The sequence below is a fragment of the Paenibacillus sophorae genome (genome assembly GCF_018966525.1).
GTDB lineage: Bacteria > Bacillota > Bacilli > Paenibacillales > Paenibacillaceae > Paenibacillus_AQ > Paenibacillus_AQ sophorae.
The window spans coordinates 5,292,857-5,350,527 of record NZ_CP076607.1 but is presented as its reverse complement, the minus strand read 5'-3'; the positions used below and the strand labels follow the sequence as shown (position 1 = coordinate 5,350,527).

53 protein-coding genes and 1 riboswitch (2 of these 54 running past the window's edge) are annotated in these 57,671 nt (G+C 54.0%); of the genes, 34 read left to right on the top strand and 19 right to left on the bottom strand.

What is annotated here, in order from left to right:
- The 7 genes from KP014_RS25885 to KP014_RS25855 all read left to right on the top strand — a co-directional run.
- Positions 1-400, top strand: partial view of a tripartite tricarboxylate transporter permease gene (locus KP014_RS25885; RefSeq protein ID WP_090834275.1) — the 3' end only. It extends 1,130 nt beyond the left edge of the window; the window shows 400 of its 1,530 coding nt (coding positions 1,131-1,530); the start codon falls outside the window, past its left edge; the stop codon is at positions 398-400.
- A gap of 34 nt (positions 401-434) precedes the next feature.
- A complete protein-coding gene (locus KP014_RS25880; RefSeq protein WP_036603036.1) occupies positions 435-1,520 on the top strand; it encodes a tripartite tricarboxylate transporter substrate binding protein in 1,086 nt (361 codons plus the stop codon).
- A gap of 28 nt (positions 1,521-1,548) precedes the next feature.
- On the top strand, positions 1,549-1,827 hold the full coding sequence (locus KP014_RS25875; protein WP_036603035.1) for a UxaA family hydrolase: 279 nt from the start codon (positions 1,549-1,551) through the stop codon (positions 1,825-1,827).
- A 2-nt stretch (positions 1,828-1,829) separates the two neighbouring features.
- A complete protein-coding gene (locus KP014_RS25870; RefSeq protein WP_036603032.1) occupies positions 1,830-2,984 on the top strand; it encodes a UxaA family hydrolase in 1,155 nt (384 codons plus the stop codon).
- A 93-nt stretch (positions 2,985-3,077) separates the two neighbouring features.
- Positions 3,078-4,175, top strand: coding sequence for an Ldh family oxidoreductase (locus KP014_RS25865; RefSeq protein WP_051500574.1), 1,098 nt, complete (start codon positions 3,078-3,080; stop codon positions 4,173-4,175).
- Positions 4,172-5,131, top strand: a complete 960-nt coding sequence (locus KP014_RS25860) for a hydroxyacid dehydrogenase (protein ID WP_036603030.1) — start codon at positions 4,172-4,174, stop codon at positions 5,129-5,131. Before KP014_RS25865 ends, KP014_RS25860 begins: the two co-directional genes overlap by 4 nt.
- 388 nt (positions 5,132-5,519) lie before the next feature.
- Positions 5,520-6,413 (top strand): putative RNA methyltransferase, encoded by an 894-nt coding sequence (locus KP014_RS25855; RefSeq protein ID WP_036603028.1) that lies wholly within the window; start codon positions 5,520-5,522, stop codon positions 6,411-6,413.
- 85 nt (positions 6,414-6,498) lie between these two features.
- Here the strand turns inward: KP014_RS25855 and KP014_RS25850 are convergent, their stop codons facing one another.
- The 8 genes from KP014_RS25850 to KP014_RS25815 all read right to left on the bottom strand — a co-directional run bounded on the left by KP014_RS25850 (position 6,499) and on the right by KP014_RS25815 (position 13,341).
- Positions 6,499-7,239 (bottom strand): SDR family oxidoreductase, encoded by a 741-nt coding sequence (locus tag KP014_RS25850; protein WP_036603026.1) that lies wholly within the window; start codon positions 7,237-7,239, stop codon positions 6,499-6,501.
- A gap of 31 nt (positions 7,240-7,270) precedes the next feature.
- Positions 7,271-8,158: an SDR family oxidoreductase gene (locus KP014_RS25845; RefSeq protein WP_036603022.1), complete on the bottom strand. Its 888-nt coding sequence runs from the start codon at positions 8,156-8,158 to the stop codon at positions 7,271-7,273.
- Positions 8,159-8,173: 15 nt separating this feature from the next.
- Positions 8,174-8,767: a TetR/AcrR family transcriptional regulator gene (locus KP014_RS25840; protein ID WP_036603019.1), complete on the bottom strand. Its 594-nt coding sequence runs from the start codon at positions 8,765-8,767 to the stop codon at positions 8,174-8,176.
- 449 nt (positions 8,768-9,216) lie between these two features.
- Positions 9,217-10,242 (bottom strand): HAAS signaling domain-containing protein, encoded by a 1,026-nt coding sequence (locus KP014_RS25835; RefSeq protein ID WP_036597621.1) that lies wholly within the window; start codon positions 10,240-10,242, stop codon positions 9,217-9,219.
- On the bottom strand, positions 10,229-10,585 hold the full coding sequence (locus KP014_RS25830; RefSeq protein ID WP_036597622.1) for a PadR family transcriptional regulator: 357 nt from the start codon (positions 10,583-10,585) through the stop codon (positions 10,229-10,231). Before KP014_RS25830 ends, KP014_RS25835 begins: the two co-directional genes overlap by 14 nt.
- A 239-nt stretch (positions 10,586-10,824) precedes the next feature.
- A complete protein-coding gene (locus tag KP014_RS25825) occupies positions 10,825-10,935 on the bottom strand; it encodes a YjcZ family sporulation protein (RefSeq protein WP_211245151.1) in 111 nt (36 codons plus the stop codon).
- A 231-nt stretch (positions 10,936-11,166) separates the two neighbouring features.
- A complete protein-coding gene (locus KP014_RS25820) occupies positions 11,167-12,471 on the bottom strand; it encodes an aminotransferase class I/II-fold pyridoxal phosphate-dependent enzyme (RefSeq protein ID WP_036597623.1) in 1,305 nt (434 codons plus the stop codon).
- Between the two features lie 252 nt (positions 12,472-12,723).
- Positions 12,724-13,341: a pyridoxamine 5'-phosphate oxidase family protein gene (locus tag KP014_RS25815; protein ID WP_036597626.1), complete on the bottom strand. Its 618-nt coding sequence runs from the start codon at positions 13,339-13,341 to the stop codon at positions 12,724-12,726.
- A gap of 120 nt (positions 13,342-13,461) precedes the next feature.
- Here KP014_RS25815 and KP014_RS25810 point away from each other — a divergent pair, with 120 nt between their 5' ends.
- The 3 genes from KP014_RS25810 (at position 13,462) to gpmA (ending at position 16,995) form a co-directional block, all read left to right on the top strand.
- Positions 13,462-15,222: an aminotransferase-like domain-containing protein gene (locus tag KP014_RS25810; RefSeq protein WP_090834276.1), complete on the top strand. Its 1,761-nt coding sequence runs from the start codon at positions 13,462-13,464 to the stop codon at positions 15,220-15,222.
- A gap of 47 nt (positions 15,223-15,269) precedes the next feature.
- Complete coding sequence (locus KP014_RS25805; RefSeq protein ID WP_036593096.1) at positions 15,270-16,055, top strand: AraC family transcriptional regulator; 786 nt, start codon at positions 15,270-15,272, stop codon at positions 16,053-16,055.
- Between the two features lie 190 nt (positions 16,056-16,245).
- A complete protein-coding gene (gene gpmA / locus KP014_RS25800) occupies positions 16,246-16,995 on the top strand; it encodes a 2,3-diphosphoglycerate-dependent phosphoglycerate mutase (protein ID WP_036593097.1) in 750 nt (249 codons plus the stop codon).
- A gap of 266 nt (positions 16,996-17,261) precedes the next feature.
- Here gpmA and asd read toward each other — a convergent pair whose 3' ends face one another.
- Both asd and KP014_RS25790 read right to left on the bottom strand, forming a co-directional pair.
- Positions 17,262-18,053, bottom strand: coding sequence for an archaetidylserine decarboxylase (asd, locus tag KP014_RS25795; protein ID WP_036593098.1), 792 nt, complete (start codon positions 18,051-18,053; stop codon positions 17,262-17,264).
- A gap of 98 nt (positions 18,054-18,151) precedes the next feature.
- Entirely contained in the window at positions 18,152-19,231 is a 1,080-nt protein-coding gene (locus KP014_RS25790; protein ID WP_036593099.1) for a YheC/YheD family endospore coat-associated protein, read from the bottom strand.
- A 297-nt stretch (positions 19,232-19,528) separates the two neighbouring features.
- Between KP014_RS25790 and KP014_RS25785 the strand changes: the two genes are divergently transcribed.
- The 9 genes from KP014_RS25785 (at position 19,529) to KP014_RS25750 (ending at position 34,255) form a co-directional block, all read left to right on the top strand.
- Positions 19,529-27,271, top strand: a complete 7,743-nt coding sequence (locus KP014_RS25785) for a WIAG-tail domain (RefSeq protein WP_090834277.1) — start codon at positions 19,529-19,531, stop codon at positions 27,269-27,271.
- Positions 27,272-27,536: 265 nt separating this feature from the next.
- The gene (locus tag KP014_RS25780; protein WP_175491872.1) at positions 27,537-28,361 is read left to right on the top strand and encodes a glycosyltransferase family 2 protein; all 825 of its coding nucleotides are present in this window, start codon (positions 27,537-27,539) and stop codon (positions 28,359-28,361) included.
- A 7-nt stretch (positions 28,362-28,368) separates the two neighbouring features.
- On the top strand, positions 28,369-29,415 hold the full coding sequence (locus tag KP014_RS25775; RefSeq protein WP_246590586.1) for a glycosyltransferase family 2 protein: 1,047 nt from the start codon (positions 28,369-28,371) through the stop codon (positions 29,413-29,415).
- Positions 29,412-30,149, top strand: coding sequence for a glycosyltransferase family 2 protein (locus KP014_RS25770; RefSeq protein ID WP_036593074.1), 738 nt, complete (start codon positions 29,412-29,414; stop codon positions 30,147-30,149). Before KP014_RS25775 ends, KP014_RS25770 begins: the two co-directional genes overlap by 4 nt.
- Before the next feature lie 24 nt (positions 30,150-30,173).
- On the top strand, positions 30,174-30,905 hold the full coding sequence (locus KP014_RS25765; RefSeq protein WP_036593075.1) for a sugar phosphate nucleotidyltransferase: 732 nt from the start codon (positions 30,174-30,176) through the stop codon (positions 30,903-30,905).
- 182 nt (positions 30,906-31,087) lie between these two features.
- A complete protein-coding gene (locus KP014_RS25760) occupies positions 31,088-31,315 on the top strand; it encodes a DUF1858 domain-containing protein (protein WP_036593076.1) in 228 nt (75 codons plus the stop codon).
- Positions 31,316-31,328: 13 nt separating this feature from the next.
- A complete protein-coding gene (locus KP014_RS25755; RefSeq protein ID WP_036593077.1) occupies positions 31,329-32,588 on the top strand; it encodes a DUF438 domain-containing protein in 1,260 nt (419 codons plus the stop codon).
- Positions 32,589-32,776: 188 nt separating this feature from the next.
- On the top strand, positions 32,777-32,899 hold the full coding sequence (locus KP014_RS29185) for a hypothetical protein (protein ID WP_281426433.1): 123 nt from the start codon (positions 32,777-32,779) through the stop codon (positions 32,897-32,899).
- Between the two features lie 57 nt (positions 32,900-32,956).
- Positions 32,957-34,255 (top strand): MFS transporter, encoded by a 1,299-nt coding sequence (locus tag KP014_RS25750; protein ID WP_343223023.1) that lies wholly within the window; start codon positions 32,957-32,959, stop codon positions 34,253-34,255.
- A 194-nt stretch (positions 34,256-34,449) separates the two neighbouring features.
- Here the strand turns inward: KP014_RS25750 and KP014_RS25745 are convergent, their stop codons facing one another.
- Positions 34,450-35,811 (bottom strand): RNA-guided endonuclease TnpB family protein, encoded by a 1,362-nt coding sequence (locus KP014_RS25745; protein ID WP_090834279.1) that lies wholly within the window; start codon positions 35,809-35,811, stop codon positions 34,450-34,452.
- 121 nt (positions 35,812-35,932) lie between these two features.
- Between KP014_RS25745 and KP014_RS29450 the strand changes: the two genes are divergently transcribed.
- From KP014_RS29450 to KP014_RS25715, 6 genes are all read left to right on the top strand, one after another.
- Positions 35,933-36,160, top strand: a complete 228-nt coding sequence (locus KP014_RS29450; RefSeq protein ID WP_090834280.1) for a GNAT family N-acetyltransferase — start codon at positions 35,933-35,935, stop codon at positions 36,158-36,160.
- 154 nt (positions 36,161-36,314) lie between these two features.
- Positions 36,315-36,602, top strand: coding sequence for a hypothetical protein (locus KP014_RS25735; protein WP_036594080.1), 288 nt, complete (start codon positions 36,315-36,317; stop codon positions 36,600-36,602).
- A 13-nt stretch (positions 36,603-36,615) separates the two neighbouring features.
- The gene (locus KP014_RS25730) at positions 36,616-36,957 is read left to right on the top strand and encodes an alpha-helical endospore appendage domain-containing protein (protein ID WP_036594079.1); all 342 of its coding nucleotides are present in this window, start codon (positions 36,616-36,618) and stop codon (positions 36,955-36,957) included.
- Complete coding sequence (locus KP014_RS25725) at positions 36,954-37,256, top strand: hypothetical protein (protein ID WP_036594077.1); 303 nt, start codon at positions 36,954-36,956, stop codon at positions 37,254-37,256. The genes KP014_RS25730 and KP014_RS25725 overlap by 4 nt, the downstream gene beginning before the upstream one ends.
- A gap of 5 nt (positions 37,257-37,261) precedes the next feature.
- A complete protein-coding gene (locus KP014_RS25720) occupies positions 37,262-37,684 on the top strand; it encodes a hypothetical protein (protein WP_036594075.1) in 423 nt (140 codons plus the stop codon).
- Between the two features lie 163 nt (positions 37,685-37,847).
- Positions 37,848-38,366, top strand: coding sequence for a GNAT family N-acetyltransferase (locus KP014_RS25715; RefSeq protein ID WP_036594087.1), 519 nt, complete (start codon positions 37,848-37,850; stop codon positions 38,364-38,366).
- Between the two features lie 1,076 nt (positions 38,367-39,442).
- Here the strand turns inward: KP014_RS25715 and KP014_RS25710 are convergent.
- Entirely contained in the window at positions 39,443-40,303 is an 861-nt protein-coding gene (locus KP014_RS25710) for an NAD(P)-dependent oxidoreductase (RefSeq protein ID WP_090834281.1), read from the bottom strand.
- Positions 40,304-40,498: 195 nt separating this feature from the next.
- A riboswitch (purine riboswitch) is annotated at positions 40,499-40,597 on the top strand.
- A 52-nt stretch (positions 40,598-40,649) separates the two neighbouring features.
- Here KP014_RS25710 and KP014_RS25705 point away from each other — a divergent pair.
- Positions 40,650-41,987 (top strand): 5'-deoxyadenosine deaminase, encoded by a 1,338-nt coding sequence (locus tag KP014_RS25705; protein WP_036594073.1) that lies wholly within the window; start codon positions 40,650-40,652, stop codon positions 41,985-41,987.
- Between the two features lie 4 nt (positions 41,988-41,991).
- Here KP014_RS25705 and KP014_RS25700 read toward each other — a convergent pair whose 3' ends face one another.
- A complete protein-coding gene (locus KP014_RS25700; protein ID WP_051499895.1) occupies positions 41,992-42,576 on the bottom strand; it encodes a YczE/YyaS/YitT family protein in 585 nt (194 codons plus the stop codon).
- Between the two features lie 183 nt (positions 42,577-42,759).
- Here KP014_RS25700 and paiA point away from each other — a divergent pair, with 183 nt between their 5' ends.
- Positions 42,760-43,275: a spermidine/spermine N(1)-acetyltransferase gene (gene paiA / locus KP014_RS25695; RefSeq protein WP_036594072.1), complete on the top strand. Its 516-nt coding sequence runs from the start codon at positions 42,760-42,762 to the stop codon at positions 43,273-43,275.
- 47 nt (positions 43,276-43,322) lie between these two features.
- Here paiA and KP014_RS25690 read toward each other — a convergent pair whose 3' ends face one another.
- A complete protein-coding gene (locus KP014_RS25690; protein WP_036594069.1) occupies positions 43,323-44,159 on the bottom strand; it encodes a helix-turn-helix transcriptional regulator in 837 nt (278 codons plus the stop codon).
- Between the two features lie 119 nt (positions 44,160-44,278).
- Between KP014_RS25690 and fabF the strand changes: the two genes are divergently transcribed.
- Positions 44,279-45,517, top strand: coding sequence for a beta-ketoacyl-ACP synthase II (fabF, locus tag KP014_RS25685; protein ID WP_036594067.1), 1,239 nt, complete (start codon positions 44,279-44,281; stop codon positions 45,515-45,517).
- Between the two features lie 37 nt (positions 45,518-45,554).
- On the opposite strand, the gene KP014_RS25680 is transcribed toward fabF, so the two are convergent.
- Positions 45,555-46,097, bottom strand: coding sequence for a DUF1003 domain-containing protein (locus tag KP014_RS25680; protein ID WP_036594063.1), 543 nt, complete (start codon positions 46,095-46,097; stop codon positions 45,555-45,557).
- A 140-nt stretch (positions 46,098-46,237) separates the two neighbouring features.
- On the opposite strand from KP014_RS25680, the gene KP014_RS25675 reads away from it, so the two are divergent.
- Positions 46,238-46,819, top strand: coding sequence for an RNA polymerase sigma factor (locus tag KP014_RS25675; protein ID WP_246590585.1), 582 nt, complete (start codon positions 46,238-46,240; stop codon positions 46,817-46,819).
- On the top strand, positions 46,819-47,976 hold the full coding sequence (locus KP014_RS25670; protein ID WP_036594060.1) for a hypothetical protein: 1,158 nt from the start codon (positions 46,819-46,821) through the stop codon (positions 47,974-47,976). The genes KP014_RS25675 and KP014_RS25670 overlap by 1 nt, the downstream gene beginning before the upstream one ends.
- 86 nt (positions 47,977-48,062) lie before the next feature.
- On the opposite strand, the gene KP014_RS25665 is transcribed toward KP014_RS25670, so the two are convergent.
- Entirely contained in the window at positions 48,063-48,752 is a 690-nt protein-coding gene (locus tag KP014_RS25665) for an NAD-dependent epimerase/dehydratase family protein (RefSeq protein ID WP_036594057.1), read from the bottom strand.
- 22 nt (positions 48,753-48,774) lie between these two features.
- Positions 48,775-49,923, bottom strand: coding sequence for a glycerate kinase (locus tag KP014_RS25660; RefSeq protein ID WP_036594054.1), 1,149 nt, complete (start codon positions 49,921-49,923; stop codon positions 48,775-48,777).
- Between the two features lie 139 nt (positions 49,924-50,062).
- Between KP014_RS25660 and KP014_RS25655 the strand changes: the two genes are divergently transcribed.
- Both KP014_RS25655 and wsfD read left to right on the top strand, forming a co-directional pair.
- On the top strand, positions 50,063-51,961 hold the full coding sequence (locus KP014_RS25655; protein ID WP_051499894.1) for an LTA synthase family protein: 1,899 nt from the start codon (positions 50,063-50,065) through the stop codon (positions 51,959-51,961).
- 51 nt (positions 51,962-52,012) lie between these two features.
- Positions 52,013-53,443 carry a glycan biosynthesis hexose transferase WsfD gene (gene wsfD, locus KP014_RS25650; protein WP_090834282.1) on the top strand — a complete coding sequence of 477 codons (1,431 nt, stop codon included), beginning with the start codon at positions 52,013-52,015 and terminating at the stop codon, positions 53,441-53,443.
- Positions 53,444-53,503: 60 nt separating this feature from the next.
- Here the strand turns inward: wsfD and KP014_RS25645 are convergent, their stop codons facing one another.
- Both KP014_RS25645 and KP014_RS25640 read right to left on the bottom strand, forming a co-directional pair.
- The gene (locus KP014_RS25645; protein ID WP_036604746.1) at positions 53,504-55,306 is read right to left on the bottom strand and encodes a glycosyltransferase; all 1,803 of its coding nucleotides are present in this window, start codon (positions 55,304-55,306) and stop codon (positions 53,504-53,506) included.
- 12 nt (positions 55,307-55,318) lie between these two features.
- Positions 55,319-56,281 carry a glycosyltransferase gene (locus KP014_RS25640; protein ID WP_036604744.1) on the bottom strand — a complete coding sequence of 321 codons (963 nt, stop codon included), beginning with the start codon at positions 56,279-56,281 and terminating at the stop codon, positions 55,319-55,321.
- Between the two features lie 197 nt (positions 56,282-56,478).
- On the opposite strand from KP014_RS25640, the gene KP014_RS25635 reads away from it, so the two are divergent.
- Together KP014_RS25635 and rfbF are read left to right on the top strand one after the other, a co-directional pair.
- A complete protein-coding gene (locus KP014_RS25635; protein ID WP_051500679.1) occupies positions 56,479-57,348 on the top strand; it encodes a glycosyltransferase family 2 protein in 870 nt (289 codons plus the stop codon).
- A 34-nt stretch (positions 57,349-57,382) separates the two neighbouring features.
- Positions 57,383-57,671 carry the 5' portion of a glucose-1-phosphate cytidylyltransferase gene (rfbF, locus tag KP014_RS25630; RefSeq protein ID WP_036604742.1) on the top strand. It continues 482 nt past the right edge of the window, so the window shows 289 of its 771 coding nt (coding positions 1-289); it begins with the start codon at positions 57,383-57,385; its stop codon lies off the right edge, out of view.

The following is a 57,671-nucleotide window of genomic DNA, read 5'->3' as shown; positions in this document are numbered from 1 at the left end:
AATTTGGGCCAAATTGACCCGGGTGCCGTTCTCGATTCTTGCGCCGGTGATTCTTCTGCTCAGCATGGTCGGCGCCTACACGGTGCGCAACAATCTGTTCGATGTTCAGGTGGCCGTTGTCTTCGGCATCGCCGGTTATTTCCTGCAAAAGCATGATTGGCCGATCATGCCGCTCATTCTCTGCTTCATTCTCGGTCCCTTAATGGAGCAGTCGTTTTTGCAGTCTATGGCGATTTCCGGTGGAAGTCTCGGCATCTTTTTTCAAAGAGGGCTGTCGGTCGCCTTCATTATCGCCGCAGCGGCCATGCTGATCTTTTCCCTGTACATGGTCCGCCGCACCAAAAAAAGAATTTGCGAGGAACGCGGCGATTCGCTCAGCATCGTCAATGCTGAAGCGTAAGCGCCGCTCCAACATAATTAGGAGTGTGAAGCAAATGACAACATTGAACAAAAAGCTTTCCCGGCTGCTGCCGTTATCTCTGGCGCTGCTGTTTCTGATCTCCGGCTGCGGGACTAACTCCGCGAAGTCCGGAGCAGGCGCGTCCGCCGGGGCGGGCGGCGAAACGGCGGTTCCCGCCGCCTCGCAGGCTGCGTCGGCTTCCTCGGCCTACGCCGATTATCCGAACCGGCCCATCGAATATGTGGTGCCTTTCTCTGCCGGAGGCGGCGTGGACCTGGTGGCCCGGACGGTCGTGGAAGGGCTCAGCAAGGAATGGGGGCAGCCGATTGAAATTGTCAACAAGCCCGGAGCAGGCGGCGCCACCGGCGCGCAGTACGCGCTCAAACAGGCGGCCAATGACGGCTACACGGTGCTTGCGGATAATGTGGCGAGCACGACCATGCTCCAGGCCGGATCTGCCGCGGCGCCGCTTCTCTTGAGTGACCATGAATTCGCGGCTCGCGTCGTCACGGACGCTCCCGTCTTCGTGGTCGCCGCCGACGCGCCTTGGAAGGACTTCCGCGAATTTTCAGATTGGGCGAAGGCCAACCCCGAGAAGCTGACCTGGACCAGCGTCGGGCCTGCCGGTTTCTCCACATTTGCCGTAGCCGAATGGTTGAAAGCAATCGGGGCCGACTTCTCCAAGACCCGGATGGTCGCCACCAAAGGCGCGTCCGAGTCCCTGCCCCTTGTCGCCGGAGGCAATGCGGTTCTAGCTGTGCATACCGTCAATGAGACGTCCACCCTGGTCAAGGCGGGCAAGCTGAAGGTGCTGGCGATCCTGGCTCCCGAGCGCAGTCCGTATTATCCCGATGTTCCCACAACCGCCGAGCAGGGCGTGGAGGGTTTGTCCGTTTCCTGGTGGACGGGCATGAGCTTTCCTAAAGGCACTCCGCAGGAGATTGTGAAGAAATGGGAGGACGGAGTATCCAAGCTGTCGCAGGACCCCGATTTTATTGAGAAGCTCAAGAAGCTGCAGCTTGACCCGAATGTGCTGACGGGGCAGGAGTTTACGGATTTCGTGAACAAAGAAGCAGAGTATTACACCGGTCTGGCTACCCAGACGGGAATACGCAAGTGATTGAAAATTTGGATTCGGAGGGAAGAATATGCATCATTTTTTGATTCACAAGCGGGGAGATCAGGTTGGCGTCGCAACGACTGACATTGCGGCCGGACAACAGGCCGTCGGCGTCTTTATGGATGATGATTCGAAAATAACGGTGACAAGCCTTCAGGATGTTCCGCTTGGCCATAAAATATCCATCGGCGTTCTCGAAAAAGGCGGCAGGGTTATCGAATACGGCATTCCCATCGGCATCGCGCCGGAAGGATTGGCCGCAGGGGAATACGTTCATACTCACAATATTAAATCGGCGAGGTGGTAACGATGGGACAATTATACGGTTATCGCAGAGAAAACGGTACGGTGGGCATCCGCAATCATGTCATTATTTTACCGGTTGACGACATTTCGAACGCGGCCTCCGAGGCGGTGGCGAAGGTCATTTCCGGTACGCTGGCTCTGCCGCACGCTTATGGGAGATTGCAGTACGGGGAGGATCTGGACCTGCATTTCCGCACGATGATCGGAACGGGCAGCAACCCGAACGTGGCGGCCGTCATCGTGATCGGCATCGAACCGAACTGGACGAAGATCATTACGGACGGCATCGCCGCGACGGGCAAACCGGTCGCCGGATTTTCCATTGAAGGCTTGGGCGATCTGGAGGTCATCCGGCGGGCGTCCTGGAAGGCCAAAGAATTTGTGCAGTGGGCCACCGAGCTGCAGCGGGAACCGGTTTCCCTCTCCGAGCTTACCGTAAGCATCAAGTGCGGTGAATCGGATACGACGACAGGACTCGGCTCCTGCCCGACGGTCGGAGAAACGGTCGATTATTTGATCGAACAGGGCGCTACCGTATTTTTCGGGGAGACTTCCGAGCTGACCGGCGGAGAGCATCTGATCGCGGACCGGATGGCGACGGAGGAGCTGCGCGAACAATTCCTGCGCACCTACGACCGCTACGTTTCCGGATTTGCTTCCCAGGGAGTGGACCTGCTCGGCTCCCAGCCGACCCAGGGCAACATCGCTGGAGGGCTGTCCACTATTGAAGAAAAGGCGCTCGGCAATATTGAAAAAACCGGCAGCAAGCAAGTTATTGGCGTGCTTAAACCTGCCGAGAAGCCGGAAAACGGCCCGGGTCTGTATTTTATGGACAGCTCCTCCGCCGCGGCGGAATGCGTGACGCTGATGGCCGCGGCCGGAGCGGTCGTCCATTTTTTCCCGACGGGTCAGGGCAATGTCATCGGCAACCCGATTGAGCCAGTGATCAAAATATCGGCTAATCCGAAGACGGTCAAGCTGATGGCCGAGCATATCGACGTCGATGTAAGCCCGCTGCTGGAGCGTTCGATCACGCTGCCGGAAGCGCGGGATCGATTGCTGGAGACGCTGGAACGGACCGTCAACGGACGGCTGACGGCGGCGGAAGCGCTGGGCCACCGGGAGTTCGTGATGACCAAGCTGTATCCGAGCGCGTGACGGAACCGCTTTACGTGGGTTTGAAAAGGACTTCCATGGAGATATCATATGGGGAAATATAAGGAGAAATGAACGGGGAGGCGTAACGCGCGTATGACGGCAAAGCGCTATGATAGCGGGAAGCTCTACGAATTTGTACAATCGGTGCTGATCTCCTTGAATGTGCCTGACGAGGACGCGTGCATTACGGCTGATTCCCTGATCCGCGCCGATTTGGAAGGGCACGGCAGCCATGGCGTCAGCAGACTGCCGGTCTACTTCCGGCGCATTCAGGAAGGCAGGATCAATGCCGCGTCCCAAATTACGGCCGAGCGTCACGGCTCGGTACTGACCGTGGACGGCGGGAACGGGCTGGGCCAAGCGGTGGCCTTTCGGGCTTTGCGGGAGGGGATACCCATCGCCCGGGAGCAGGGGCTCGCGGCCGTGTTCGTACGCGGAAGCAATCATTTCGGAACGGCGGCCTATCTTTGCCAGGAGGCGGCCAAGGAGAACATGGCGTCGGTCGTTATGACCAACTCTCCGCCGGGCATCGCCCCCTGGGGAGGCCGGTCGGCCTTTCTCGGGACGAACCCGATCGGTTTCGGGTTCCCATCCGGCGACGAAGGCAAGCCGGCGATTGTCGCCGACCTTTCTTCCAGCGTCGTGGCGCGCGGGAAGATCATGCAGGCGCAAAAGGCGGAGCAGCCGATCCCCGAGGGCTGGGCCATCGACAGTGAGGGACGGCCGACCACGGACGCCGGAGAAGCGCTGAAGGGAGCGATTCTGCCGCTAGGCGGAGCCAAAGGCTATGCGCTGGCACTGGCCGTGGAGATGCTGTGCGGCATCCTTACCGGCGCCTCCTTCGGTCCGCATATTGGCAATCTGTACAAAGATGGAGACAAACATGCCGATGTGGGCCATGTCATCCTGCTGTTCTCGCCGGCCCGCTGGCTGGACATCGAGGCGTATTACGACACCGTCTCGCGATTCGCAGGCGAGATCAAGGAGATTCCTTTGTCGCCCGGCGCGGAGGAAATTTTGCTTCCGGGGGAGCGGAGATTCCGCTCCGCCGGGCGGAATCAGCTGTCTGGCATCTCCCTGCCGGACAGTGTCGTGAGCGAACTGGAGGAGCTGGCCCGGGAGGCCGGGGTCCCGTTTCCTCCGCGACTGGCGCATGAAGAGGAAGAAACACGAAAGGGAAATGAAGCATGAATATCCTCGTAACGGAATGGAACGCTCCGAATGGTCTGGAACTGCTGGAGAAGGAAGGCTATCATGTCCGCTATGATCCGGGTCTGTGGAACAGTCCGGAACTCGGGGAAGCGGTCAAGGAAGCTGACGCCCTGATCGTCCGCAATCAGACACGGGTAACCGGTGCGCTCATCGGGGCGGCGCCCCGCCTTAAGGCGATTGGACGGCTCGGCGCAGGACTGGACAATATCGACTTGGGTGCGGCGGCCTGGCGGAAGATCCCGGTCGTTACGGCGGGAAGCGCCAATGCGACCGCTGTGGCTGAATACGTCATCGCAGCCCTCTTCCATTCTGCCCGGCGTCTCGGGGAGGCGGCAGCCGGCGTGCGCTCCGGAGACTGGCCCCGGCAGCAGTTCACGCTGCACGAAATCGGAGGCAAGACGCTGGGGCTGGTCGGCGTGGGTGAAATCGGCCGGCGAACAGGCGCCAAAGCAACGGCACTCGGGATGAATGTCCTGGGCTGCGATCCGCAGCTTAAGGATGGCGGCGATGCCGCCAACACGGGGATTATTCCCGCCGATCTAAGCCGGGTGCTCGCCGAAAGCGACTATGTCAGTCTTCACGTTCCTCTGCTTCCGTCGACGCGCGGTCTGATTGGCGCTTCGGCGCTGAATCGGATGAAGCCGTCCGCTGTTCTCATCAATACGTCGAGGGGAGCCGTGGTTGACGAAGACGCCCTGTACGAGGCGCTTGCCGCGAACCGGCTTGCCGGCGCCGTGCTGGATGTGCTGAGCCACGAACCGCCGCCGGAGGATCATCCGCTGCTGGCGCTTCCCTCCTGCACGGTTACGCCCCATATTGCCGGGCTGACCCGGGAATCGCAGGCTCAAATATCGGAGATTGTATCGCTGGAGGTGATCTCCGCGCTGCGGGGGCAAGTGGACAGGCAAGTACATGAACGCGGGGCCGGCTCCTGACCGGTAATTGCCAAATGCTGTGATGAACTTTATACTATGAATGGTACTTTCAATTATTGCACTCACATTTTCCAAGGAGGATTATTAAAAATGGTGTTCTTTATCAGACTGCGTTTCCCGGCTTTGAACCGTAATTAAATACGTTCAAAGGCTCTGTTTGGGTATACAGAGTAAACGGGATCAGTCTGTCCATTTTTAATCATCCTCTTCTGCTATGGAGAATATCTCATATACCATTCTCTTTCTTCTGTTTAGCATACGGGAGGTTTATTTGGTGACGGCTATCTTGGCTTAATCCCTAATCGAATATGGATGGGTCTTTTCCCCTTTACTCTGGATCACAGGCAAACCGCCTGTGATTTTTTATTTTTTTAAAGGGAGATAAGCTATGACGAGACAATCAGCAAGTGCAGCACGCGTGAAAGAAAGGGAGTCGGCATTTAAGTGTCCGCTATGCGAAAGTCCGATGAGGGTTGCTGATTTTAAAAGCCTGATCTGTTCCAGAAACCATACTTTTGATTTCACAAAACAAGGCTATCTTAACTTGTCGGCACGCCCTGTGAGCGGCAAATACACGAAAGAATTATTTGAGGCAAGGCGTAAAATCATTACGGAATCCAGCCTATATGCTTCGGTGCATAAGGAGATTGCGAGAGCGATAGAGGAACACAGGGGCGGCTCTGCCGATTCTTATACGATGGCGGATCTGGGCTGTGGGGAGGGCTCGCATTTACACCGTATTTTGGAGGAATGCGGGAGTCCGGGAATGACCGGAATCGGTCTTGATCTATCCAAGGAAGGTATTGTCATGGCTTCAAAAAGATACGAAGGCTCCATTTGGATTGTGGGCGACTTGGCCAAATCACCACTTTCAGACAAATCACTGAATGTCGTGCTGAATATTTTATCTCCATCCAATTACAAGGAATTTAAACGGATTTTAGTTCAGCATGGTCTGGTGATTAAAGTCGTACCCCGTCCCGGTTATCTAAAAGAACTAAGAGAGGCCCTTTATGATCGGGAGGAGAAAAAAAAGTATCGCAATGATGAGACGGCGGCGCTGTTCAGGCAACATTTCATTCTAGCGGATGTGGTTCATCTGAACTACACCAAAGAACTGAATCAAGCAGAGCTTGAAAATATGGTGCGTATGACCCCTCTTGCCTGGTCCGGCAATCAAGCACGGATATACAGCTATATAAACCTGGGTTCGGCTGAGATCACCGTGGACCTGGATATTTTGATTGGAATAAATAAGCAAAATGATGCGAGCAGCAGATAAAACTAAAAAGGCAATCGGGAAAAGAAGCGGAGAATGCTCTCTGCTTTTTTTCCCGGATTTGCACTGATCAATTATATGAAAATCATTAAATAAATCCACCGTTAACACGCAGAGTTTGACCGGTTACCCATTGCGATTTCTCGCTAACCAGGAATTCAATGACATCAGCAATATCTTCAGGCTCGCCGATCCGGCCAAAGGCATTCATTTTTTTCATGCCTTCGATTTGCTGCTCGGTCTTCCCTACATTGAAAAGCTCGGTGTTTACAGGGCCTGGGGCCACTGCATTAATTGTAATTTGTTTGGGACCGAATTCTTTCGCGAGCTGACGGGTGAATTGTTCAACCGCACCTTTTGTGCCGGCATATATGCTGTAGCCCGGAAACATTTGTCCGACTACGGAAGTGGACAGGTTCACGATTCTTCCGTTGTTCTCCATGTATTTGATTGCTTGCTGGCAAGCAAAGAAAGTGCCTTTGACATTAATTGCAAATTGTTTGTCAAAATCGGCTTCCGTTACTTCGGCAAGAGGCTTTGTGATCATCAGTCCTGCGTTATTTACAAGAATATCCACTTTATCGAATGCGGCAATCGTTTCTTGAAACAATTTTTCAACATCGCCGATCTTACTGAGATCCGCGTGAATCGCTACCGCTTTGCCGCCTTTTTGGAGGATGGCTTCCTTCACTTCTTCCGCCTTTTCCGGACTGCTGGCATAATTGATCACCACTTTGGCGCCCAGATCGGCCAACTGCTCAGCAATAGCCCGGCCAATTCCTCTTGAAGATCCTGTTACAATCGCTACTTTTCCTTCTAAATGTTTCATTTAGATGTTCCTTCTTTCTGTTATTTATATTTTATAGTGCCGGGGTAAGCATGGCGTCGAGACCGATGCGTTTCATAAACTCGATGCGAAGCTTCTCGGACAGGTCGGTTACTTCTTCAGCGCCATCGCCGATAAAGTCGATTACCGTTCTAAAAGGCCGCTGTCCCTTGGGGGTGCCGACGACATTGACAATGGCTTCAGCAACCGCTTGCGGATGGGCATCCGCCGGAATCAGACCGCTCAGGCGGGCGTCCAATTCTTTGGACAGTTCGCTTACTTCTGCATAGGCATTTACGGTTTCTTTGTCGGAAGGAGTGCCTGCATTCGGGAAATGAGCTGTTCCCTGTGTAAACGCGCCTGGAATAATGAACGCTGTCTCGATACCCAATGGAGCAATTTCATAAGACATCGTGAGGGCAAGATTATCCATAGCGGCTTTGGCAGCCACGTAAGGCCCCATAAATGGAGGGAAGGCGCCTTTGACCGTGGTGCTGCTTACCCAGACAAGCAAGCCGTCTTTTGCTTTGCGCATATAGGGAAGCACTGCCCGATTTACGCGCTGTGTGCCAAGAACGTTGGTATCATAGACAGCCGCCATTTCCTCGGTGGAAAAGGCTTCTGCAACGCCGACAACCAAATGTCCCGCATTGTGAACGACAACATCTATCTTCCCTTGTTGTTCAATAATCGTTTGAACGGCTGTGTTTACCGACTCCTGAGAAAGGATATCCATCTCGACCGGTATAATCCGGGCATTGTTAGCTGTAGCGAATTGAATAATGTCTTCCGCTTTATCTTTATTGCGGGAGTTTATTTTGCGCATACTCGCATACACGGTATGTCCTTGTTTTGCAAGTGCTTTGGCAGACAGATTGCCAATCCCTGACGATGCGCCTGTTACCAAAATGGTTAAACTCATGTTGTTCTCTCCATTTCATCTTGGGTTTTCGTATAAATTACCTTTTTCAATCAGTGCCCACACATCCAAGAATTCGTTATGAATCATTGGGCTTCTCCATTCATAGGCATGGGCCGGGTGATGGAATCGAGTTGTAGCATGGAAAATAGCATGTGCCAATTGGAGAGGGTCCTCCGATTTTATGCCGCCGCGGGTAATGATTTCACATATTTGATCTGTAACTTCGCTGATGTGTTTGTGAATTAAATCGGTGGCTTCATCTGTAACTTTGGCATACATTTTAAACAGTTCTTCATCTTCACAGGCATAGTGCTGCTTTAATTCGATTAATGTCCGGATGTATGTTTTTAAATGTTCAGGCCCATCAAGGGTTGTGTTATGACAAACATCGGTTAACGGTTCGATGATTTTCTCATCCAGCCACTTTTTTGTAGCTCCTTCAAGCAGCTCAGCCTTGCTCTTGAAATGCCGGTAAATCGTACCGTGACTTACATTTAATACGTTTGCGACGTCAATTACAGAGGTTTTTGCGATACCAAAGCGTCTGAGCACTTCTTCTGTGGCGGCAAGGATTTGTTCTTTCGTTAACACGTCAGAAAATTTCTCCATAATTCTACGACTAACTCGTCGTTATCACCTCCATGACAATAGAATAGCACATCAAATTACAGATGACAAATTCATTTAATTGTTATCTGTAATTTGAATTTTGGGCGCTGCATGATTTCTTCCGGAAAAGCATGCACCCCCAAAGGCAAAATGAAGCCGGTGGAAATGCGAATCAGTGACCAGACGCATCTTGAGAACGGGTGAGGAATTGGCTAAAACAGCCAGTCTACGGCTAACAAAGGCTGGCTAAACAGGTCTGGTACATGCTGTTGTCCATGATTGACGAACATCGGAAAGGTGTATGAGGGAAAATCTTACGTATGGTTTTAGAGGAGGGGAATCGGTCTTATCTATCATAGGAAGGAAGGGTACATGACTAACAAGTAATCGGGAAAAGAAGCAGAGAATGGCTCTCCGCTTCTTGTTATCTCCAGCTATTAATAACCTGATCAGCGTCGAACAATCGTTCTGAACCGGTATGCCTTTACCGCAGCGGCGATAATATCAGCGAGGATTACGATGCCGATCAGATAAATGAATCCTTCGGTGGTTCTGCTCCAAATGCTGCTAACGTTGTAGAAGGCTTCGCTCCCCGCCGGCGTTATGCCGGACTCTGCCATTTGCCGCATAAAATCGGGATTCCATATCGCCGAATCGTTGAACATGAACAGAGCCAGCACGAAATGCAGCAGACTGACGAGAATTTCAAAGCCAATCAGCGCCGGCGTCCATTTACCCGCAGCCATCTTCAGGATATCCTTCATAATACTGAGGGCGAACACCGCCAAGATCAACGGGAGGAATCCGCGAAATACCGTTTCGTCAAAAATAGGCACAATCTTCATGGAACCGCTCTCCGGTAAATGCCATACGCCGAAGAGATTAAGCGACGAGGTAAACAGAAGCCCCAGTAGTATGGTAAGGATCAGACTGGCGATTGGGTTTGACCGTTTGATGCTCAAGCGGTGGTCGGGCAGGGGAGGAAGATCTGCCGGTTTCCAAGCGCTCTTGGCCCTTATCCCCGTTCTAATGCGTTTCGCTCTCGAGTATTCGATCAACCCAAAAGCAAGAGTTACCCAGGCGAATCCCTGAATGAATCCCATAAACAGGGAAGCCAGAAAATCCAGAAAATGCCCAAGTGCATCCATAGGGTCGGTAAACATCTGGAACGCGGATGCAACCGTCAAGGCAATCCCGATGGAAAGCAGCACAATCTTAAGCACTGCCAAATAGGACCCGAACACTTCCGGACTGATCAAGTATCTTCCGTACCCCCTGTATTGATCAGCCAGTTTCTGCGGATCTCCAAGTTCCAGCAGCACTTCTTCCACGTCAGCGGCGGAGGCGTCCCGGCCTTCGGTGCGCTCCTCAAGCATATCCTCGATTAATCCCTGAAGCTCCCTCTTAATATCCTCCCGCTGTCTGCCCGTCAGCCGGTGCGTTACCGCATGGATATATCTGTTAACCAGCTCCATTGCCATCGTCTCCTTTAATTAAGCTTTCAAGGCTGTCGCTCAGGCTCTTCCATTCCTTGCAGAGCTGCAGATAGACCTCTTTCCCGGCAGGACTGAGTGAGTAATATTTCCTTGGGCGCGTTTCGTTAGTGTCCCATGTACTTTCCAGCAACTCCTGCTTCTCCAATCTGCGCAAAAGAGGGTATAGGGTGCCCGGATCAATACTTACTCCCTTTTCCTGCAAAATGGTAACCAGAGAATAGCCGTACTGCGGCTTGGATAATTGGCTGAGAACGCTGATAATAATCGTTCCGCGCCGCAGCTCCTGAATTAAGCCGTTGATTGTCTCTTGAAAATCGGCCATATGCATCAGCTCCTGATTTCATTATACTGTGTATCACACACTATTGTAAATATATTAATAATCTATGTATTGGCTCAACACAGAAAAAGAGATCCCGGGGTCTTTGACGGACTTGTCCGGATCTCTTTATTTACTCTCGAAAAGTTCTCTCACCGATTGTGCCGTGGGTACAAAGCGGCGTGAACATATGGGAGGGAAGGGAGCCGGGTGGCTCTCTTCCGAAGATGAATCAATGCCGATTAGATAAACAGAGAACGGGTGATGATAACCAGCAGGATGAAGAGAACCAGAATGGCTCCAGTGCTGGTGAAAGGTCCGTATCCGTATCCGCCTCTTACTTCTTCGCTCATGTTCATTCCCCTTTCGGTGAGTTATTGTACTTGAGTACATCGTATTGTATGTGTCTCGTTCTTCAGTGGTATGGGCCGATGCCGCAGGGGGCTGCAAATTTAAAAGTTGGGCTCTACGCAGAAGCTTCCCTAGTATTTGCGGCTCCGCCGCTGGCGTATGATACACACGCAAAAAGCCTCCTGCATAACGAATGCGGAGGCTTATATATAGGCTGGATTTTAAACGTTATGTTATCTGGCTTTCTCCAAATCACGGATGCCTGCGTATATCAGGTCGAACAGATCTTCCAGATTCTCCTCTGCAATGCAGGAGAAGGCGATGCGCAGGTCGGTGTCGCCAAGGGCAATGGTGCCAAGACCGTAATTGTGGATCAGATGCTGGCGCAGTTCTTCCGCATGGACGGTATGAAGCTTCAAGCACATGAAATAGCCGGAGTTAAAAGGATAATATGTCCATACTTCGTCTCCGTACTTGCCGCTGTCGAGCAGCGCCTTGACCTTGTTGGCCCGGCCCTTCATGACCCGGAACTTCTCTTCTTTCTGTTCCGTGAATTCCGGCGCCTTAAGCGCGTCGAGAACGAACGTCTGCGAAGGATGAGGCCCGCTGGAAATGGTGGCACGGATAATGCCGAGCGTCTTCTGCTCCAGGGCGGCCAGCACGTCTTTGCTCTCGGAAGCATAAGTGATGAAGCCTACGCGGAAGCCCCATACGTATTCCTCCTTGGTCGCGCCGTCGATCTTGACGGCAAGCACGCGCGGGTGCACGTTTGCCAGCTTGCCGAACAGCGATTCCTTGAGCGAATCCTCGAAGAAGAGTCCGAAATACGCGTCATCACACACCGCAACCACGTTAACGCCTTCTTCCGCCGCGCGCAGAATCGCTGCAACGATCGCGTCGCCTTCCTTGATGCCTGGCGTGTAGCCCGTCGGGTTATTCGGGAAGTTTAGCAGCACGATCGCTTTGCCCTTATCCTTCTGCGACAGGAGCGCCTGAAGCAGTCCGTCGCTGTTGAAGGTCATGTCTTCGGTGAACAGAGGGTAGGTAACCAGCTCCGCATGGCGGCGGACGCTGAAGGTCAGCTCGTAGTTCTCCCAGTTCTTATCGGGGTAAACTACAGCGTCGCCGGACCCGGCGAACAGGTCGGCAACGATGCTGAGTCCGTGGGTCAGCGCATTGGTTACGATCGGATTACCGAAGGATTTACCTTCGAGCGAAGGGTTCTCCCGCAGCATTTTCTCGCGCCATACGGTTCGCAGCTCCGGTTTGCCCGCCGGCGGAGCGTAGCCGTACAAGTCCTTCGGGGCAAACGCGGAGAGCTTCTCCTGGATGACGTTCAAATGCATTGGGCCGCCGTTCTCGGTGGCGATCCCGATTGTGGCGTTGTATTTCTTGGCATGAGCGGTTGCCTCGGCGGATTGGCTCAGAATGCCTACTTTTGGAAAATAGATTTCTCTGCCAAGAGTGGACAGCATGTCGTACACATGCTCATTTCCGGCTTTAATGCTTTCGTTTAATTGTCCAGCCTGTGGATTCATCGGTTTCATCCTTCCGGGTATCTTTGAAATCGGAGCACACTTACGATGGGAGCGCCCTTGAAATCGTTAGCAAACGTCCTAACATTGCCTAACATTATATCATCTGCGGTACGGGGCAGTCACTTCGGAATATCGGTTTTTTCTAAAAGATTGGGGGTTAATTTTAAGGGTTTTGATAAACGTTCACAGAGCAAAGCGGGGACTGTCCGCGTTATGTGGACAGTCCCCGCTCATATTCACTTATTAAGCAGTTTAAGAGGAGTGGAACGGACAGAATTTTTTCATCATTTCAACCGTTTCGGCATCCCGTTCCCCGCCTCTGGCCTCAAGCCCGCTGATGACGGCGCTGCGATCTTCTTCCTTTAAATTTTGTCCGAACTTGAATTTGACGGTGATTTCTTCCGGAACGATCCGCACGACCGCAACCGCTTTAAGCTGTGGGCGGTACTTCGGATTCTCCGCGTCAATAGGGTCGTACCCGCCCTCCGGCTGGAGCTTCTTCATGAACTTTTCGAGCACCGCCGCTTTCTCGTTCAAATCGGTGACGGATTCGGCCGTGCCGAAGGCGGTGACGCTTTTGAAATAGGCGGTGGCCGGACAAGCCATTTCAAGGTCGGTAAAATAGGAAGGAATCAGGGCAAACTCGTCTGCAACGGTGAAGCAGACCTTGTCCATCTTGCGGATGGCTTCCATTTTGCCTCCCGCATGGCTGCCGTGGAAATAAAAGCATCCTCCGGTATAGACGAAATTAAGTGGAGTGACGCGCGGGCGGCCCTGCCCGTCGATCACGCCGAGAAAGCCGAAACTCATTTCATCCAGAAAAGCTTCCAGTTCTTCTTCCTGTTCGACTTTAAATTCTTTTCTTCTCATATGCAATGCTCCTTTTGCTGATAGGGATGGTTAACCAACAGCATAACAGGAGATTGACAAGAAAAAAGAGCCCATTTACATTATTTTTATTGGTCCACTTGAATGGGAGGGAAGAAAGGCATGGACGCCATTCCAATTTTAAGCTTTGAGGAATACTTGGCCGAATACCGCTATAAGTATCTGGCGCTGTATCACGCGCTTAGGGCGGCGATTCTAAACGGGAATTTGCCGGGAGGCACGCGGCTTCCCTCCACCCGCAAACTTGCCGTTCTGTACGGTCTGTCGCGGGGGTCGGCAGCTCAGGTATACGATATGCTCGGCGCCGACGGCTATGTAAAATCGGAAACGGGACGGGGCACCTTCGTGTCCAGGGACGGTTTCGGGACGGAGGGCAGACAGTCGGCGGAAGAAAGAGCGGGACAGACGGAGGATCGTTCGGGGATGGTGAAAGGAAGCGCGGGACAGGGGGATGGAAGTGCGGCGTGGGCGGAAGGAAGTGCGGGGATGGCGGAAGGAACTGTGGGACAGGGGGAAGCCCGTGCGGGTATGGCGGAACATCCCCGCGAAGCGGGGCGAAACCGCGCTTCCGTTAGGGAAGGCCAGCCTGCGGAAGCCCCGGCTCATCCCGGCAGGCCGGGGAGTCCGCTCTCCGCAGGGGGGAGCGGCGGAACCTCGCTGCCGGCGGAGGGAGCCGCGGCAATCCCGAACCTTATGGCGGACATTCCGCTGTCCGCCTGGGCGCGGCGGCTTGCAGCGCAGCCGCCTGTAAGGGAGGGGGCCGCACCGGGCTCCGTCATCAGCTTCCGCAGCGGCGGAATGCCGATGGAGCATTTCCCCTACGCGGAATGGCGCAGCGCGCTGTCCCATGCCGGGGGCAGGGGCGGCGGTGCGCTCGCCGTCTCCGCGCCGCCGCAGGGAGACGAGGGGCTGCGGCGGGCGATTGCGGCGCATCTGCGGATTACCCGCGGCATCCGCGCCGAAGCGGAGCATATCGTGACGTTCAGCGGCTCCATGCAGGGCATCGTCCTGCTGACTCAGCTGCTGCTGGACAGCGGCGGCCAGGCCGTCGTCGAGGACCCCGGCTTTCACGGCATCCGGCGCGCCGTCGAGGTGTCCGGCGGCGTGCCGGTTCCAGGCCGCGTAGACGGCAGCGGCCTTGTGCCGCAGGACTGGGACGCCCGGCTGCTGTTCGTGACGCCGAGCCGCCAATATCCCACAGGCGCGGTCCTGCCGCTGGAGCGGCGGCGGAGGCTGCTCGAATGGGCGGCCGCCCGGCGGGCGATCATTATCGAGGATGATTACGATAGCGAGTTCCGCTGGTCCGGCCGTCCCATCGAACCGCTGAAGGCGCTGGACCGGGAGGAGCGTGTCGTGTATATCGGCTCCTTCTCCAACACGATGTTCGCCGGGCTTCGCCTCGGCTATGCGGTCCTGCCGCCCTCCCTGGCCCCGCCTGTGACGGCCGCGAAGGCGCTGTACGAGCCGCTTCCCGCCGGGCTGCTGGAGCAGCGGGCGCTGGCCCGCTTCATGTCGCTCGGCGTTTATGCCCGCCATATCCGGCGGATGACGCGCCTCTATGGCGAACGCGGCCGCATTCTTCGCGAGCTGCTGGCCGGAATGCCGGGCGGCCTGTTTCATCCGCAGCCCGGCGATGCGGGGCTGCATATATACGCCCGCTGGCTCCGAGGCGAAGAGGAATTCGTGCGCTTCCAGGAGGCGGCCAAGCAGCGGGACGTCGATTTCAGAGACGCCGCCCTTTACCGGATTACACCCGGAGAGCCCGCCGCCTGCTTCGCCTTTTCCCATCTGGACGAGGAGGAACTGATCGAGGGGGTGCGGCGGCTGGCGCTGGCATGGAATGATGTGCAAAATGAAGCATGAAAAGGTATGATAGGATAAGCTATTTAATGATGAAGGAGGGAAAAAGGATGCTTCATGCATCGCCGTCCGCTTTTGTCATCCTCCCCGCCTTGGCCAAAATCGTCTGCGAGCCGGGATGGAAATGGCAGAAAAGGGAGAAGCCGCTGCCCAATTACGATCTGTTCTACGTCTGGAGCGGCGAAGGAACGGTTGTGCGCAACGGCGCAGCCTATGAAGTCGGGAAGGGAAGCTGTTTCCTGTTTCGTCCGGGAGATCATACAAGCGCATCGCATAACCCGCAGAAGCCGCTTGTGCTTACATATATTCATTTTGACGTCAAGGAGCCGGTCACCGATATTCCCGAGCCCTACCGCAAGCTGACGGAGACGTTGGAATTCGAGCATTTGCTTGCACGCTATGTACGGCTGTTTCTGGTCAAGACCTTCGCCGCGGAGGAAGAGGGCCAACTGATTCTCAAGCAGATTATGATCAACCTTCTGCGGGAAGACCGGGTCATGCCGGTGGAACGCAGCGTCAGCAACCAACTGGTGGAGGTCATTCACGAGGTCGCGAATTATATCAGCCAGCATCCCGGCGCTGTGCATCGGGTGGAGGAGCTGGCTGCCCGGGCAGGTCTGTCGCCCCGCTATTTTTCCATCAAATTCAAGGAGCTGATCGGCTCCTCCGTGCAGTCTTACGTTATTCGCACCCGGATCGAACGGGCCCAGCATTTGCTGCTGTACGCGGGAATGAACGTGACGGAAGTGGCGGATGCGCTCGGATACCGCGATATTTTCTTTTTCAGCCGCCAGTTCAAGCAGCATACAGGGAAGAGCCCCTCGGAAATTCGCTGAATTTGGTTTCAGGTGCGGGCTCCAAGGCCCCAAGGCTGCTCAACTTGATAAATCAACGTGACAAACGAACCGTAGACGCTTTTGGGTCTTCGGTTTTTTTGTGCTGCGGCGTTTAAAACGACTGAAAATTGTATTAAATGACTATTGTGAGCAAAATGGCAAGTGAGCGGGACAGGAAAGGAGAGCGCATATGTACGAAATCGTGTTGCTACGCCATGGAGAGAGCGAATACAACCGGCAGAATCTGTTTACCGGCTGGAGCGATCCGGATCTCACGGAGAAGGGAATACAGGAAGCCAAGGACGCGGGCAGAATGCTTAAGGAAGCCGGATATACGTTCGACCTCGCCTTTGCTTCGGTGCTCAAGCGTTCCATCAAGACGCTCAATCTCGTTCTGGAAGAGCTGGACCTGCTGTGGATTCCCGTGCAGAAATCGTGGAAGCTGAACGAGCGCCATTACGGCGCGCTTCAGGGCCTCAGCAAGTCGGAGACAGCGGAAAAATATGGCGATGAGCAGCTGCATATTTGGCGGCGCAGCCTGTCGGTCCGGCCGCCGCAGCTGGAGCCGGACGATCCGCGCTACGCGAGAAACGACAGACGCTACCAGGAGGTGCGTCCCGAAGATATTCCCCGCGGCGAGAGTCTGGAGGACACGGTGCACCGGGTCGGCGATTTCTGGGGAAACCGGATCGTGCCGCTCGTCCGCAAGAAAGAGCGCGTGCTCATTTCGGCGCACGGCAATACGCTGCGCGCGCTGATTAAATATATGGAAGACATCGACGAGGCCGCGCTGCTGAACCTGAATATCCCGACCGGTATTCCTCTCGTCTACGAGCTGGATGACGATGTGAAGCCGATCCGCCGGTTCTATCTCGGCGAGCCGGGGAAGGTGGAGGCCAAAGCCCGCGAGGTGGCAAATCAGGGCAAGGTAAGCGAATGAAGAAGGAGGTTGCCTTCTTTTTTTGCTGAGATAAAGATGGTCACAGGGTAACTGGAATAATACGTTATTCCATTCATGATGTTCTGACAGACCAGATTATTCCCTATATTCTTCGGATATGACGATCCAGTAAGTAGCACTCATAAAGTTGTGGCTAAGCTTGCATTTACCGGTTCGTTAGCAGCAAAAGAGCAGCCCGGGAGATCGACGGATTCTCATCCTGTCCTCTGCCGGGCTGCTTCGGTTCAAATCATGTTACTGCTTGCTTATTTGGATGGCTGCAAAAATCCAAGCAGTTCGCCCATCTTGACCTTCGTGCCGGGCTCAAGTCCCGGACGGGGGCTGAAAATGCCGCTTTCGGTCAGCAGCACAACGGTCGAACCGAACTCGAAATAAGCGAGGTCCTCGCCGATTTCCCATGCACTTTTGCCTTCGACCGAATAGCGGATGCTGCTGACGTTCATCGCGCCCACCTTCACCACTGCAACTTCACCGGCGCTGTGGGCAATATAGGTGATCAGCCGCTCGTTGCGGCACAGCACGCCTTTCATATGCTTCATGCCGAATTCGTTAACGGGATAGCAGCGCCCGCGAATGTGGTCGCTCTCCGTCTTTTTTCCGGTAACTGGAGAATGAATGCGGTGATAATCGGTAGGACTTAAGTACAGCACGAAAAAAAAGCCTTTCTTGTAAAGCTCCTGGTGGGGAGAATGGTTCAGCAGCTCCTCCAGGTTATAATCTTGTCCTTTTACATTCAGAATCGTTCCCGATTCAATTTTACCCATTGCTGTAATCATCGCGTCCACGGGACTTGCCAGAGCGTCCGTCTCTTCCGTGACGGGCCGCATGCCCGGCTTCAGCCTGCGGCTGAAGAACTCGTTGAGGGTCGAGTATTCCCGGAGGTCTTTCTCGGCCTGCGAGGCGGGAATATGATAGGTCCGGATAAATGCCGGGATAAGAAAGCGGCTGATTCTGCTGTGGGAAAAAGCGCCCATTATGCGGGAAATCCATCTGTGCGAGGACAGCTCGGTCATCAGCCGCAGGAGTCGTTTAACCATGCTTGTCACCCTTCCGTCATACAGCGCAGCCCCAGGTCCTATAGGCCCAGGGCCGCTCTGCATTATATTGACATAGAATAGAGGACAAATCAATAATGTTATCGCTCCGCTCCGCCTTCCAGCAAATACCGCGCATATCCCATCGGCCGCCGGTAGCTGTCCTTCCAGACTTCCGGCAATCCCGCCTTGTAGAATCCGTACCGCTGGTCCCGTCCATTGCATTCGATGAAAAAAAGCTGTCCGTCCCGCGTAAGCCCGATGTCGAGTCCAACATCAGCCAGTCCGGGCAGGCTGCGCTCCAGACAGTGTGCGACCGTAAGGCCGAGGCTTGCAGCCGACATGCGGTAATGGGCGGCGGCGCGGGCAGGAAAAGCCTGCTCCAGCGCAAAGGCGGCTTGTGCCGCTTCTCCGCCTTGGGCGATGTTGGAGACAAATCCGCCAGGAGGCGCCAGCTTGGCGAAGAGGCCGGTGACGACCCATTCGCCGCCCCATCCCCGCTGGACGGTGACCCGTAAATCAAAGGATCTTCCGCCCGCCTCCGCAAGCGGAATGCGCTCCTGGATGAGATAAGAGCCGGCATCCATACGGCGCAGCAGCGCATACGGGAGTCTGATGGGATCGATATTGACAGTGACCATCCGGCCATTATGCAGATAATCCAAGACCCAGCTTTCCTTGCCTTCGCGTCTCAGACGCATGATCCCTCTTCCGATGCTCCCCCGGCGGGGCTTTAGAATAAGATCCGGATACTGCTCCATCATTCTCCGCAATCCTTCGCTTCCGGCATCCGTAACCGGAAGATGGCGGAGAAGTCCGGAATTAAGCGACAGCAGCCGGTGGATCTCGTCCTTGCCGTACCGGCTGCGCCGGTTGAACACCTTTACCCCACGGGCAGCCAGCCGATCGGTCCCGGTATTTCCGGGAGGATAGATAGCCCGGTTATGGATGACTTCGGGAATGGGTATAACGACTCTCTTATAGCCTTGATGACCCTTGATATAAGCGACGCTGTAACCGGTGACGAGATCAATGTCCGACAGCTTCAAATAGCAGGGAGTCAGGCCGTAGGCGTCTGCGGCTTCCTCGTAGCATGCAAGGGATTCCCACCCCGTCCTGCCTTGGGGAACGCCCCGGTGGGCGGCGGCATTCAGCAGGATACCGACGATTTTTTGCTCCATTAGTCTATCCCTCCCGGGTGGTAATCCGTGCCTTGCGGCTAATTTTGACCTCTTCAATTAAGATATGTACATACCCGATTGTCAGGGTGGACGAATGAGTGAGTGGCAGGAGCCCTTTTTCGTAGGTTCCTTTCAATTGATGAAAATATTGTCCGCTTGACCGAGCAGCTTGTCTAAGGAAATGGATCTCTTATCTCTATGCGCCTTTTGGCTTCCAAAATGGGAGAAAAGGGTGTCATTCGCCCGCTTCCCCGCATATGATGCTTAGGCGATAACACAGGGAGGGAGGGACTGCTTGTGAGCAGATCCAGAAAGAAGCTGCCGAGCAAGGCGAAAAAACGGCTGTATTTTGTGGATAATCCCAACATCAAGGAACTGAGTATACTGGAAGACGGGTGGCAGCAGTCTTGGAAGGGTGATATGGAAAGTGAAGGGGAGGATATAGACCTGACCTTCAAACCGGAAGAAAGCATAGCCCCGGTCGTCAAACCGGAAGAAAGCATAACCCCGGTCGTCAAACCGGAAGACAACATAGCCCCGGCTGTCAAACCTATAGACAACATGGAAAAAGAGGCGCTGGCGCTGCACTCCGCGGCGGCTGCCAACCCGGTTGCGTTCCCTTCAGGGGAAGCGGCGGATGCCGCTGCCGAAGAAGACGTAAAGCCGGAGACGTTCTCTTTCGCCGGGAAACTCGAGAAAGAGAAGCGGAAGATATATACCGATGACCTGTCGAACGGAGCGGTGACCGGACCGAAAATTGCTCCACGCAGCATTGACGGATCGAAGCTGAAGCCTGGCATTATCGGCGCTCCCTGGCTCCAGGATTATGCAGTTCAAACCATCCATATCGCGGACAAGGCGATAACTTCAAGCAAAATCGCGCCTGAATCCGTGTCGGGCGAGCATTTGGCCGAAGGCAGCGTCTCCGGCGGCAAGCTGCTTGACCACTCCATCGGCGGCGAGAAGCTGAAGGCGGGCAGCATCGGTCCGGAGAAGCTGGCCGACCGTCTGATCGACGCCAGCAAAATCGCCGAGCGGTCGATTGAAAGCCGCCATTTGAGCGAATGCGTCGTCACTACCGAGCTGCTGGAGGAAGGAGCGGTCACCGGAGATAAAATCCAGAGCGGCTCGATTGCCGGCCGCCATCTGGAGAACGGCCTTATCGACCGTTCCAAGCTGGCTGACGGATCGGTCGGCGGCGACATCATCGAAGACGACTCCATTTCCGGAGCGAAGCTTGAGGAAGGCGCCATCGAGGGCCGCCATCTGGCAAATGGCATTATTGGAGCGAAGCATCTTGCGCCGGGAGCCATCGGCAGAGAACAGCTCGTAGGCCGGGTCATCGGCGGGGAGCAGATCCAGCTTGGCACCGTTGGCAGCGGGCATCTGACTGAAGGTGCAGTCGGCTCCAGGGAACTTGGCAATGACTCCGTGCAGAGTTCGCATCTTGCTCCGGACAGCGTCACCAGCGGGCATATCGCCAGCGGAGCGATTATCGGCCGCCATCTGGCGGACCGGGGCGTAACCTACGCCAAGCTGGCGGAAGGCGCTGTAGGCACGGCGCAGCTGGTGGAACAGGCGGTCACTTCGTCCAAGATTGCCGATCAGAGCGTGCTCGGGCACAAGCTGGCCGACGAGGTCGTGAGCACCCGGCATATCGCCAAATCCGCCGTGCGCGGTCCGCAGCTTGCGCCTCAGTCCGTGGGCAACGCCCACCTTCAGCGCGAAGCTGTAAGGGAAGAACAGCTTGCAGCTGATGCTGTGGGACCGGGCCAGATTCAGGACAGCGCGGTGCATTCCCGGCACCTGGCGGCCGGAGCCGTTGGGGGCGGGGAACTCTCCGGGGAAGCGGTGGGCGAAGGGCATCTTCGTCCGCAGAGCGTTACCGCCGCCAAGCTCGCTGACGGCAGCGTCGTTGCAAGCAAGCTGGCCACGGGTGCGGTCGGCGGATCCGCGCTTGCTCCGGGTGCAGTAAGCGGCGAGCATATCGCGTTCTGCGCGGTGGGAGAGAAGCATTTCGCCGATTCAAGCGTCAGCGCCCGCGTTCTGCAGGACGCTGCGGTGGATGCCGAGCATCTGGCAGCCGGAGCGGTGGATACCCGGCATTTGCGAAAGAACAGCGTAGCCCCTATTGCCCTTCAGCCAGGATCGGTGTCGGGGGATAAACTGGCGGAAGGAGCAGTAAAGGATATCCATCTTGCAGCAGAAGCAGTTCAACCCCATCACCTCGCGGATCATGCGGTGACCTCGCTCAAGCTGTCGCCCGAGAGCGTAACGAGCGATAAGCTCGGCGATTGCGCGGTAACTGCCGCCAAACTTGCGGACGGCAGTGTTCAATCCGCTAAGCTGGCCGCATCGTCCGTTCAATCGGAGCATCTGGCGGACGGCTCGGTGGAAGGCCGTCATATTGAGGAGGGTGCGATACATTCGGAGCATTTGTCCCAAGACATCATCGGCAGCGAGCATATCAGCTCCCTGTCTGTGGGCGTCAGCCATCTTCTGCCGGACTCGGTCTCATCCGTCCAGCTTCAGGACGGCAGCGTCACTGCCAATAAACTGGGTGAAAATGCGGTCGGTTCCGTACACTTGGCCCCAGAATCCGTCGGTGCGGTGCATCTGACGGACGGCTCGGTGAGAGGCCGGCATATCGCAGACGGCGGGATTACACTTCAGCATCTGTCAGATGAGGTGCGATCCCCGGATCTGCTGCTCGACAGATCAATTGCCGGAAGCAAGCTTGCGCCGAAGAGCATCGGCAATGATCAGTTGGCCGAAGGTGCGGTGGGCAGAGCGGAGCTTCAGGATGAAGCGGTGAGCGGTTCAAAGATCGCCCCCTATTCCATTCAATCCCGCCATCTGGAAGAGGCGAGCGTGCAGAGCTCCCATCTTGCTCCATCCTCCGTCGCCGGGGAGCACTTGGCGGCATCGTCCGTTCAATCGGAGCATCTGGCGGAAGGCTCGGTAAGGAAGGAAGCCATTGAGGCGGGCGCGGTTCAGTCGGAGCATTTGTCCCCAGCCATTATCGGCGGCGAACATATCCGCTCCTCATCCATCGGACTCGCCCATCTCCTGCCGGGTTCGGTCTCGTCCGTAAAGCTTCAGGACGGCAGCGTCACCGCTGACAAACTCGGCGAGGGAGCCGTTCACTCCGAGCATTTGGCCGTGGAATCTGTCGCTGGAGAACATCTGGCAGAAGGCTCGGTGGAAGGCCGCCATATCATCCCAGGCGGCGTAAAACTGCTGCATCTGTCGGCTGAGGTGCGATCCCCGGACCTGCTGCCCGATGGCTCGATCCCCGGAAGCAAGCTTGCGCCGAAGAGCATCGGCAGCGACCGGCTGGCTGAAGGTGCGGTAAGCGGAGCGGAGCTTCAGGATAAATCAGTGACCGGTTCGAAAATCGCCCCCTTCTCCATCCAGTCCCGCCATTTGGAAGAGGCGAGCGTACAGAGTTACCATCTTGGCGCAGAAGCGGTTCAGCCCCATCATCTGGCGGATCATGCGGTAACCTCGCTTAAGCTGTCGCCCGAGAGCATAACGAGCGATAAGCTCGGCGATTCCGCGGTAACTGCCGCCAAGCTTGCGAACGGCAGCGTCCAATCCGCCAAACTGGCGGCATCTGCTGTTCAATCGGAACATCTGGCGGAAGGCTCGGTAGGGAAGAAAGCCATCGGGCCCGGCGCGGTTCAATTGGAGCATTTGACCCCCGGCATTATAGGCAGCGAGCATATCCGCTCCTCATCCGTCGGTGTCAGCCATCTTCAACCGGACTCGGTCTCGTCCGTTCAGCTTCAGGACGGCAGCGTCACCGCCAGTAAGCTTGGTGAAGGAGCAGTCGGCTCCGAGCATTTGATCGCGGAAGCTGTCACTGGAGAACATCTGGTGAAAGGCTCAGTAGAGGGCCGCCATATTGCGGCAGGAGAAATTACGCTCCAGCATCTGTCGGCCGAGGTCCGCTCCCCGGAACTGCTGCCTGACGGCTCGCTCCCAGGTAATAAGCTCGCGCCCAAGAGCATCGGCAGCAGCCGGCTGGCGGATGGCGCCGTAGGCGGAGCGGAGCTTCAGGATGAAGCGGTAGACAGCTCGAAGATCGCCCCCTTCTCTATCCAGTCCCGGCATCTGGAAGAGGCGAGCGTGAAGAACTATCATCTTGCTCCATCCTCCGTCGGCGGCGAGCACTTGACGGCATCGGCTGTTCAATCGGAGCATCTGGCGGAAGGCTCGGTAGGGAAGAAGGCCATTGGGCCCGGTGCGATTCAATCGGAGCATTTGACCTCCAGCGTTATCGGCGGCGAGCATATCCGCCCCTCATCCGTCGGTGTCAGCCATCTTCAACCGGATTCGGTCTCATCCGTTCAGCTTCAGGACGGCAGCGTCACCGCCAGTAAACTTGGTGAAGGAGCTGTCGGTTCGGAGCATTTGATCGCGGAAGCCGTCACCGGAGAACATCTGGCGGACGGCTCGGTGGAAGGCCGGCATATTGCGGCTGGCGAAATTACACTCCAGCATCTGTCGCCCGAGGTTCGCTCCCCGGAGCTGCTGCCTGACGGCTCGCTTACCGGAAATAAGCTTGCGCCGAAGAGCATCGGCAGCGACCGGCTGGCGGAAGGCGCGGTGGGCGGAGCGGAGCTTCAGGATGAAGCGGTGGACAGCTCGAAGATCGCCTCCTTCTCCATTCAGTCCCGCCATCTGGAAGAAGAGAGCGTACAGAGCTATCATCTTGCTTCATCCTCCATCGGCAGCGAACAATTGGCGGCATCGTCCGTTCAATCGGAACACCTGGCGGACGGTTCGGTGGAAGGCCGCCATATCGCAGCGGGCGAAATTACGCTCCAGCATCTGTCGCCCGAGGTACGCTCCCCGGAACTGCTGCCCGACGGCTCGCTTACCGGAAATAAGCTTGCGCCGAAGAGCATTGGCAGCGACCGGCTGGCAGAAGGCGCGGTAGGCGGAGCGGAGCTTCAGGATGAAGCGGTGGACGGCCCGAAGATCGCCTCCTTCTCCATTCAGTCCCGCCATCTGGAAGAAGAGAGCGTACAGAGCTATCATCTTGCTTCATCCTCTATCGGCAGCGAACAATTGTCGGCATCGTCCGTTCAATCAGAACACCTGGCGGACGGCTCGGTGGAAGGCCGGCATATCGCGCCGGGCGCGGTTCTGCCGGAGCATTTGACCCCCGGCATTATCGGCGGCGAGCATATCCGCTCCTCAACCGTCGGTGTCAGCCATCTTCTGCCGGACTCGGTCTCATCCGTCCAGCTTCAGGGCGGCAGCGTTACCGCCGGCAAACTGGGTGAAGGAGCCGTCGGTTCGGAGCATTTGGCCATCGAATCCGTCACTGGAGAACATCTGGCGGACAGTTCGGTGGAAGGCCGCCATATTGCAGCGGGCGCGGTTCAGCCGGAGCATTTGACCCCTGGTGTAATCGGCGGCGAGCATATCCGCTCCTCAACCGTCGGACTCGGCCATCTTCAGCCGGACTCGGTTTCATCCGTTCAGCTTCAGGACGGCAGTGTCACCGCCGGCAAACTGAGTGAGGGGGCCATCAGTTCGGAGCATTTGGCCATCGAATCCGTCACTGGAGAACATCTGGCGGACGGCTCGGTAGAAGGCCGCCATATCATTCCCGGCGGTGTAAAACTGCTGCATCTCTCGGCTGAGGTTCGCTCTTCGGAGCTGCTGCCCGACAGCTCGATTGACGGAAGCAAGCTTGCGCCCAAGAGCATCGGCAGCGACCGGCTGGCGGAAGGCGCGGTGGGCCGAGCGGAGCTTCAGAACGAAGCGGTGGACGGCTCGAAGATCGCCTCATTCTCCATTCAGTCCCGCCATCTGGAAGAAGAGAGCGTGAAAAGTTACCATCTTGCTCCTTCCTCCATTGACAGTGAGCACTTCGCGGCCTCTTCCGTTCAATCGGAGCATTTGGCGGACGGCTCGGTGGGAGGCCGCCATATCGCGGCGGGCACGGTTCAGCCGGAGCATTTGACCCCCGGCATTATCGGCGGCGAGCATATCCGCTCCTCATCCGTCGGCCTCGGCCATCTCCTGCCGGCCTCGGTCTCGTCCGTTCAGCTTCAGGACGGCAGCGTTACCGCTGATAAACTGGGTGAAGGAGCCGTCCGTTCGGAGCATTTGATCCCGCAAGCCGTCACTGGAGAACATCTGGCGGAAAGCTCGATAGAGGGTCGCCATATCGCGGCAGGCGAAATTACGCTCCAGCATCTGTCGGCTGAGGTTCGCTCTTCGGAACTGCTCCCCGACAGCTCGATTGACGGAAGCAAGCTTGCGCCCAAGAGCATCGGCAGCGACCGGCTGGCCGAAGGCTCGGTAGGTGGAGCGGAGCTCCAGGATGGAGCGGTGGACAGCTCGAAGATCGCCTCATTCTCCATTCAGTCCCGCCATCTGGAAGAAGAGAGCGTGAAAAGTTACCATCTTGCCCCTTCCTCCATTGTCAGTGAGCACTTGTCGGCATCGTCCGTTCAATCGGAGCATCTGGCGGAATATTCGGTGGGGAAGGAAGCCATCGCCCCGGGCGCGATTCAGTCGGAGCATTTAACCCCCGGCCTAATCGGCGGCGAGCATATCCGCTCCGAATCCGTCGGACTCGGCCACCTTCAGCCGGACTCAGTCTCGTCCGTTCAGATTCAGGATGGCAGTGTCACCGCAGGCAAACTGAGTGAGGGAGTCGTAGGTTCGGAGCATTTGGCCATCGAATCCGTCACTGGAGAGCATCTGGCGGAAGGCTCGGTAGAAGGCCGCCATATCGCGGCGGGCGGAATTACGCTCCAGCATCTGTCACCCGATGTTCGTTCTCCGGAGCTGCTGCCCGACAGCTCGATTACCGGAAATAAGCTTGCGCCCAAGAGCATCGGCAGCGACCGGTTGGCGGAAGGCGCGGTGGGCGCAGCGGAGCTTCAGGATGAAGCGGTAGACGGCTCGAAGATTGCCTCCTTTTCCATCCAATCCCGCCATCTGGAAGAAGAGAGCGTGCAGAGTTACCATCTTGCCCCTTCCTCCATTGTCAGTGAACACTTGTCAGCATCTTCCGTTCAATCCGAGCATCTGGCGGAAGATTCGGTGGAAGGCCGTCATATCGCACCGGGTGGAATTACACTTCAGCATCTGTCGCCCGAGGTGCGATCCCCGGAGCTGCTGCCCGACAGCTCGATTGACGGAAGCAAGCTTGCGCTGAAGAGCATCGGCAGCAACCGGCTGGCGGATGGAGCGGTAGGCGGAGCGGAACTTCAGGACGAAGCGGTGGACGGTTCGAAGATCGCCTCCTTCTCTATTCAGTCCCGCCATCTGGAAGAAGAGAGCGTGCAGAGCTACCATCTTGCCCCTTCCTCCGTAATCGGTGAGCACTTGTCGGCATCGGCTGTTCAATCCGAGCATCTGGCGGAAGGCTCGGTGGAAGGCCGCCATATCGCGGCTGGCGGGATTACGCTTCAGCATCTGTCCGAGGAAGTGCGCTCCCCGGAGCTGTTGCCCGACGGATCAATCACCGGCAGCAAGCTTGCGCCGAAAAGCATCGGTGGCGACCGGATTGCGGAAGGCGCGGTAGGCGGAGCGGAGCTTCAGGATGAAGCGGTGGACGGCTCGAAGATCGCCCCGTTTTCTATCCAGTCCAGCCATCTGGAGGAGGACAGCGTGCAGAGCTGCCATATTGCTCCATCTTCCGTAGGCAGTGAGCATCTGATGCGTGAAGCGGTGAGTCCTGAACATTTGACCTTCAATCCGGTGTGCAGCGCAGGAAACCGGTCAACGCTGCAGCAGTTCGGAATGTCAGCTTTCATGTTCGCCGCAGGATCAGACAGCGTGGATGTGACAGTGACGTTCGATGAGCCGTTCGGTCACACGGGCTATGTTATAGTTGCCATGACTAACCAGCCCTTCTTCTGTGCATCGTTAAAAAGCAGAGGAAGCGCGGATGCCATTATTCAAGTTATTCGTCTGCACGACACTCAGCATTTCTACGGCGTTCTCTCCTGGATCGCTATCGGAGCTCCTGCGGCGAAGCCTGCTCCTGAGGACCGTTTATTCGATTAAAATACGGCCCTGAGGGTTTGAAAGAGCAGGATTTTGTGTAGTCTGGTCCCATAATTGAAAAATAACGAAAAAGCGCAGCCCCCGGCTGTGCTTTTTCTACATACATAAGTATGCTTTAGCGATTGTCTTTTCCATTCTTGAAAGGCAGAGCAGGATGCCGAAATTTTGAACAAACGTGGACGTTGGCCGTTGCCGGCGGCAATCCGTTACATACACTGTGATGAACCCCGCCCCGGGGAATGCTCTGCAAGGAGGATGAATGAGCATGAAGCGAGCAGCAAAGCGCTCCCGCCGAGCCCGGCGTTCCCCTCTACGCCGCGCGGCCCGGTCTCATAAAGCCGTATACGCCGGCAATCATCCCGAGCCGCTTGTGTCCGTCATTATTCCGGCAATGAATGAAGCCGGTACGATTGCAGCGGCCGTCACGGAAGCAAGAAAGGTCGATCCGCGCTGTGAAGTCATTGTTGTGGCCAACGGCTCTTCAGATGGCACTGCAGAGATTGCCGCATCCTGCGGAGCGCGCGTGATTTCCTGCGCGGAACCGCTGGGACATGATGTTGGCCGCAGCGTCGGGGCGGAGTCGGCGAAGGGTGAGATTCTTTTGTTTACGGACGGCGATCTCGTTATTCCTGCGAAAGAGCTCCGCCCTTTTGCGGCGGCTGTAAGAGGAGGCGCAGACATCGCATTGAACAATTATTCCGGACCGGTGCGCCGTCACCATCCCCATCCGGTTGTACTCTCCAAGCATGCGCTCAATATATTGCTGCGCCGTCCGGACCTGAAAGGCAGTTCGATGACGGCGGTTCCGCACGCGCTGAGCCGCAGGGCGCTGGACACGCTCGGCAGCGGGCTGCTGTCATCGCCTCCGGTGGCGCAGGCCAAGGCTGTTATGGAAGGGCTTAGGGTAGTAGCGGCGAATAAAGTGCCCGTCGGCCGAATGAATGTCATCCGCCCCAAAACGGATGGAACGGACCCTTTGCAGCAGATAATCGTCGCGGATCATCTCCGGGCGGTTTCCCTGGTGCTTGAGCAGTGCGGCGGGAGAGCGGGATTCGGCGACGGAGCCCGGCGGCGGGAGATGGTGAGGTGACAGACTCATGAGAATTGGAATTCATCCGAAACCTGCGGGCAGGTCCACATCCCCCTCTTCCCGCCGGAGAAACGCCCTCCCGGGACCGGCGAGCCCGCGAAAGCTTCGGGAAAGAAATGGCATGAAGAGCGCCGGATCGTCGAAATCGCAGCGGACCTCCTTAAGGACCTCCCCGGGTACGGGTGCAGCAACCGTCGGAAGAGCCGCTGGAAGATCGGCCGGAAGCCGCCCTGGAAGAGCCGCAGGCCGTCCCTACGTAAGAACCGCCCGCAGAGCCTTATGGACTCCGCCGGCGCTGCATGGAAAGCTGTCGGTCATCATTACCGCCTGCAATGAGGAGAAGACCCTGAGGTCTGTACTGCGAGAAGCGGAACGGCTCATGCCGGAGGAGATTATCGTTGTGCTCAATGGCTGCGTCGATAACAGCTTCCGGCGGGCGCGGCAGTGCGGCAGGGCAATTGTCGTCCATTGTCCTGATGCGGTCGGACATGATGTGGGGCGGGCGATCGGCTCGAAGCTCAGCCAGGGCGATATTATGCTGTTTCTCGATGGCGATCTGCCCATTCCCGCTCCGTCGCTCTTTCCATTCGTTGCCGCTGTGGACCGGGGAACGGATGTGGCGCTCAATGATCTGAATCCGCTGCTTCCCATATTCGGAAAATGCGACAGCGTGACGCATTGCAAAATGTTTCTGAACATGGCGCTTGGCAGGGAAGACTTGGGAGCCGGGTCCATGACCGCCGTGCCTCATGCTCTGTCCCGCAGAATGCTGGAGCTTATCGGACCCCAGGCGCTGTCGGTGCCGCCCAAGGCGCAGGCAGCCGCCGTTCTTGAGAAGCTGCGCGTAGAGAATGCGGGCACAGTCAACGTAATCAAACGGAACAGAATACGAAAAGGGAATACGGGGGCGGGAAACAACGTGGAACAAATGATTATCGGCGATCATGCCGAGGCGCTGGCGGAAGTGCTCGCCCGTGGCGCGGCAGATCTGCTCTGGAAAGAGAACGGACCGGACAGCCGACGCATTCTTGCGGCTTGGAGGAACGGAATATGACACAGACCAGCATTATTATTCCTACCTTCAACGGACTGAGCCACTTGCGGACCTGCGTTGATGCAATCCGCCGATATACGGCAGAACCTTACGAACTGATTGTCGTGGATAACGCCTCAAGCGATGGAACGGCTAAATACTGCCGCAGTGAAAGGATTACATTCATTTCCCTGCCCGCCAACGCCGGCTTTCCGTCAGCCTGTAATCGCGGCCTGCAGTTGGCTTCAGGGGACGAATTGCTGCTGCTCAATAATGATGTCATTGTATCGAAGAACTGGCTCGCCAATCTGAAGACTGCTCTGTACAGTTCTCCAAATACCGGTATTGTCGGTCCAGTGACGAATTATGCCAGCGGCCGGCAGCAGGTCGATACCCGGTATGCGGACATTGCCGGTTTCCACGCGGCGGCGGAAACTGCGAATATTCCCGATCCCTCTAAATGGAGCGAAACGAAGCGGCTGGTTGGTTTGTGTTTTTTATTCAAAAGGGAAGTGCTCGGGAAGGTTGGTCTGCTCGACGAAAGGTATTCTCCGGGTCATTATGAGGACGATGACTATTGTATGCGCGCCAGGCTTCACGGTTACCGGCTGCTGATTGCCGGCGATTGTCTGGTGCATCACGAGGGAAGTGCGAGCTTCAAGGAGGTCTACCGTTCCGGTTGGGGTGAACTGATCGAGCGCAATCGCAGATTGTATATCGAAAAATGGGGGATCGACCCCCAGCAATTTATTTAGGTTACATGTGAGGAGGAATGGGCTTTGAAAGGAGTCATACTGGCAGGCGGAACGGGAACAAGACTTTATCCGCTCACCCGGATGATGAACAAGCATCTGCTTCCGGTCGGCAAATATCCGATGATCTGTTACGGGGTCGATCGGCTGCGAAAGGCAGGCATCACCGACATTCTTCTTGTAATCAGCAGACAGTCCGCCGGAATGTACACGGATTTCCTGGGAAGCGGCGCCGAGTTCGGCGTGTCCCTGACCTATAAAATTCAGGAAGCCGCCGGCGGAATTGCCGAGGCGCTGGAGCTTGCGAAAGATTTTATTCCCTCAGGGGAACGGTTCGTCGTACTGCTTGGAGACAATTTATTTACAGAGGATCTAACTCCTTATGTGAACAGCTACCTCCGGCAGCCGGAGGGCACTGCGAAAGTGCTGCTGAAACCGGTAGAGGACGCGCGGCGGTACGGCGTTCCCGTATTCGACGGTGAGGATTCGGCCTGGATTGCCCATATCGAAGAAAAACCGAAACAGCCGAAGACCGGCTACTGCGTAACCGGCATCTATATGTACGACAAGGCTGTATTTGATATTATCCGGAAGATTTCCCCTTCCCGGCGGGGAGAGCTTGAGATTACCGACGTCAATAACCTGTATGCCGCAGACCGCAGGCTGAGCTACGATGTGCTGAAAGAGTGGTGGAGCGACGCGGGAACGTTCGATTCTCTGCGGGAGGCGGGAGAGAAACTGAAAGACGCGCTGCCGTAACGGCGGCGTTTTTTAATGGTTCTTGAGGCCCGTGTACAGGAGTTCGATAAGAGTTTTTCTTACTTTGTGATTGTAATCACTATTCCGATATTTCGCCCATGCTAGTCTTGTGTTGAGAAGGATTATCAATAAAAAGGGTCTTATCCGTAAAAAGGCAGGCCACTGGCAAGGGGCAGAGCTGTATGCAAAAAACATTGAGCATAAATGAACCGATATTCGATCTGGTCACCCGTGATCCCGTAGTAAAGGACATCATGATTGAGCTGGGTTTCCAAGATATAGCCAAGCCCGGCATGCTGCAGACGGCCGGACGTTTTATGACATTAGCGAAAGGCATCAAGCTTAAGAAAATGGATATAGACTCCGTCAAGCTGGCGTTTCAGCGTCACGGATTCAACATTCAAGAGTAGAGGAGCGGATAACATGAGTGAATTAATCAATAACCAGGAAGTCGATGTTCCGGAGCAGACCCGGCGCCAGAAAATGCTGAAAGAAATTATCAAGGAGCTGCATGCCGGCAAGAGCGTAGAAGAGGTGAAGGCGCGTTTTGAGGAAGCGGTTGGCGGTGTGACCGTGGCGGAAATCTCGGCGATGGAACATTCGCTGATGATGGAGGAAGGGATTCCGGTAACCGAAGTGCAGCGTCTATGCTCTGTGCATACGGCTATCTTCAAAGGCTCCATCGAGGAGATTCACCGGTCATCCAAGCCCGAGGATCAGCCCGGCCATCCGGTGCATACGTTCAAGCTGGAGAATCGTGAGATTGAGAAGCTGGTCAATTTCCGCCTGGAGCTGCATAAGGATAAATTCCAAAGGAGCGATGATAAAGAGATCATCTTCAAGCTGCTGGAGGACCTGAGCCTGCTGCTGGACATCGATAAACACTTCAGCCGCAAGGAGAACCTGCTGTTCCCTTACCTGGAGAAGTACGGGATTTACGGCCCGACCCAGGTGATGTGGGGCGTGGACGACGGCATCCGAGGCATGATAAAGGAGGCCAAAGCCCTGCTGTCCGGCTATACCGGAAACCTTGAGGAAGCAGTGTCGGTCCTTGAGCTTATCATTAAAGAAGTGAATGAGATGGTCTTTAAAGAAGAGAATATTTTGCTGCCGATGGCGCTGGACAAGCTGACCGAGGACGAGTGGGTAAAAATTGCCCGGGAGAGCGACACGATCGGCTTCTGTCTGGCTGCGCCGGAGAAAGAATGGGTGCCGGAGCGCAATCCCGAGCCCGTGGACGCAGAGGCGAAGGAAGCGGAAAGCGCCGGAACCCCGCAGGGCTTCATCCGCTTTGAGACCGGAATACTGTCTGTGCAGCAGCTTGAACTGATTATGAATCATCTGCCAGTCGATCTGACGTTTATCGATGAGAACGATGTGGTCCGTTATTTCTCCCACGGCAAAGAACGCATCTTTGCCCGCACCAAGGCCGTGATCGGCCGCACCGTGCAGAACTGCCATCCGCCGCAAAGCGTGCATGTCGTGGAGAAGCTGCTGGAGGATTTCAAGTCCGGCCGCAAGGACGCCGAGGATTTCTGGATTCAAATCAAGGACAAATTTATTTATATCCGCTACTTTGCCGTCCGCGACAAAGAAGGGCGCTATCTGGGAACATTGGAATTCACACAAAACATCGCTCCGATCCGCGCCCTGGAAGGGCAGAAGCGTATTTTGTCCGAGTAGAAAAGAGTTTGAACCGCCTGCGAAAGCGCCGGCGGTTTTTCTGCCTCCCAAAATTCAGCATACTCACCCGCCCGGCAGCCATCCCCTAGGAATCCGCTTTACAGGCAAATCGGATGTAAAAATTTAGGTATTGTATTCAAGGTGTATAAGCTATAATTAAGGCAATTTATTAATGGAGGTGCTTCAACATGTCAAGAAGCCAAAAGTCCGAACAAACAACTATTCTTCTGCGTAAAGGAAAACCCAATTTACACCAATCTCAACAAGAACGGCAGCGCGGGCTGAGCGGCTTGGCGGCAGTGGAGAATTAAATTCTCCATCGAACGCATGGCATGAAAGGTCCGCCTGCCTGAAAGGCGGAACATATTTTGAATCGTCAACGGGCATCACAAGTGTATTTATGGATGAAGTTTATGACGGCTCTGGCCGGCAGTACCATTTTTACGACATACAGCGTTTACTATGTGGCGAAACTGGGATTTAACCCCCTTCAGCTTATGCTGATTGGAACGGTGCTGGAGCTGACGGTACTGGTGTTTGAGGGAATCACGGGAGTAGTCGCTGATACATACAGCCGGAGGCTGTCGGTCACTCTTGGCATGTTTATTCTGGGCGGCGGCTTCATGCTGGAGGGCAGCGCGGTTTGGCTCGCGGGCGGCACGTCTCTGTTCTCCGCCTTTGCTCTGGTGCTGGGCGCACAGCTGCTGTTCGGTCTTGGCTGGACGTTCATCAGCGGAGCGGATACGGCATGGATTGTCGACGAGGTAGGCGAAGAAGAAGCCGGAAGCCTGTTCATGCGATCCCAGCGTCTCTCGCTGGCCGCGTCTCTGCTGGGCATCGGCATCAGTGTAGGGTTGTCGACGCTTATGCCGAATCTGCCGTATTTGGCCGGCGGGGCAATCTACTTCGCGGCGGGGTTTTATTTGCTCCGCTGCATGAGGGAGACGAATTTTCAGCCCCGGAACCGAGAACCGCAAGCTTCGCATTTTCGGACAATGCGGAATACATGGCTGGAAGGGGCGGCTGTGGTGCGCAGAAGCCCGCTGCTGATTACGATGGTCTTCGTGACGCTGTTCGGAGGCGCCGCCTCCGAAGGCTATGACCGTCTGTGGCAGGTGCATTTGATTAACGGCATCGGCTTTCCCGATCTGCCGCTGTCAATGGCGGCTTGGTTCGGCCTCATCGGCGCGGCGGAAACCCTGCTGGGACTGCTTGCCGTGCATTTTACCGAGCGAAGAATCGATATGGGCGGCGAGCGGAAGCTGTCTGCGGTTATGCTTCTGCTAACAGCAGTCCGCATTGCCTGCATCGCCGTTTTGGCGTTGTCGCCGTCATTTGGTCTTGCACTGTTCTCCGTGCTCGTCATCGGCATGGTTTCTTCGGTCGCAGAGCCGGTGTACGCCTCCTGGCTGAACCGGAATTTGGAGAGCCGGACCCGGGCGACCGTCCTGTCGATGGTCAGCCAGTCCGACGCGCTCGGCCAGACGGCCGGAGGGCCAGTGGTAGGATGGATCGGCAGCCGGTTCTCGATCAGGGCGTCTTTGCTGGCGGCAAGCATATTGTTGCTGCCCCTTTTGGTCGTATTCGGCCGGGGGACGCGCAAGCAGGGATCGGCACCAGCCTGTTTTGCAGAAAACCTGGAACAGGAGGATACAAGGCGCTTGTGAAGATAACATATACACAAACCGATCAAGCTGGGCTGCATTTGGTCCAGCCGCTATGGGAACAACTGAGAGATCATCATGCTTCAATATCCAATCATTTTTCAGAACAAATCATGACCAATACCTGTGAACTCTCCCCCACTTAGCTTACGCATGAAGTGGGGGCTTCTGTTGGCATCGATACAGGGTTGCACATGCTACGAGCTTCGTGATTGAAGACTCAACGCCTGTTGCACCCGAATGAGGGAAGCCAACGTCCAATACGTTCGTTTTGCCAATGAAGGGTCTTTTGCCTCCAAGGACAACCACATCTTTTCAGATGTGGCTTTGTGTATACTGCGTAACACGTACCGTGCGCCGATGTTATACGAGGCACCCAGGTCCGCGTGATACGTTTTGCCTGTTACGAATACAGCAACATCACGCTTCGTGTTGCGTTGTACAAATCCACTGCCATCAAAAGCAAGCGCACTTGTATTCGCAGGGTTGACCATGGAAACCCGCATCCCCAGAAAATGCGCCATTTCGGTCACTTTCGTTTGGATGCGCCGTTTGGCCCAAAACTGGAGTTTGGCACGAAGCCGCTTGGCTCCCCGCGTTCCTTTAGGGAGACTCATCTTGCCTAAGTACTCCATGACAATGACATCTGCGCTGTGCTTTTGGGCAAAGGCGATGATTTGATGCGCGGTATCGTGGACGATATGCGTCTGTAAGCCGTTCATCCGCCGCCAGAAATTCGGTTTTGCGCCTATACCGGATTGACGCTGGGCTTGTTTTAGTTTGCCTGTGATTTGGCGCATCCGGTCTTTTTCTTTGGCTTGGTTGATAAAGCTCCTCGCCAAGACAGTGCCATTAGCGTCCATCACGGAACAAACTGCGGAATTCGTTAATCCTAAATCAACGGCACATACCCGCTGCTTGGAACGTTCCGTCTGAGTCAACTTCACATCCCCTTCATAGGCGATATGAAGGGCATAGCGTTTTCCTTTCCGAACCAATGTGGGATTGCACTCTTTCATGCTCCACACGTTACGTTTAAATCGGTCTTGCCCTTTAAAGGTAATGGGGAGCCAGACCCAATCGCCTTGATGAAATACCTTGATGTTAGCTGTCGTATCGGAGGTTCGAATGAACATGTTGCCTTTGTACAAACAAGGGAATGCCTGATGCTGAGCTTGGAGTGTCGGCGGTTTCTTCGAAAAGCATTTCCCTTCTTGCTGAGCGTGTTGTCGCTCGGCTTGCCAAAGCTGAAAACGGGAATGATGGCTTTTCATAATGCCAAACGCTTCTGCAATGGCACTTCTGCGGAAGTACGAAGGAAACTTATAAAAGCGTTGATCGAATTCGACGTAGAGCGGATTCGGATTGTTCTTGGTACGGTGAATCAGCCGTTCTACCGCCGTCACTACCGCTTGGGTGGATAACGATTCCAAGGCTACAAACTGCTCTTGAATGACTGTAATCAAGAACGACAGCGCCTCTTGATACACATGGAGGGTCGCATCTAGCATGCGGTGGTGAGACGTAATCGGATGTTTGAGTGTTTTGACCACCTTCATGAAATGCCCTCCATCGCAAGTTTGATGGATCTAGTATAACACGAGAACATATGTTTGTAAATCGAACGTGTCTAACCCCCACCTTCGCTGTTGGCTTAGAGTTGGGGGACTGCGACACTAAATCTGTTCAATAACTGGAGGAAACCGGGGGGAGCTGGATTCTATCTTTGTTCTGCAAGATTTCAGAGGCAGTGGTATTGGTCAAGAGCTGATGACATTATCGCTTGGCTGGTTTAAGACAAACAGCATTGAGAATATTGCGATCTCAGTATTGTTCGGGAATGATGAGGCATTGCCTTTTTATGAAAAATTCGGATTCTACCCAAGAACCTATGTACTATCCAAATGATTACAAATGAAAGAGGAAGGCGGGCGCTCCAAGCTGGGGTGCTCGCCTTTTTTCCTCTGCGGGCCGAATTCCGCCATTCCTTTGCTTCCCCGTAACCGACCGGGCCTCCGCCGCATATGTTGTAGCAGGGCGCCTAAGCAAAGGAGACATGATCATGCAGAATAAAATCACCAAAATCTTGGAGCACATGGCCCATTCGCATGAACAGATGGCTCGCATTCTTGACGCCGAGCGCCACGTGGCTGTCCGCATGGCGCAAATCGTCCATGATTTGCCGGATGCGGAGCCGGAATTCGGCGGCAGTGCGGGAGTAATTGAAAGCGCGGGCCAGGTGAACAAGAATATTATCGCCTATCTTAACGCATTCGCCGATCTTCAGGAGGCGGTGGCCGAGCAGGTGGGCAAAGTTATCAAGGAACTGAACGGCCAGGAAGAAGAATAGCGGGAGGCGGACGATGAGCAGAGAAGAAGCTTATCTGAAAATGCTGGAATCCACCGCCACCATCCAGTGGAATATCGCGATGATCCTGGAAGCCAAAGCGGTAGAGGCGGAGAAGGTAAAGGAGTGGACGCACCATCATATTCATCCCCGTGCGTTCGATACGCACGAAGACCAGTTAAAGGAATCACTCACCATCCATGACGCGATTGTTGAACTGGTGGAGGGATTAACCAAACTGGAGAACGGTCTGTGCAGCAATTTGAAAGCCATGCTAGATACCGGGGAAGAGGAAGGCGGCGGAGGCTTCGGAAGTCTGACCGAAGGCGGGTTCAGCTTCGGAGAAGACGAGAAATGAGCGGGCTGCAGCTCTCGGAACGCGCCGTCAAGCTGGAAATGATCCGCTCCATTGCCCGCAGTCAGGCGGCGCTGGCGGCTATTCTGGAAACCATAGCAGATTTGACCGGCCATTCGGAGCTCGCAGCCCGCAAGCTGTGCGACAATGTCAGGGTTCTCAGCGAATACCAGAGCGCCATGTGCCGGATGATGACCGGCATTTCGCTGCATAGACACAAAGAAGGAATTCCCTCCGCGCCATGGCTGGCATCGTCCTGTGTTTTGGAGTATCGCGGCATGCACGCAGCACTGAAGGAGTGACAGAGATGAAGAAAACAAGCCGTAAGCCGTCGCGTACGGGGAAAACGGCCCGCAGACGCAAGGTGCTGCTCTCGCGGAAGACCAAGGTCCGCAAAATCCGTAAAATCCGCAAGGGAACAGCGCTTAAGGGCCGTAAAAAACGGTTAGGCCGCCCCCTTCGTCCACGGCTTCGGAAAAGAGGCGTCAAACTACGCAGAAAGAAACGGCTCCATCGGCGCGCTGTTCTGCCAGTACCGGAACCCGTGCCCGCCGCTCCTCCGGCGGAGACTGAACAGGTAGTTGTACCGCTCTCCCCCGAACCGGGCGTTGCTCCGGAAACGCCGCCCGATGGCGCCTATCAGCAGGGCTACAATGAAGCCTACGACGTCGGATTCGATACCGGGTTCGCCAAGGGCTTTGAGGACGGACATAAGCTGGAGTTCAAATGAAGGATTGCGGCGGCGAAAGAGCCCCCTTTCGCCGCCGCTTCACCGTACCCTTATGCGAAAATATTATATGGATTTCAGCTTTTCCCGTCATCTGTGGTAGACTGTCAAGTGGCTGAGTTTTGTGGACTCAGGAAACAGACAAAAGAGGCAGGTGCGCGGGAACGTGGAGCATGACATCAGAAAAGGAAGAATAGAAGAGCTTGAGCAGATTATGGCGCTGATTGCCGAATGCATACGGGTAATGCGGGAGGGCGGAAGCGACCAGTGGGATGAAAGCTATCCGAACGCTGAAATTATTACTGAGGACATAGAGCGGGGAACGCTGTATGTGTGGGAAGAGGACGGGGCTCCTGCCGCAATTTTAGTGCTGGATGAGAATCAGGCCGAGCAGTATGGGGAAATCGAATGGGTACAGCCGGAAGGGCCCAATTTGATCATGCACCGTCTTGCGGTTCATCCTCGGGTTCAGGGAAAAGGAATCGCGCGCCGATTGGTTGCGTTTGCCGAGAATTTTGCCGCTGAACAAGGATATAAGAGCATCCGAATGGATACATACGCCAAAAACGCCAAGGCGCTAGAGCTGTACCGGCGTCTCGGTTACGAGATTAGGGGCGAGGTCAAATTCCCTGGACGGACGGCTAATTTCCCCGTGATGGAGAAGATTCTGGCGTCTGCCGGGTAGAGATTTTTTTCTGAAAGTATCAATGAAAAGGAACCTCCCTTTTTACAATGAAAGCACTTTCATAGAAAACAGGCGTAAGCCCGACATATTAAATGAAAGCGTAAGCAATATACGGATAATCACAGCTGCTGCCCAAATACCGGGAAATAAGACGCAAAAGTCCGCAATATCAAGTTTTAAAATTTTAGATAAGTAGTCTATAATAAAGACATCACCAGAAGAGCTGCACGAAAAAAAGAGCCGGATGGATAACGCTCTAAAGCGAATGTTTTGAAATTCAGCGGCCCACCATTTTTCTTACAGCGGCGGAAGGTGATAATCCCGAATTCCTTATTTTATATAAGGAAGGGAACTACCTCCGATGGGCTAGGCAATCGGTGCATACCTAAAATTGGCACAGCCAAGACGGGACCATGAGTTGTTTGAGCGAACCGGTCGGTGAAGCGGCAACGGACAAATGAGCTATCTGAGCAGATCAATTGGTAAAGCCCAAAACGGAATCGTGAGCCGTTTAAGCGGAAGCCATTGGCATAAGCAAAGATAGACAAATGAGCCGTTTAAGCGGAAGCAATGGCGAAGCACAGACGAATCTATGAATCGTTAAAGCAGACCAATAGGTATGTTGTCCGAAAAATCCAGGCGAACCATGGAAGAAGGAAGAAGCTGTTTCAAAACAAGGCGAAAGTCTTGTGAGAAAGGAGCGGGATTCCATTGGAAAAGGTTAGCGAAGCGTACAATGTACGATAATCGCACATAAGGAAAACGGAAGTGACAACGTTTTTCGCGAGAATCGTGTACGCGGGAACCGAAGAACACCCATATGCAAGGCATGGAATTTCGGTGAAGTACTCCGAAATCGGGGTACAAGGATTGAAAGGTAAGTAAAATTTGAAAACAATTCTGAAGCGATTGTCCAAAGCGGTCAAGCCGATTGGAAATCAGGTAACATGGAATCATCGAAAAATGTACCATGTCAAAAGTATGGATTGTTGTAGGAGGATATAATTAAATTGCATAGCCAAGAGGAGACTTAAGACCCCGTTACCATAAAAAAGGTATACGGGGTTTTAAGTGTTCTACTTCAATTGCAGCCATACGGCCGCCATATCCATCGCTCCCTTGCCGCTCCGGTCAGCGGCTGCATACGTTTCCCCGGCAGCTTCGGCGAGCGGCAGCCGGATGCCCGCACGGCGCGCTTCATCTGTCAGCAGCCCTAGATCCTTGGCAACGAGGCTGATCATGAAGGCAGAGGGGTACTCTTCTTTTACATACATTTCTTTTTTGCCCTCGAACAGCTTCGTGGATACGGCTGATTCACTAATCATCCGCAGCACCAATTCACGGTCAAGTCCGGACGCTTCCGCAAACAGCAGCGCTTCGCCCACTCCTTGGGCAACCACGCCGAGCAGCAGGTTGATCGCCAATTTGGCGGAGCTGCCCGCTCCGACATCTCCGAAATGGATAGTCGCTTTTCCCAGTTTATCAAAATAAGGCCGGCAAGCCTCAACCGCATCGCTGTCTCCGCCTGCCAGGATGACGAGCTGCGCTTGCACCGCGGGCCCTACCGAGCCGGATACGGGCGCATCTACATAAATTCCTCCAGCTTCACCGGTAATCCGGGCGAATTCCTTGGCTTCCTCCGGGCCGATTGTACTCATATTCACGACAACAGCTTTCGGACGGAGCTTTGCAAGAACGCCTTCTTCTCCCGACAGAACCTCCCGGACCGTTTCGCCTTTGGTCAGCATCAGAAAGATCAGATCGGCTTCTGCGGCGGCTTCCCCCGCCGTGCGGCAAATGACGGCTCCTTCCCCTCTGAGCGGCTCGGCCTTTTCCGCCGTCCGGTTATAAACATGCAGGCTGTGGCCCGCCTTCAGCAAATTGCGGGCCATGGGAAGCCCCATGTGCCCCGTTCCAATCCATGCAATGTTTTTCAATTGGTTTACACTCCTTTTCAAGGATATCCATGTTATTTTAAACCTAATGCGGCAGGATGAATAGCCATTTAGTCACTATGACTTTGTCGATTATGTTAGGTTTTGTCTGCTTTTGCTGCAAGTTGCAAGGGGAATGTCAATTTAGTTCACTCGTGTTGACAATGATGCAGTCCCTGAATTAAGATAGGGGTATTCATAAGAATTTTAAACACTTTTCGTATATCCTTAATGATTGGATTAAGGGTCTCTACCGGAAACCGTAAATTTCTGGCTACGAAGATATGCCTTGGCATGTCTTTGTGGCCTTTTTGCTTTTAATTTTAGCTATTTCAAGGAGGAACAAGTCATGAGTGGTATTTTGATCAAAAACGCGGAACTCATCACGATGAACAAACAGGAGGAAATCCTGCGCGGTGACATCCGGATCAAGGACGACTTGATCGCGGAAATCGGCAGCGGCCTAGCACCGCTTGCGGGAGAGACGGTGATCGACGCCACGGGGCGGACCATAATCCCCGGCTTCGTGCAGACGCATATTCATTTATGCCAGACGCTGTTTCGGGGCAAAGCGGACGATCTGGAGCTGATGGATTGGCTGCGCAAGCGTATTTGGCCGCTCGAAGCGGCGCATGACGGGGAGTCGCTCTATTATTCCGCCATGCTCGGCATCGGGGAACTGATCTCCAGCGGGACGACGACGATTGTCGATATGGAGACGGTGCACCATACGGATTACGCGTTTCAGGCGATTGCAAAGAGCGGTATCCGCGCCCTCTCCGGCAAGGTCATGATGGACCAGAAGGGCGGGGATGTGCCCGAGGCGCTTCAGGAGGATACGGCGGCCTCGCTTCAGGAGAGCGTGGATCTGCTGGAAAAATGGAACGGGTATGACGGCGGGCGCATCCGCTACGCTTTTTCCCCGAGGTTTGTGATTTCCTGCACCGAGCCGCTGCTGACCGAGGTCCGTGATTTGTCGGCGCGTTACGGGGTTAAAGTGCATACCCATGCTTCCGAGAATCAGGGGGAGATCGAAATTGTGCAGGCTATGACCGGTATGCGCAATATCGTGTACCTGGATCATATCGGGCTGGCGAACGAACGGCTCATTCTGGCCCACTGCATTTGGCTGGATGAGCAGGAGCGGCGCATTTTGCGGGAGCGGGGCGTGCATGTCAGCCATTGTCCGGGCTCCAACCTGAAGCTGGCGTCCGGCATCGCCGACACGCCGGGGCTGATTGACGAGCATGTCTCGGTGAGCCTTGGCGCGGACGGCGCTCCCTGCAACAACAACCTTGATATGTTCAATGAAATGCGGCTGGCCGCGCTAATCCAGAAGCCGCTGCACGGGCCGACAGCGATGGACGCTAAATCCGTGTTCCGGATGGCGACAATCGGCGGAGCCAAGGCGGTTGGGATGGAAAATGAAATCGGCAGCATCGAGGTCGGCAAGAAAGCGGACCTGGCGATCCTGAACCTGTACAACTTCCATACGTTCCCTTCCTTTGATGCGGACCCGATCTCCCGGATCGTGTATTCGGCGACGCGCGCGGACGTGGAGAGCACGATCATCAACGGTAAAATCCTGATGGACCGGGGTCTGCTGAAGACGGTCGATAAAGATACCGTGCTGCGTGAGGCGGACCGTTCCATTCAAAGACTGCTGGCCCGCTCGCCGCTGGGGTAATGGGTTATTTTGGCATAAAGCAACTAAGAATCGGACCTCCTAAACAAACGGTGAATAGAGTCCCAATGCCGATTGGTCCATCGAATAGGATTGCCATTGTCAAAAAGAGAATATAAATGAATGTTCTTGAAAGGAGTATGTTCATTCCACTTAATTCACGAATGATTAGCATTAAACGGTCAACCGGCATTGGTGCAAAGTTTGTGTGTAAATAGATTGCGGTTCCTATCCCTATAACGATTAAGCCTATGCCAAAACAAACAAGTTTACTGAACCATAGTTCCGGAATTAACAAATGACGCCATAAAAAAAGCCATGTATCAATACCAAGACCAGTTATCAGGGCGGTTAGCAGACCCAATAATTCTGGTCTTTGTCTTTTTAACAATGAATTACAGCCAATCAGTATTAAAGCTATGATGATTTCCCAGCTTCCCACAGTAAGACCCACGTTCAGAGATAGCCCGACCAAAAGCGCGTCAAAAGGCGATGCTCCAAGGCCTGATTGTATAGTGAAAGAAGCACCAAGGGTTAGTATCAAGATTCCCAATCCATAAAATATATATTTCGGTTTACCCGACGTTTTCATGATTATTTAGTAGATTCTCTCCTCTTTTGAATCCATTTTTTCAGTCCATTTCTAGATTTATCAAAACCAGACTAGTCAAAATTAATAGTCGTATGATAATATAAGTTAAATCATTTTTGTTGTAAATGCAACAAAATTAATGGCGGAAATGATATCGATTAACTATAGGAGAGATCTACTAATATGACAATTATTATGAAGAAGTGCACGATAGAAGATTTACGCATGCTTCAAGAAATAAGTTATGAAACATTTAATGATACTTTTGGAGATTTGAATACGCCCGAAAATATGAAATCCTATTTGGAAAGAGCATTTAATTTAGAGAAATTAGAACAAGAATTATCTAATGCCAGTTCGTCTTTCTTTTTTATTTATAGTAATGAAGAGCTGGCTGGCTATTTAAAGGTTAATGTCAATGAAGCCCACTCAGACAATATTGCTGGCGAAGCGCTTGAGATCGAGAGGATTTATATAAACAGAAAATTTCAAGGGCAAGGTCTGGGGAAGCGTCTTATCCAAAAAGGCATAGAAATTGCGAAAGAGCAGAATAAAAAGCAGGTTTGGTTAGGCGTATGGGAAAAAAATGAGGGTGCAATCCAATTTTATCATGGAATGGGCTTTGTCGAGAGTGGAGCCCACTCCTTTTATATGGGAGATGAAAAACAAACGGATTTTATCATGGTTAAGACACTTTGATGAGTGGATTAAGATCGCGCACTGCGCGGTCTTTTTATGTTAAAGTTTTATAGCTTCTGAATCATCTTCATGAGCTTTGTCTCTGTCCCATTGGCCGCCGGAGTATAGATAATGCACCGTAAATCGGCGCTGCCGTGGACTTGCATTGAAGTCAACTCGAACAGCATTTTGCCGGCTTTGGAATGCCGGAACTCGATTAACACGTCGGGTGCATTGTTCACCGTGCTGCGCTGCCAGAGGCGGTCGAAATCCGGGTGGTTTGCGTCCATATCGCGGATGAATTCGGTATACCATTCGTCATCAACGTATTGCCCGTAATAAGTTCTGAATATGGCGAGAAAGCCTCCGACAAAATCCTCCCAGTTCACGGCAAGCCTTTGCAGTTCTTTGCGGGCAAACAACAGCCTGATTAAATTCCGCTGCGCAGCGGGAACTTGCTCGAAATCAAGGAACACATGTCTTGCGGCTTCATTCCAGCCGACAATTTGGCACCGGCGGTCCGTTACAATCGTTGGCGAATATTTTAACTCCCTTATAATTTTAAGCAGTGAAGGGCGGATTTCGGATTGAGTTTCGGGAGGAAACTCAGGTCCGGTGTGTGTATCTAGCGCGAGCGAATGCAAATATTTCCGTTCGTCTGCGGTAAGCCGGAGGGCTTTGGAGATATTGTCGAGAACGGAGACGGATACTTTGATGTCGCGGCCCTGTTCCAGCCAGGTGTACCAGGTTGTGCTTACGCCGGCAAGCTGAGCCACTTCTTCCCGTCTAAGTCCCGGCGTTCTTCTGCGGGTGCCCCCGGGCAGTCCAGCCGATAGGGGAGAAATTTTGGCGCGCTGCGATTTCAGGAAGACGGATAACGCTTCCAGTCTGGCCTCGGCATTCATAAATCATCCCTCCATTACTCGTTATCATAGCACCTATTATACTAGTTTAAACAACAACTTGTAATAGGATAATTTCCGTGACATGATAACGGTGGATGTGAAATGAAGGAGGATTCATAATGGAAAGAGTCGTCATAAGCGGCATGGGTGTCGTTTCTCCTCTTGGTAACGATGTGGAACAGTTTTGGAGTAAATTGCGAAATGGCCAATCGGGCATATCTGCGATTGATGCATTTGACACGTCCGCCTTTAAGACCCGGTTCGGAGGCGTTGTCCGGGATTTTGACGCTGACGCGTTGTTTGGCCGCAAAGAGGCGCGGCGTATGGACCGCTTCACCCAATTCGCGGTCGCGGCCGCCGAGCAGGCCTTGGCCGATTCGGAACTGAAGCTGGACGATATGGACAGGGAACGGTTCGGTGTATATGTGGGCTCGGGAATCGGAGGCATGGAGTTATTGCTTGACCAGCATCAAGTATTGCTCGAACGTGGACCGGATCGGGTGAGCCCGACCTTGGTGCCGATGATGATTTCCAATATGGCCGCGGCTGTAATCAGTATCCGGTATGGCGCGATGGGCCCCACATTTTCTCCGGTTACGGCTTGCTCCACGGGCAATACGGCAATCGGTGAAGCCTTTCGGGCCATCCGGTTCGGCGAGGTGGACGTTATCTTAGCCGGGGGAGCGGAAGCGGCGATCAATGAACTTTCGCTTGCCAGCTTTGGCAACGCCCATGCTTTATCTGTCCGAAATGGGGACATCACTCGGGCCAGCCGACCGTTTGACGCGGAAAGGGACGGCTTCGTGATAGCCGAAGGGGCGGGCATTCTCGTTCTTGAGTCGCTCACCCATGCGCAGCGGAGGAATGCGCGAATCTACGCGGAGGTTATTGGTTACGGAAACAGCTCAGACGCCTATCATATGGTGGCAACCCACCCTGAAGGAAGAGGAGCTCATCAGGCAATGAGGCTGGCTCTGCAAGCCGCCAAGCTCTCACCGACGGACATCGATGTCATCAGCGCGCATGCGACCAGCACGGGGGTGGGCGACCTTTCCGAAACGAACGCGATTAAAGCCCTGTTCGGAGAAGCGGCTTACCGCATTCCGGTTACGGCCAACAAATCGATGACAGGACATATGCTCGGCGCTTCCGGAGGAGCCGAAGCCATCGCTCTGGTCAAAAGCCTGGAGGAAAACGTAATCCCGCCCACTATAAATTTGGAAAAGCCCGATCCGGGATGTGATTTGGACTACGTTCCAAAGACGGCCCGAATCCAGGATCTGCACATCGGAATGAGCAATTCATTCGGCTTTGGCGGGCATAATGCTGTGTTGATTATTCAGAAGTACCCGGAATGAGAGCTGCCGCCCCAGTAGTACGGCGAAGCCATTTTGCTTATTCGGACTTTATACTTTTCTCCTGCTGGTTCATGAGAAGGGCCTTCAGCTCCTGAAGCTCATTTTCAATCCGGTGCAGATGGCCCTGCACGTCGTCGATCTCCTGCTCCGCCTTGTAGTTGATCGCAAAGTCAATGATCGCCTCGTGTTTGTCCCGTGCGGCCTGCCGGTTCTGGCTCATCATGATGACCGGCGCCTGGAACGCGGACAGAAATGAAAGGCATAGATTCAGCAGAATAAACGGCGGCGTATCAAAATGCCGGGTAAAGCTGAGCACGTTCCATATAATCCACAGCGCCAGAAAACTAGTGAAATAAATGATAAACTTCCAGCTTCCGCCGAAAGCGGCGATGCGGTCGGCCAATTTTCCGCCAATGCCCGTTTTCTTGCTGTATTCCTCATCCAGATGGGCGACGATGCGTTTTTCATAAAGTTCTACATAGTTGTCAATGCGCCCTTTATGTTTGTCGTTCAGTTCAATGCCAAAACCATTAATGGTCACGTCCTCCGGCGGGACCGTTTTTGCGTTTTCTTGCGCCATTGATTATCCTCCTTAGGTGAAAAAGAATGCCATCATCTTACTTCATCCTTTTCCATTTGTATATGGTATGAATGCGGCTGCGCTTTTATTTTCCGGTAACTGGGAACCGAGGCGGCTGTGACTTCGTCTAATCCAGTGAGGTGAACACATTGAATTTCGATGAACTGAAAGACGCAGACAGTATGGACGAAGATACGCTGCGGGCTGTGATGGAGCGTTTCGGCGGCGACGTCTGGAATTACATCTATTATCTAACGTCAAACTGCGAGCAGGCGGATGGGCTGGCGCAGGAAGTGTTTGTGAAATGCTATTACCGCATCGAAACGTACCGGGGAGGGTCTTCTTTTCAAACCTGGCTGTTCTCCATTGCGCGCAACGCCGTGTTCTCCTACCGAAAATCCCGTTTTTTCAGAAAAAGCCTGTGGGGAGACATCGCCGCGCTGCCGGATGGAATGGAGAAAATTGGGGTGAATGCAGGCGGAGGGGCGGTAGTTGCGGCTTCGGCGGAAATGCAGTATTTCAGCAGCATGCATGTCAATGAAATCTGGGATGTGATTATGAAACTGCCCGCAGGCTTCCGTGAAGCGCTTGTGCTCGATTTGAAGTATGGGATGTCGGCAAAAGATATCGCGGAACTCACCGGCTGGTCGCAGGGAACCGTCAAATCGAGGCTTCATCGCGCCCGCCGCAAAGTTCAAACCAAGCTGAAGGAGATGGAATAATGGACAACAAGCCGAAATGGGTTGAACAGGCGGGGAGCGGCCCCTTTGAAAAGCGCGGATTTACGGCGGAGCATGCGGAGAATGTGATCCGGACGATCCGCGAGGGCCAGTCTCAAGCGGCCCGGGAACGATCAAGAAGCCCCTATACGAAAACGGCCGTTGCCGTTTGCATTACGCTGACAATCGCCGGACTGGGCTGGACGGCAGCGGATGGCCCTCTCTCCGGCTACCGGGGAACAGATAACGTGTCCTCATCTGCTTCGAGAGCGGTTAAGGAAGCGGATATGAGGAATACGGCGGATAAGGCGATGCAGGAAATGCTGGGAATCTCTCTTCCGCTGGAGAACGCTGAGCACTTACCCAAAAAGAAGCTGATACGCTATTCGTACCGCAAGGGATACAATACCGCATATATATGGATCAGCACGGAAACGGGAACTATGGTGCGGGCGCAGGTTAACAGCTCGCTTAAACCCGGGGAGATTGAAAAGAAATTGAGTGAAGGAGCGAGAGTGGCGATGGCAAGTTTAGGGTATAAAGGAAGCTTTGCTTATTCCGCCTCGCGTTATGTCAATTATGACGCCGCCAAAGATAAAACGGTAGCCATTCGAACCACATTCAGAGCAGCAGACGCGCGGGTCGAATTAATCAACGGGAACATTGTGATGATGAGCTTCGAAACGGACGTCGGAACCATAGACCCTGCAATGGTCGAAGCGGGAATCAAGGATTTAAAGATCATGAACAAGAACAGGGGAAATCCTTCTCTGACCGGAGCCTACCGCGTGGTTAAAGGAACATCGGATCTGCTGACGCTGCGTTTCAGCGGCGAGGCCTCCGTTACGATGGACTCCTTGGTCCGGGTTGTCTACGGGGTGAGCGACCGTACTCTGTTCGATGGGAAGTCTGACTCCCCCTCGGCGAAGGCCGAGCGAGACAAACAACTGCGGGCGGTCAGTGAGCAGAAGCTGCGATCGGCGGCGGAAGCTCTGACTTCGGCTTACGGCATACATCTTTCGCTTGCGGATCATCAATTAAAGAAAAGTCCGGAAACTCCCGGTACCGCCACATTTACCAAGCCGGGAGGTCCGGATATGACGATTTCTTACAACATCTCGGGAGCGATATGGGGATTTTTATTCTATGATACAAAATAATCCTGATACCCGTTCATGGGTCACTTTCGGAGTCCAACCGAAACCGTATTAACTGAACTTATTTCTTACCCGCCACGCCCGCCCGCTCACCGCTTCGCCAAAGCCGCAATATCCCGGCTGTGCAGGATGGAAGTGTCCGCGCCGTGAACGGCTGACCTGATCATCGCCTGCCCCAGTTCCCTCAGCGTAATGACATGACTGGGGAAGAGAATACGCAGCGCCGGGTACAGCCAAGTTAAAGCGTAGTAGTAGCGATGGATATTCCGCAAACCTTTGGTCGGATGAATATAGCCCGGGCGATACATGTAGGCCGACTTGAAGGGCAGGCGCAGCAGCCGGTTCTCGGTTTTGCCCTTCACCCGGGCCCACATGCTCCGGCCCCTTTCGGAGCTGTCCGTGCCTTCCCCCGAAACGTAGCATAACACCATTCCCGGATTTAATCCGGCAAGCAGCTCCGCCGCATGCAGCGTCAAGTCGTAGGTCAGCCGCGAATATTCCGCCTCGCTCCGACCGACGGAGGAAACGCCCAGGCAGAAGAAACAGGCATCATATCCGGCAAGACGCTCCCTGATGGACGTAAGATCAAACCAATCGGCATGGATGATTTCCTTCAGCTTGGGGTGGGACATGCCGCAGGGTCTGCGGCCGACCACAAGCACCTCTGCCACATCGCGATCCAGCAGGCATTCATGCAGAACGCCTTCCCCGACCATGCCCGTTGCGCCCGTGACAATCACCTTGATTGGGTTCGCGGCTGGCGCTTTCATATTTTCCATGAGTTTTCCCGTTCCTTTCCGATTATGCCTGTTCACTTAATTTAAGCACTCTGGCGATATTCTCGCAGGTTCGTTCCACATTTTGCGGACCCTCCGCCAGCAGTTTCTCCAGGCCGGACGCGCCCGGGACAATTCCGAATACCGCATCGATGCCTTCCGCATACAGGGTATCGATTCCTTCTCCGACATATCCGGCGATGGCAATCACCTTTTTGCCGCTTTCCTTGGCGGCGCGGGCTACCCCATAAGGGGTCTTGCCGAATTTGGTCTGAAAATCGATGCCGCCTTCCCCGGTAAACACAATATCCGCATCAGCCAGCTTTTGTTTTAAGCGGGTATATTCAACGACGATCTCGATGCCTTTGCGGAGCACCGCCTGCGTAAAGATCAACAGGCCCGCTCCCAAACCGCCGGCCGCTCCGGCTCCCGGAATGTCCCGCACATCTTTATAGAGCTGCTGTTTCACGACCTCCGCATAATGGGCAAGGTTGGCATCCAGCCTGCGTACCATCTCGGGCGTGGCTCCTTTTTGCGGACCGAACACATGAGAGGCGCCATGTTCCCCGCACAGCGGATTCGTAACATCACAGGCTACAATTAGCCGGGTCTCGCGAAGCCGTTCATCAAGCGAAGAAATATCAATGCTGGCCAGCCTGTCCAGATAGCCTCCCCCTCGGGGAAGAAGATTCCCTTTCTCGTCCAGAAATTTGGCTCCAAGCGCTTCGGCCATGCCTGTGCCGCCGTCGTTCGTCGCGCTTCCCCCGATGCCGATGATCATTTTCCGGATTCCTTGATCCAGACATTCGCGGATCAGCTCGCCCGTTCCATAGGTTGTCGTAATCAAAGGATTTTTGGTTTCCTCGGTCACCAGATGAATTCCACTTGCGGACGCCATTTCGATTGCCGCGGTTGTCCCGTCGCCTAGAATGCCATATTTGGCGGTAACCGGCTGTCCGAGCGGTCCCGTAACCTCTATATAATGGATTTGTCCGCCCGAGGCATCGACAAGCGACTGCACCGTTCCTTCACCGCCGTCCGCCATCGGGACATGAATATAATTAGCCGCCGGGTAGACCTTCCGCAGCCCTTTTTCCATCGCAATACATACTTCTTTTGCCGTCATACTCTCTTTAAAGGAATCTGGCGCCAGCACAAATGTCTTCTCGCTCATCTTCTCACCTCATGTATAATTTTATATCGTTTGGCTGTGCACTGCGTCAAGTCTAAGCGGATAACGAACCTCCTTTGAGGTTTGCATTATTTTGACTATAATGGGTAGTACACTATTTCAACGAGTAAGAGGGGTAAGCATGTACAGGAGAAAAATAGGGAACGGCGGCCGGTTTTATCTGGTATCCGTGCTGCTGGTGCTGAAGCTGCTGGTGCTGCGGATGCTGTTCTTCGACCGGATCGCCTGGGAATGGGTGCTGGCAGATGCCGCGCCGGTACTGCTGCTGATGGGAATCCTGGCTGTTGTGGTGCCAACGAGAGCTAAGACCGCCGCATTCTGGATTTTTAATGGCGCACTGTCGCTGCTGCTGTTCGCATCAAGTGTGTATTTCAATCATTTCGGCTCGGTGCCGACTTATCTGGCCCTTTATGAGCTGAACCAGGTGTTTCAGATCAGGGACAGCGTGGAGTCGACGATTCAGATTGTCGATTATTTGTTCTTTGCGGACATTGCCGTATATGTGATTTACCGCTTGTTCCGCAGAGGGAAGACAGGCGCAAGAGACACGCGTTCGGCTTATGCCCCGCCAAGGTTTCGGGGCGTATATCCGGCCGTTATTCTAGTCTCGATTATCGGAGGAGGATCGTTGTCCGCCTATTCGATTCATGCCTCAGCGGGAATCACGAACGAGCTGGTGCAGGCGGAAAGCGCAGGCTTCCTGAATTACGAGGTCGTGGCCGCGATTCGGGAGCGTCAGAACAATGAACTGGTCGGTACCGGCAACATCAAGGATACGATTGCCAAGGTTGAGGCGCTGGAGTCCTCCTATAATTACGGAGGAGCGCCTTCCGGCACGCCGTCCGCGAATTTTTTCGGTTCTATGCAAGGCAAGAATGTCATTGTCGTGCAGATGGAGGCATTTCAGAATTTCCCGCTGCATCAGTCGCTGAATGGGCAGGAGCTTACGCCGAATCTGAACAAGCTGGCGGACGAAGGATTCTATTTTCCCCATGTCTTCCAGCAGATCGGTCCGGGCAACACCTCGGACGCCGAATTTATGAGCAATACGTCGATCTATCCTATCGGCTCGCTGGCTATGTCCACCGGGTTCGGTGACCGGACGCTGCCGAGCCTGCCGCGCGTACTGAAGAAGAAGGGCTATGAAGCCTATACGTTCCATGTCAACAAGGTCGGCTTCTGGAACCGCAAGGAGCTGTACGCCGCGATTGGCTTTAACGGCTATTACGACAAACCGTATTTTAAGAATGATCATTTCAACGCCTTCGGCGCTTCGGATGAACAGCTGTATATTACGGGAGTGCAGAAGCTGGCCGAGTTAAGCCGGCAAGGGACGCCATTTTACGCCCAGTTCGTGACGGCATCCAGCCACCACCCTTTTCAAATTCCGGATTCGTTCAAAAAAATAACCGTACCGGGCAATCTCCAAGGCACCATGCTCGGCGATTATCTGACCGCGATTAACTACACCGATTATGCCATCGGCACGCTGATTGACGGATTGAAGCAAAACGGGCTGTGGGACAGCACATTGTTGGTGTTTTACGGCGACCATTTCGGCCTTCAGCCGCAGGATGTTCCGCCGGAGCAGGTGGAAGGCGCGCTTGGGATCAAATACGACAACCGGATCAGCCGCTTCAATATTCCGCTTATCATTCACATGCCCGGCTCGAAGCAGGGGAAGACGGTCGAACGGACGGGGGGACAGCTTGATATCATGCCTACCCTGGCCAATCTGCTGGGGATATCGCTGAAAAATGAAGGGGTTACGCCGTTCGGACACGACCTGCTGAATATACAGCATAATGTGCTGGGCATGAGATACTATCTGCCTTCGGGATCTTTTTTCAATGACGATATTTTGTTCGTTCCCGGCAAAAGCTTTCAGGACGGCGAGGCCGTCTCGCTGAAGACGCTCCAGCCCGTCACCGATTTTGCCAGGTATGAGCGGGACTACAAGTATATTTTGCAATGGATGAGCCTGTCCGACGAATATGTGAAGCTGCTGCCAAAACGTTAGGAGTCTGTACAACGGCTGAACGATGAAGAAGAAGCTGGGAGAGAATTTATAATGAAACGATGGTTAAAACCGCATGTTCTGGCAATGGCGGCGGGCTTCGGCCTGCTGCTCGGCCTGCTGTTCCTCGGGCCGTTCGTCGGAGTAGCCGACAACGGCGACTTTCTGCGAATGATGAACACGATCGGCCTGAATTATTACAACGCTTCGGAGACGTATCAAGACCGCTTTTTCAGCTACAGCCATTCCCGGTTCGCGTATGAGGATCTGTTTCGGGGGTTCTATCCCTCTTCGCAAATTTTTCTCGTACTGGCGCCAAGGCTGCTTGGCGGCCTGTTCCACGGAAGCTGGTTTGACATCCGGCTGCTGGCGGCGGTATACGGGTTTTTGCTGCTCGCGGCGACCTGGCTGCTGGTCAAGCATAACGCCCGCGGCTCATATATTACGGGACTGCTGCTGGCGGGAGCGCTGCTGTTTGTCTTTTATGACATCGGCTATCTCGCGTATTTCAATTCGCTGTTCGGCGAGCCAGTCTCTCTCGTATTCATGCTGCTGACTTTCGCGCTGGGGCTCAGGCTTGCTTTCAAAGAGAATCCGGCGGTCAAGGACCTGTGGCTCTTTTTTGCCGCCGTCTTCTTCCTGACCTGCTCCAAAATCCAGAACGCGCCGATCGGCGTCGCCTTCGCCCTGATCTTTCTGCGGTTCGCGTCGCTTCAGGGGGCTGCGGGCTTCCGCAAAGCGGCGATCCGTTTCTCGGTTGCCATCTTTCTTATTTCCGTCATTATGTACGCCGCTGCACCCAAGGATTTGAAGCATATCAATCTGTACCAGACGGTATTCTACGGTATTCTGAACGGTTCGCCGGATGTAAAAGGGGATCTCAGGGAGCTCGGGCTGCCCGAGCGGCTGGAGGTGCTGGCGGGCACGAATTTTTTCGAGAGCGGCACAGCGATCAAACAGGATGATCCTTCGCTCGTTCCCGACTTTTACAGCCGGATTTCCCATAAGGATGTGCTGCTGTTCTATCTGAAGCATCCCGGCCGTCTGCTGGACAACATGCGTTACGCGGCAGCGAACAGTATGGCGATTCGCCCCTCTTACCTCGGAAATTACGAGAAGGCGGACAATAAGCCGCCAGGCGCTCTAGCCTATACATACAGTGCATGGAGCCAATTTAAAAATAATGTGCTGCCGCATAATCTCGCATTTCTGATCATATTCTACGCCGTTTACTATGCCGGGGCGTTATTTGAATACCTGCGCAGTGCGGACCGGCGGCAGCGGGTGGCTTGCGAGCTGATGATGCTGCTCGGACTACTTGGCATCTTTGCGTTCCTGGTGCCGATCCTTGGCGACGGGCGCGCGGATATCGGCAAGCATTTGTTTCTGTTCAATGTCTGCTTCGATATGATGGCCGTAACGATGTTTGCCTGGGCAGTTTACAGATTGACAGGGTGGGTATTTGGGCGCGGCAGTTCTTACTGACGCCGTATCCTCTTATAAGCCGTGTCGCTTTACGCGTCACGGCTTTTTTGCAGCATCAGGTCAATAATAGTATTTGGAGACTCGCTCGAACATCTCCAGCAGCTTGGGAAATGCGCCAATTTCTTTGATCGCGGCGACATCTTCATAGACCGCCGCCTCTTCTTCCTGCCAGGATATCGAACGGGGAATGGGCAGGGTGACTGCATCCTTGTGCCGTAAGCTGTCGATCAGCAGGTCCAAGGTCCGGTGCAAGTAATGATTCAAGGACCCGAACCGGTTCTTGTATATCGTCCGGATGTTGTTATAATCCGTCAAATAATCGTTAAGGACGGGCAGAGTCACATAGTCAGGCACCATGGTAAGAACGAATAATTTGATCTCCATCTCGTGAGGGTTCTTTTCATAGAATCTTAAGAAGTTAAACCGGGAATGCAGAGCATTGCTCTGGGAAATCGGGTGCTCCTGGTGGTAATTAATCACCGCGTCATCATGGATGAATACCGCTCCTCTTCGGGCCGCGCGATACCCAAGTTCCCAGTCCTCCCATCCGAATCCCTCAAAATGTTCCTCGAAGCCGCCGAGCTCATCAAAAAAATGCTTAGTCATCGAGGCATTATTCGTTATCAGATTCAACCAGGCGTAGTGAAACAGTTTAAATCTGCTGCCATAGGTTTGCAGTATGGTCTCGAAGTAATCGTTCATGCTGCTCCACTGGTTAAGGTGACCGGTATCGAACATCAATTCAAAAGGGAGCAGCTGCACCGGTGTCTGGTCCCCCTGTATAAATCGCTCAATGATAGGCGCGGCGATCGGATGGCCGGAATACAATGCGTTCATAGCCGACTTCTGCTCCGAAGAATAGCCGGGATCGGTCATCGTATATATGCGTCTCCAGCGCATTGCCCCTGATACGACCTTTCGTTCTCCGCTTTGATGGTGGCCTACATGAGTCGTGACAAAATCCGGTCCGCATATCATCTCGGCATCCACAAACAGCAGGGTATGCCCTGTGGCAATACTTGCTCCGATGTTCCGGATTTTGGATCTTCCTCTGCTCTTAAGCTGCTGCACATAAATAAATGAATATTCCGGATACACCGAGTAGTAAACGACAGGTGTAGGATCCGTAGAGCCGTCATCCAGAAAAATAACCTCCATCTGCTGAAGCGGAAATTGCTGCCGTTCCAGACTCAGCAGAGAAAAATAGTTCGAAGGGCAGCGGTTATAGGAAGGCATAATCACGCTCGCCGCAAAATTTCTTTTGATCCCCCTGCTAACCGCAATGCCTCTGCCCGGATCGCGGTAAAAATAAAGACCGGCCTCATCGCCATCCAGACTTGAAAACATGTGATCTTGGATCTCTTCCACGCTCCGGGCCGAGGACCATAAGCGAAACTCCCGGACCTGGCCATTAAAAGTACCGTACATATGTCCTCCAAGCCCGAGTGAGGGAATGACCCGTTCGACATTACTGGGCATGCTTTCTCCCTTTATCCAGGCTCCATTAATATACAGCCGCAGCTTCTTGTCGTCGGAGACAACGGCAACATGCTGCCAATCCGAGAAATCATGCGCCAAGACGAGCCTGGCGGGAAGATGATTTACGGAATGCTCAAACACCGAGATGCCGTTCGTGCCCACGGAGATTCCGCAGCCCGCGGCTCCTGCCGGGTAGAAATCCGGCCCTACCAAATATTTTCTTCCGTTTATGCCGTCCGCCCCTGTATTCCGTTCTTCGTCCAGAATCTGTTCCTCTTCCGCTTTTACCCAAAATTCATAAGTAAAGGTATTGCTGATTTCACAGGTCCTCTGAAACTTAATCCATTCGTTGCCATCAAAATGTAATGTACTTCCGTCATACATGTACAATCCCTCCTATTTTCCCCAATACTCTGAGATGGCCAGTTGATACAGAGAGAGATAGCCGTCAACCATTTTGGATACCGAGAACCGTTCTGCGACATAGTGTCTTAATTGATCAGGGGAGTAGGGGGCTTCATAATAGTAAAGCTTTCCTGCCATCTGTTCGAATGACTCGCACATCATCTCGGGAAAGAACTCCAGTATTTCCGGAACGGCACCCTTCGAGAGAGCAAGTACAGGGGTCCCGCAGGCCATCGCCTCAATCAGTACAAGCCCGAACGGTTCCGCCCACTGGATAGGAAAAAGCAGGCATTTGGCATGCTTTAACAAATCCTGGCGGACTCTTCCGCCGACCGGGCCGACAAATTGGAGCAGGGGATTGCGGTTCAACCGGGGAGAAATCTCATGATAAAACAGTTCTTCATCATGGAGCGGTCCGGCTATAACGAGCCGCTGTCCGGTCATTTCCGCAAGATCCATCGCTTCGAGAATTCCTTTTTCCCGGACCACTCTGCCCATAAAGAGCAGATAATCTTCTTTTTCATAGCTGAACTCATATTCTTCAGGAACAATACCGTTGTGCACATCAAATCCGTATCCGCCGCCTATCACTTCCCTGGCACTGCGGCTTACATATATTGGAAAATGGACGGGATTGTAGACAGGCAGATGAATGGTATGCACTAACGGAACATTTACTTCAATACGGCTGAGCGCAGAATCAAAGGTATGGTCATGAATAATGTCAATGTTTTGCGGGAGATTTTCTTTTATATAAGAGCCGATGGAATCATCTCCGTAAAACGGGTAGTTAATTACGGTTCCCCAAATATGGCTTCCGGATGGAGCATAGAGAATAACTTCATGTCCCCTCTGGGCCAACCCTTGGGAAAGCTCATAGATTATGCGTTCCGTTCCTCCATCCCTGGGGGGAGGGACCGTTTCATGATTTGGCGCGACTTGCAGAATTCTCATGGAGAACCCTCCTGACTAAGCTTTTGTATATGGACTATGACATCATATGATTCCCATTTCGCCGCTGCATACGGAGTCCGCCTATAACTCTAAATAATCCTCATGCCCAAACCGGTCAAAATATGCGGATTCCCCGGTGTAATTGTCCATAGCTATAATCCTTCCGCAGGAATCTATTGTAAGAGGAGGAGATGTGGATGGCGAACCTTTCTGTCCTGATGCCAGTCTATAACGCATCCCGCTTTCTGGAGCAAGCGGTGGAGAGCATCCTGCAGCAGAGTTACACCGATTTTGAGCTGATCGTCATTAATGACGGATCTACCGACAACAGCCTGGAGATTCTTGAGCGATATTCCGATCCCCGCATCAAACTGATTCATAACGGGTCGAACAGCGGAATTGTGTCCAGCCTTAATTGCGGCTTGAACGCCGCCTCAGGAGCATACATTGCCAGAATGGACGCGGACGATTACAGTCTGCCGGATCGCTTCAAGGCACAGATTCAGTTTATGGATCTGCACCCCGATATCGGGGTCTGCGGTACACAGTACCGGATAATGGATTCTCCTAGGTTCGGAGTATCCAATACCACGCTTCCTTGCGATCCGGATATTGTTGCTTGTTCACTGCTGATCAACTGCTGCCTCGCACACCCTACCGTAGTGATGAGAAGGCGGGTTCTGGACCAGCTTCACGGTTGGCCGTATGACCCCAATTATCAGTATGCGGAAGACTATCATCTCTGGGCCAGGCTTTCAGCAATCACTCGTATAGCCAACCTGAATCAATGTTATTTGCATTACCGCTATCATGATCAGCAGCTCAGCAGAACCAAAAGCCTGGAGCAGATCTGGCAAGCGGATCGGATTCGTCTGGATTTATTGAACGGAATGGGGATTGACCCCACTCCCGAAGAATGGGCGCTTCATCTTAATTTATGCCATTTGAGGAGCCGCGGCCTGTCCGAACGGGAGTGGACCCGAAAAATATTTTCCCGGAATCTTCTTGTCAGAAGGTATGATCAGGTCGCGCTGATGGATGTGCTAAACAGTGTATTGAGAGGATAATTTTCACGTAAATCCTGAAAGGGGATGTCTTGGAATGAAGGCAGTAATTCTGGCAGGCGGCTACGGCACGCGTATCAGTGAAGAATCACACCTACGGCCGAAGCCGATGATCGAGATCGGCGAGAAGCCCATTTTATGGCACATCATGAAAATGTATTCCCATTATGGATTTAACGACTTTGTGATCTGTCTTGGCTATAAAGGCAATGTAATCAAAGAGTATTTTTCCAACTATTATCTCTATAATTCCGACGTCACTTTCGATTATGCCAATCATAACGAAGTCTTGATTCATCAGCGCAAGGCGGAGCCCTGGAAGGTTA

Coding starts and splice junctions, on each gene's coding strand:
- KP014_RS25635 (WP_051500679.1), top strand. CDS start 56,479: ATGGCGAACCTTTCTGTCCTGATGCCAGTCTATAACGCATCCCGCTTT.
- KP014_RS25655 (WP_051499894.1), top strand. CDS start 50,063: ATGTACAGGAGAAAAATAGGGAACGGCGGCCGGTTTTATCTGGTATCC.
- KP014_RS25660 (WP_036594054.1), bottom strand. CDS start 49,923: ATGAGCGAGAAGACATTTGTGCTGGCGCCAGATTCCTTTAAAGAGAGT.
- KP014_RS25645 (WP_036604746.1), bottom strand. CDS start 55,306: ATGTATGACGGAAGTACATTACATTTTGATGGCAACGAATGGATTAAG.
- KP014_RS29185 (WP_281426433.1), top strand. CDS start 32,777: ATGTCAAGAAGCCAAAAGTCCGAACAAACAACTATTCTTCTGCGTAAA.
- KP014_RS25670 (WP_036594060.1), top strand. CDS start 46,819: ATGGACAACAAGCCGAAATGGGTTGAACAGGCGGGGAGCGGCCCCTTT.
- KP014_RS25690 (WP_036594069.1), bottom strand. CDS start 44,159: ATGAATGCCGAGGCCAGACTGGAAGCGTTATCCGTCTTCCTGAAATCG.
- KP014_RS25745 (WP_090834279.1), bottom strand. CDS start 35,811: ATGAAGGTGGTCAAAACACTCAAACATCCGATTACGTCTCACCACCGC.
- KP014_RS25700 (WP_051499895.1), bottom strand. CDS start 42,576: ATGAAAACGTCGGGTAAACCGAAATATATATTTTATGGATTGGGAATC.
- KP014_RS25780 (WP_175491872.1), top strand. CDS start 27,537: ATGAAGCGAGCAGCAAAGCGCTCCCGCCGAGCCCGGCGTTCCCCTCTA.
- KP014_RS25720 (WP_036594075.1), top strand. CDS start 37,262: ATGAAGAAAACAAGCCGTAAGCCGTCGCGTACGGGGAAAACGGCCCGC.
- KP014_RS25770 (WP_036593074.1), top strand. CDS start 29,412: ATGACACAGACCAGCATTATTATTCCTACCTTCAACGGACTGAGCCAC.
- KP014_RS25845 (WP_036603022.1), bottom strand. CDS start 8,158: ATGAGTTTAACCATTTTGGTAACAGGCGCATCGTCAGGGATTGGCAAT.
- KP014_RS25705 (WP_036594073.1), top strand. CDS start 40,650: ATGAGTGGTATTTTGATCAAAAACGCGGAACTCATCACGATGAACAAA.
- fabF (WP_036594067.1), top strand. CDS start 44,279: ATGGAAAGAGTCGTCATAAGCGGCATGGGTGTCGTTTCTCCTCTTGGT.
- KP014_RS25755 (WP_036593077.1), top strand. CDS start 31,329: ATGAGTGAATTAATCAATAACCAGGAAGTCGATGTTCCGGAGCAGACC.
- KP014_RS25875 (WP_036603035.1), top strand. CDS start 1,549: ATGCATCATTTTTTGATTCACAAGCGGGGAGATCAGGTTGGCGTCGCA.
- KP014_RS25730 (WP_036594079.1), top strand. CDS start 36,616: ATGAGCAGAGAAGAAGCTTATCTGAAAATGCTGGAATCCACCGCCACC.
- KP014_RS25825 (WP_211245151.1), bottom strand. CDS start 10,935: ATGAGCGAAGAAGTAAGAGGCGGATACGGATACGGACCTTTCACCAGC.
- KP014_RS25820 (WP_036597623.1), bottom strand. CDS start 12,471: ATGAATCCACAGGCTGGACAATTAAACGAAAGCATTAAAGCCGGAAAT.
- KP014_RS25735 (WP_036594080.1), top strand. CDS start 36,315: ATGCAGAATAAAATCACCAAAATCTTGGAGCACATGGCCCATTCGCAT.
- KP014_RS25870 (WP_036603032.1), top strand. CDS start 1,830: ATGGGACAATTATACGGTTATCGCAGAGAAAACGGTACGGTGGGCATC.
- KP014_RS25680 (WP_036594063.1), bottom strand. CDS start 46,097: ATGGCGCAAGAAAACGCAAAAACGGTCCCGCCGGAGGACGTGACCATT.
- KP014_RS25640 (WP_036604744.1), bottom strand. CDS start 56,281: ATGAGAATTCTGCAAGTCGCGCCAAATCATGAAACGGTCCCTCCCCCC.
- gpmA (WP_036593097.1), top strand. CDS start 16,246: ATGTACGAAATCGTGTTGCTACGCCATGGAGAGAGCGAATACAACCGG.
- asd (WP_036593098.1), bottom strand. CDS start 18,053: ATGGTTAAACGACTCCTGCGGCTGATGACCGAGCTGTCCTCGCACAGA.
- KP014_RS25815 (WP_036597626.1), bottom strand. CDS start 13,341: ATGAGAAGAAAAGAATTTAAAGTCGAACAGGAAGAAGAACTGGAAGCT.
- KP014_RS25810 (WP_090834276.1), top strand. CDS start 13,462: ATGGACGCCATTCCAATTTTAAGCTTTGAGGAATACTTGGCCGAATAC.
- paiA (WP_036594072.1), top strand. CDS start 42,760: ATGACAATTATTATGAAGAAGTGCACGATAGAAGATTTACGCATGCTT.
- KP014_RS25880 (WP_036603036.1), top strand. CDS start 435: ATGACAACATTGAACAAAAAGCTTTCCCGGCTGCTGCCGTTATCTCTG.
- KP014_RS25665 (WP_036594057.1), bottom strand. CDS start 48,752: ATGGAAAATATGAAAGCGCCAGCCGCGAACCCAATCAAGGTGATTGTC.
- KP014_RS25760 (WP_036593076.1), top strand. CDS start 31,088: ATGCAAAAAACATTGAGCATAAATGAACCGATATTCGATCTGGTCACC.
- KP014_RS25850 (WP_036603026.1), bottom strand. CDS start 7,239: ATGAAACATTTAGAAGGAAAAGTAGCGATTGTAACAGGATCTTCAAGA.
- KP014_RS25805 (WP_036593096.1), top strand. CDS start 15,270: ATGCTTCATGCATCGCCGTCCGCTTTTGTCATCCTCCCCGCCTTGGCC.
- KP014_RS25840 (WP_036603019.1), bottom strand. CDS start 8,767: ATGGAGAAATTTTCTGACGTGTTAACGAAAGAACAAATCCTTGCCGCC.
- KP014_RS25790 (WP_036593099.1), bottom strand. CDS start 19,231: ATGGAGCAAAAAATCGTCGGTATCCTGCTGAATGCCGCCGCCCACCGG.
- KP014_RS25855 (WP_036603028.1), top strand. CDS start 5,520: ATGACGAGACAATCAGCAAGTGCAGCACGCGTGAAAGAAAGGGAGTCG.
- wsfD (WP_090834282.1), top strand. CDS start 52,013: ATGAAACGATGGTTAAAACCGCATGTTCTGGCAATGGCGGCGGGCTTC.
- KP014_RS25830 (WP_036597622.1), bottom strand. CDS start 10,585: ATGGCCGATTTTCAAGAGACAATCAACGGCTTAATTCAGGAGCTGCGG.
- KP014_RS25860 (WP_036603030.1), top strand. CDS start 4,172: ATGAATATCCTCGTAACGGAATGGAACGCTCCGAATGGTCTGGAACTG.
- KP014_RS25775 (WP_246590586.1), top strand. CDS start 28,369: ATGAGAATTGGAATTCATCCGAAACCTGCGGGCAGGTCCACATCCCCC.
- KP014_RS25835 (WP_036597621.1), bottom strand. CDS start 10,242: ATGGAGCTGGTTAACAGATATATCCATGCGGTAACGCACCGGCTGACG.
- KP014_RS25865 (WP_051500574.1), top strand. CDS start 3,078: ATGACGGCAAAGCGCTATGATAGCGGGAAGCTCTACGAATTTGTACAA.
- KP014_RS25725 (WP_036594077.1), top strand. CDS start 36,954: ATGAGCGGGCTGCAGCTCTCGGAACGCGCCGTCAAGCTGGAAATGATC.